The sequence below is a fragment of the Pseudomonas violetae genome (assembly GCF_023072615.1).
GTDB lineage: Bacteria > Pseudomonadota > Gammaproteobacteria > Pseudomonadales > Pseudomonadaceae > Aquipseudomonas > Aquipseudomonas violetae.
In genome coordinates, this window is record NZ_JAKNRW010000008.1 from 1 (window position 1) to 57,671 (window position 57,671).

General features: G+C 60.7%; 47 protein-coding genes and 4 pseudogenes (1 of these 51 running past the window's edge). 19 read left to right on the forward strand and 32 right to left on the reverse strand.

The window, feature by feature from the left end; genetic code table 11:
* On the forward strand, positions 1-587 hold a 587-nt coding region (locus L9059_RS12355; protein ID WP_247291217.1), incomplete at its 5' end, for an aldehyde dehydrogenase family protein.
* Positions 588-688: 101 nt separating this feature from the next.
* Here L9059_RS12355 and L9059_RS12360 read toward each other — a convergent pair.
* Positions 689-931, reverse strand: coding sequence for a hypothetical protein (locus tag L9059_RS12360; RefSeq protein WP_247291218.1), 243 nt, complete (start codon positions 929-931; stop codon positions 689-691).
* Between the two features lie 182 nt (positions 932-1,113).
* Here L9059_RS12360 and L9059_RS12365 point away from each other — a divergent pair, with 182 nt between their 5' ends.
* The 6 genes from L9059_RS12365 to L9059_RS12390 all read left to right on the forward strand — a co-directional run bounded on the left by L9059_RS12365 (position 1,114) and on the right by L9059_RS12390 (position 9,566).
* Positions 1,114-2,877 carry an L-lactate permease gene (locus L9059_RS12365; RefSeq protein WP_247291219.1) on the forward strand — a complete coding sequence of 588 codons (1,764 nt, stop codon included), beginning with the start codon at positions 1,114-1,116 and terminating at the stop codon, positions 2,875-2,877.
* A gap of 85 nt (positions 2,878-2,962) precedes the next feature.
* A complete protein-coding gene (glcD, locus tag L9059_RS12370) occupies positions 2,963-4,462 on the forward strand; it encodes a glycolate oxidase subunit GlcD (RefSeq protein WP_247291220.1) in 1,500 nt (499 codons plus the stop codon).
* Positions 4,462-5,526 carry a glycolate oxidase subunit GlcE gene (gene glcE / locus L9059_RS12375; RefSeq protein ID WP_247291222.1) on the forward strand — a complete coding sequence of 355 codons (1,065 nt, stop codon included), beginning with the start codon at positions 4,462-4,464 and terminating at the stop codon, positions 5,524-5,526. The genes glcD and glcE overlap by 1 nt, the downstream gene beginning before the upstream one ends.
* Positions 5,527-5,529: 3 nt before the next feature.
* Complete coding sequence (gene glcF, locus L9059_RS12380; protein WP_247291223.1) at positions 5,530-6,771, forward strand: glycolate oxidase subunit GlcF; 1,242 nt, start codon at positions 5,530-5,532, stop codon at positions 6,769-6,771.
* Positions 6,768-7,181, forward strand: a complete 414-nt coding sequence (locus L9059_RS12385) for a heme-binding protein (RefSeq protein ID WP_247291225.1) — start codon at positions 6,768-6,770, stop codon at positions 7,179-7,181. Before glcF ends, L9059_RS12385 begins: the two co-directional genes overlap by 4 nt.
* 216 nt (positions 7,182-7,397) lie before the next feature.
* A complete protein-coding gene (locus tag L9059_RS12390) occupies positions 7,398-9,566 on the forward strand; it encodes a TonB-dependent siderophore receptor (RefSeq protein WP_247291227.1) in 2,169 nt (722 codons plus the stop codon).
* Between the two features lie 24 nt (positions 9,567-9,590).
* Here the strand turns inward: L9059_RS12390 and L9059_RS12395 are convergent, their stop codons facing one another.
* From L9059_RS12395 to L9059_RS12405, 3 genes are all read right to left on the reverse strand, one after another.
* Positions 9,591-10,454, reverse strand: a complete 864-nt coding sequence (locus L9059_RS12395; RefSeq protein ID WP_247291485.1) for an aldo/keto reductase — start codon at positions 10,452-10,454, stop codon at positions 9,591-9,593.
* 61 nt (positions 10,455-10,515) lie between these two features.
* On the reverse strand, positions 10,516-10,755 hold the full coding sequence (locus L9059_RS12400; RefSeq protein WP_247291229.1) for a hypothetical protein: 240 nt from the start codon (positions 10,753-10,755) through the stop codon (positions 10,516-10,518).
* A 23-nt stretch (positions 10,756-10,778) separates the two neighbouring features.
* Entirely contained in the window at positions 10,779-11,081 is a 303-nt protein-coding gene (locus L9059_RS12405; protein WP_247291231.1) for a hypothetical protein, read from the reverse strand.
* 91 nt (positions 11,082-11,172) lie between these two features.
* Between L9059_RS12405 and L9059_RS12410 the strand changes: the two genes are divergently transcribed.
* On the forward strand, positions 11,173-11,952 hold the full coding sequence (locus L9059_RS12410) for an alpha/beta hydrolase (protein ID WP_247291233.1): 780 nt from the start codon (positions 11,173-11,175) through the stop codon (positions 11,950-11,952).
* A 157-nt stretch (positions 11,953-12,109) separates the two neighbouring features.
* Here the strand turns inward: L9059_RS12410 and L9059_RS12415 are convergent, their stop codons facing one another.
* Both L9059_RS12415 and L9059_RS12420 read right to left on the reverse strand, forming a co-directional pair.
* Positions 12,110-13,138, reverse strand: a complete 1,029-nt coding sequence (locus L9059_RS12415; RefSeq protein WP_247291235.1) for an AbrB family transcriptional regulator — start codon at positions 13,136-13,138, stop codon at positions 12,110-12,112.
* Between the two features lie 155 nt (positions 13,139-13,293).
* The gene (locus L9059_RS12420; protein ID WP_247291237.1) at positions 13,294-14,310 is read right to left on the reverse strand and encodes a M14 family zinc carboxypeptidase; all 1,017 of its coding nucleotides are present in this window, start codon (positions 14,308-14,310) and stop codon (positions 13,294-13,296) included.
* A 163-nt stretch (positions 14,311-14,473) separates the two neighbouring features.
* Here L9059_RS12420 and L9059_RS12425 point away from each other — a divergent pair.
* Positions 14,474-14,959, forward strand: a pseudogene (locus L9059_RS12425) (TetR/AcrR family transcriptional regulator); the annotation flags it as partial.
* On the opposite strand, the gene L9059_RS12430 reads toward L9059_RS12425, so the two are convergent.
* The 5 genes from L9059_RS12430 to L9059_RS30640 form a co-directional block, all read right to left on the reverse strand.
* Positions 14,915-15,922 carry a DMT family transporter gene (locus L9059_RS12430; protein ID WP_247291240.1) on the reverse strand — a complete coding sequence of 336 codons (1,008 nt, stop codon included), beginning with the start codon at positions 15,920-15,922 and terminating at the stop codon, positions 14,915-14,917. The pseudogene L9059_RS12425 and the gene L9059_RS12430 sit on opposite strands and share 45 nt — an antisense overlap.
* Positions 15,922-16,620, reverse strand: a complete 699-nt coding sequence (locus L9059_RS12435; RefSeq protein WP_247291486.1) for an ABC transporter permease — start codon at positions 16,618-16,620, stop codon at positions 15,922-15,924. Before L9059_RS12435 ends, L9059_RS12430 begins: the two co-directional genes overlap by 1 nt.
* 5 nt (positions 16,621-16,625) lie before the next feature.
* On the reverse strand, positions 16,626-17,339 hold the full coding sequence (locus L9059_RS12440; protein WP_247291242.1) for an ABC transporter permease: 714 nt from the start codon (positions 17,337-17,339) through the stop codon (positions 16,626-16,628).
* Positions 17,340-17,422: 83 nt separating this feature from the next.
* The gene (locus L9059_RS12445; protein ID WP_247291244.1) at positions 17,423-18,205 is read right to left on the reverse strand and encodes a transporter substrate-binding domain-containing protein; all 783 of its coding nucleotides are present in this window, start codon (positions 18,203-18,205) and stop codon (positions 17,423-17,425) included.
* Between the two features lie 24 nt (positions 18,206-18,229).
* The gene (locus L9059_RS30640) at positions 18,230-20,233 is read right to left on the reverse strand and encodes an aminotransferase class I/II-fold pyridoxal phosphate-dependent enzyme (protein ID WP_282615446.1); all 2,004 of its coding nucleotides are present in this window, start codon (positions 20,231-20,233) and stop codon (positions 18,230-18,232) included.
* Positions 20,234-20,779: 546 nt separating this feature from the next.
* Here L9059_RS30640 and L9059_RS12460 point away from each other — a divergent pair.
* The 4 genes from L9059_RS12460 to L9059_RS12475 all read left to right on the forward strand — a co-directional run bounded on the left by L9059_RS12460 (position 20,780) and on the right by L9059_RS12475 (position 27,070).
* Positions 20,780-22,069: a sialidase family protein gene (locus tag L9059_RS12460; RefSeq protein WP_247291488.1), complete on the forward strand. Its 1,290-nt coding sequence runs from the start codon at positions 20,780-20,782 to the stop codon at positions 22,067-22,069.
* Positions 22,066-22,677, forward strand: a complete 612-nt coding sequence (locus tag L9059_RS12465) for a hypothetical protein (protein WP_247291246.1) — start codon at positions 22,066-22,068, stop codon at positions 22,675-22,677. Before L9059_RS12460 ends, L9059_RS12465 begins: the two co-directional genes overlap by 4 nt.
* 31 nt (positions 22,678-22,708) lie before the next feature.
* Complete coding sequence (locus tag L9059_RS12470; protein WP_247291248.1) at positions 22,709-24,745, forward strand: LTA synthase family protein; 2,037 nt, start codon at positions 22,709-22,711, stop codon at positions 24,743-24,745.
* 105 nt (positions 24,746-24,850) lie between these two features.
* Positions 24,851-27,070, forward strand: a complete 2,220-nt coding sequence (locus L9059_RS12475; protein WP_247291250.1) for an LTA synthase family protein — start codon at positions 24,851-24,853, stop codon at positions 27,068-27,070.
* A gap of 16 nt (positions 27,071-27,086) precedes the next feature.
* On the opposite strand, the gene L9059_RS12480 is transcribed toward L9059_RS12475, so the two are convergent.
* From L9059_RS12480 to L9059_RS12495, 4 genes and pseudogenes are all read right to left on the reverse strand, one after another.
* Entirely contained in the window at positions 27,087-28,214 is a 1,128-nt protein-coding gene (locus tag L9059_RS12480) for a GGDEF domain-containing protein (RefSeq protein WP_247291252.1), read from the reverse strand.
* A gap of 174 nt (positions 28,215-28,388) precedes the next feature.
* A pseudogene (locus tag L9059_RS12485) lies at positions 28,389-29,137 on the reverse strand (DegT/DnrJ/EryC1/StrS family aminotransferase).
* Positions 29,121-29,975: an MFS transporter gene (locus tag L9059_RS12490; protein WP_345894338.1), complete on the reverse strand. Its 855-nt coding sequence runs from the start codon at positions 29,973-29,975 to the stop codon at positions 29,121-29,123. Before L9059_RS12490 ends, L9059_RS12485 begins: the two are co-directional and overlap by 17 nt.
* Positions 29,909-30,403 carry a hypothetical protein gene (locus tag L9059_RS12495; protein ID WP_247291258.1) on the reverse strand — a complete coding sequence of 165 codons (495 nt, stop codon included), beginning with the start codon at positions 30,401-30,403 and terminating at the stop codon, positions 29,909-29,911. Before L9059_RS12495 ends, L9059_RS12490 begins: the two co-directional genes overlap by 67 nt.
* A 195-nt stretch (positions 30,404-30,598) precedes the next feature.
* Between L9059_RS12495 and katG the strand changes: the two genes are divergently transcribed.
* The gene (gene katG, locus L9059_RS12500) at positions 30,599-32,854 is read left to right on the forward strand and encodes a catalase/peroxidase HPI (RefSeq protein WP_247291260.1); all 2,256 of its coding nucleotides are present in this window, start codon (positions 30,599-30,601) and stop codon (positions 32,852-32,854) included.
* Between the two features lie 388 nt (positions 32,855-33,242).
* On the opposite strand, the gene yecR is transcribed toward katG, so the two are convergent.
* The 3 genes from yecR to mqo form a co-directional block, all read right to left on the reverse strand.
* Positions 33,243-33,713 carry a YecR family lipoprotein gene (yecR, locus tag L9059_RS12505; RefSeq protein ID WP_247291262.1) on the reverse strand — a complete coding sequence of 157 codons (471 nt, stop codon included), beginning with the start codon at positions 33,711-33,713 and terminating at the stop codon, positions 33,243-33,245.
* Positions 33,714-34,175: 462 nt separating this feature from the next.
* Entirely contained in the window at positions 34,176-34,487 is a 312-nt protein-coding gene (locus L9059_RS12510; RefSeq protein WP_247291264.1) for a DUF6124 family protein, read from the reverse strand.
* A 356-nt stretch (positions 34,488-34,843) separates the two neighbouring features.
* Positions 34,844-36,493, reverse strand: a complete 1,650-nt coding sequence (mqo, locus tag L9059_RS12515; RefSeq protein ID WP_247291266.1) for a malate dehydrogenase (quinone) — start codon at positions 36,491-36,493, stop codon at positions 34,844-34,846.
* A gap of 384 nt (positions 36,494-36,877) precedes the next feature.
* On the opposite strand from mqo, the gene ilvD reads away from it, so the two are divergent.
* Positions 36,878-38,560 (forward strand): dihydroxy-acid dehydratase, encoded by a 1,683-nt coding sequence (gene ilvD / locus L9059_RS12520; RefSeq protein WP_247291268.1) that lies wholly within the window; start codon positions 36,878-36,880, stop codon positions 38,558-38,560.
* Between the two features lie 74 nt (positions 38,561-38,634).
* On the opposite strand, the gene L9059_RS12525 is transcribed toward ilvD, so the two are convergent.
* The 3 genes from L9059_RS12525 to L9059_RS12535 are packed head-to-tail and all read right to left on the reverse strand — an operon-like array spanning position 38,635 to position 42,908.
* The gene (locus L9059_RS12525) at positions 38,635-40,062 is read right to left on the reverse strand and encodes an aldehyde dehydrogenase family protein (protein ID WP_247291270.1); all 1,428 of its coding nucleotides are present in this window, start codon (positions 40,060-40,062) and stop codon (positions 38,635-38,637) included.
* 9 nt (positions 40,063-40,071) lie between these two features.
* Positions 40,072-41,379, reverse strand: coding sequence for an omega-aminotransferase AptA (aptA, locus tag L9059_RS12530; protein WP_247291272.1), 1,308 nt, complete (start codon positions 41,377-41,379; stop codon positions 40,072-40,074).
* Positions 41,380-41,408: 29 nt separating this feature from the next.
* Positions 41,409-42,908 (reverse strand): serine hydrolase domain-containing protein, encoded by a 1,500-nt coding sequence (locus L9059_RS12535; RefSeq protein ID WP_247291273.1) that lies wholly within the window; start codon positions 42,906-42,908, stop codon positions 41,409-41,411.
* A gap of 189 nt (positions 42,909-43,097) precedes the next feature.
* Between L9059_RS12535 and L9059_RS12540 the strand changes: the two genes are divergently transcribed.
* Positions 43,098-43,976 carry an FCD domain-containing protein gene (locus L9059_RS12540; RefSeq protein ID WP_247291275.1) on the forward strand — a complete coding sequence of 293 codons (879 nt, stop codon included), beginning with the start codon at positions 43,098-43,100 and terminating at the stop codon, positions 43,974-43,976.
* Between the two features lie 71 nt (positions 43,977-44,047).
* Here the strand turns inward: L9059_RS12540 and L9059_RS12545 are convergent, their stop codons facing one another.
* The 11 genes and pseudogenes from L9059_RS12545 to L9059_RS12590 all read right to left on the reverse strand — a co-directional run bounded on the left by L9059_RS12545 (position 44,048) and on the right by L9059_RS12590 (position 56,119).
* Positions 44,048-45,331, reverse strand: coding sequence for an OprD family porin (locus L9059_RS12545; RefSeq protein WP_428480262.1), 1,284 nt, complete (start codon positions 45,329-45,331; stop codon positions 44,048-44,050).
* Positions 45,332-45,447: 116 nt separating this feature from the next.
* Positions 45,448-47,076 carry an ABC transporter ATP-binding protein gene (locus L9059_RS12550; protein WP_247291277.1) on the reverse strand — a complete coding sequence of 543 codons (1,629 nt, stop codon included), beginning with the start codon at positions 47,074-47,076 and terminating at the stop codon, positions 45,448-45,450.
* Between the two features lie 2 nt (positions 47,077-47,078).
* Positions 47,079-47,954: an ABC transporter permease gene (locus L9059_RS12555; RefSeq protein ID WP_247291279.1), complete on the reverse strand. Its 876-nt coding sequence runs from the start codon at positions 47,952-47,954 to the stop codon at positions 47,079-47,081.
* Positions 47,951-48,892 carry an ABC transporter permease gene (locus tag L9059_RS12560; protein ID WP_247291281.1) on the reverse strand — a complete coding sequence of 314 codons (942 nt, stop codon included), beginning with the start codon at positions 48,890-48,892 and terminating at the stop codon, positions 47,951-47,953. The genes L9059_RS12555 and L9059_RS12560 overlap by 4 nt, the downstream gene beginning before the upstream one ends.
* A gap of 15 nt (positions 48,893-48,907) precedes the next feature.
* Positions 48,908-50,476 carry an ABC transporter substrate-binding protein gene (locus tag L9059_RS12565; protein ID WP_282615451.1) on the reverse strand — a complete coding sequence of 523 codons (1,569 nt, stop codon included), beginning with the start codon at positions 50,474-50,476 and terminating at the stop codon, positions 48,908-48,910.
* A 238-nt stretch (positions 50,477-50,714) separates the two neighbouring features.
* Positions 50,715-51,578 carry a methyl-accepting chemotaxis protein gene (locus L9059_RS30915; protein ID WP_428480267.1) on the reverse strand — a complete coding sequence of 288 codons (864 nt, stop codon included), beginning with the start codon at positions 51,576-51,578 and terminating at the stop codon, positions 50,715-50,717.
* A pseudogene (locus tag L9059_RS30920) lies at positions 51,573-52,328 on the reverse strand (MCP four helix bundle domain-containing protein); the annotation flags it as partial. The gene L9059_RS30915 and the pseudogene L9059_RS30920, both read right to left, overlap by 6 nt.
* Positions 52,329-52,480: 152 nt before the next feature.
* On the reverse strand, positions 52,481-53,047 hold the full coding sequence (locus tag L9059_RS12575) for a nucleotidyltransferase family protein (RefSeq protein WP_247291285.1): 567 nt from the start codon (positions 53,045-53,047) through the stop codon (positions 52,481-52,483).
* A gap of 152 nt (positions 53,048-53,199) precedes the next feature.
* The gene (locus L9059_RS12580; RefSeq protein WP_247291286.1) at positions 53,200-54,219 is read right to left on the reverse strand and encodes a sensor histidine kinase; all 1,020 of its coding nucleotides are present in this window, start codon (positions 54,217-54,219) and stop codon (positions 53,200-53,202) included.
* Between the two features lie 8 nt (positions 54,220-54,227).
* Positions 54,228-55,688 carry an ATPase domain-containing protein gene (locus L9059_RS12585; RefSeq protein ID WP_247291287.1) on the reverse strand — a complete coding sequence of 487 codons (1,461 nt, stop codon included), beginning with the start codon at positions 55,686-55,688 and terminating at the stop codon, positions 54,228-54,230.
* Complete coding sequence (locus L9059_RS12590) at positions 55,685-56,119, reverse strand: hypothetical protein (protein ID WP_247291288.1); 435 nt, start codon at positions 56,117-56,119, stop codon at positions 55,685-55,687. Before L9059_RS12590 ends, L9059_RS12585 begins: the two co-directional genes overlap by 4 nt.
* A gap of 197 nt (positions 56,120-56,316) precedes the next feature.
* Between L9059_RS12590 and L9059_RS12595 the strand changes: the two genes are divergently transcribed.
* The 3 genes and pseudogenes from L9059_RS12595 to L9059_RS12605 all read left to right on the forward strand — a co-directional run.
* A complete protein-coding gene (locus L9059_RS12595; RefSeq protein WP_247291289.1) occupies positions 56,317-56,721 on the forward strand; it encodes a hypothetical protein in 405 nt (134 codons plus the stop codon).
* Positions 56,715-57,407, forward strand: coding sequence for an RES family NAD+ phosphorylase (locus L9059_RS12600; protein ID WP_247291290.1), 693 nt, complete (start codon positions 56,715-56,717; stop codon positions 57,405-57,407). The genes L9059_RS12595 and L9059_RS12600 overlap by 7 nt, the downstream gene beginning before the upstream one ends.
* A 4-nt stretch (positions 57,408-57,411) precedes the next feature.
* Positions 57,412-57,671 (forward strand): annotated as a pseudogene (locus tag L9059_RS12605) (amidohydrolase); its annotated part runs 798 nt beyond the window's last position; the annotation flags it as partial.

Below are 57,671 nucleotides of genomic sequence, written 5' to 3' on the forward strand. Positions count from 1 at the left end.
GCACCGCAGCCTGCCGCATCTATGCCCAGGCCGGGATCTACGAGAAGTTCGTCGAGAAGCTCGGTGCCGCGGTCAGCAGCATCAAGTACGGTCTGCAGGACGATCCGGCGACCGAGCTCGGCCCGTTAATCACTGCGCAGCACCGTGACCGCGTGGCCGGCTTCGTCGAGCGCGCCGTAGCACAATCGCACATCCGCCTGATCACCGGTGGCAAGGCGGTGGACGGCAACGGTTTTTTCTTCGAACCGACGGTGCTGGCGGACGCTCAACAGGATGACGAGATCGTCCGCCGCGAAGTGTTCGGGCCGGTGGTCTCGGTAACCAAGTTCAGTGACGAAGCCCAGGTGCTGGGCTGGGCCAACGACTCGGACTACGGCCTGGCGTCATCGGTGTGGACCGCCGACGTCGGCCGTGCGCATCGCCTGTCGGCGCGTCTGCAATATGGCTGCACCTGGGTCAATACGCACTTCATGCTGGTCAGCGAAATGCCCCATGGCGGTCAGAAATTGTCCGGGTACGGCAAGGACATGTCGATGTATGGGCTGGAGGACTACACCGTGGTGCGGCATGTGATGTTCAAGCACTAAAAAGCATCGCTGACAAGCCAGCTCCCACAAGGGTTGGGGCGTACCCAACTCTGTGGTCAACCACAAATCCTGTGGGAGCTGGCTTGCCAGCGATGGCGTCCTCAAGGCCCCAACGTCCTCTGCCCATTGCCGATCCCCTTCGCGATATCCACACCCCAATCCAGCGCCGCTTCCATGTCCAACAAGTGCGGTCGTGGATCATGGTCCTCGGAAACTGGCACTCCGTCCGGACGGTAGACTCCGATAAACATCTTCAACGAACCGTCGCGCAAAATTTCCGCCCTGACCACAATCGAACATCCATTCGACAGCGTCTCCTTATGTTCCAAATGGCGCTCTGTCATGACGGCTATCCTCCGGTCGATGAGTTTCAAGTCAGTACTGATCTTAGCTCACGCCAGCGCACCAAAATGATTCGTCAAAATGCCTGAAAAGCACGGCCTGACAGCGACGCAATGCCACCTATACTGGAAGCCACCGCCCCTTCGGGGTCTGCACATCCAACAATAAAAAGCAGAGGTGGAACATGGTCTGGCAGCAAGTCTACGATCCGTTCAACAACCCGGTCATTTCCACCCTCATGGCCGCCGTGCCGGTGGTGGTGATGCTCGCGGCCCTGGCGTTCTTCCATATCAAGGCGCACCTGGCGGCCCTGCTCGCTCTTGGTTCAGCCTTGGTCATCGCGATCTTCGCCTTTGGGATGCCGGCCAACATGGCGGGCTCTGCGGCACTTTATGGTGCCGCCAACGGTTTGTTGCCGATTGGCTGGATCGTACTCAACATCATTTTCCTGCACCGGCTGACCACCGAAAATGGCTCGTTCAAAGTTCTGCAAGACTCCCTGGCGCGGATTACCGACGATCGTCGCCTGCAACTGCTGCTGATCGCCTTCTGTTTTGGAGCCTTTTTTGAAGGCGCGGCAGGTTTCGGTACGCCGGTGGCAGTGACCGGGGCGATTCTGATAGGCCTGGGTTTCTCGCCACTGGCGGCGTCCGGCCTGGCGCTGATCGCCAACACCGCCCCGGTCGCCTTCGGCGCCCTGGGCACGCCAATCATCACGCTCGCCAAGGTCACCGGCCTGGATGAAATGGAGTTGTCGATGATGGTCGGTCGGCAACTGCCGTTTTTCTCGGTGATCGTACCGTTCTGGTTGATCTGGGCGTTTGCCGGGTGGCGCAAGATGCTGGAGATCTGGCCGGCGATCCTGGTCGCCGGGGTCAGCTTCGCTGTGCCGCAGTTCCTGGTGTCCAACTACCATGGCCCGATGTTGGTGGACGTGATCGCCGCCCTGATTTCCATGGCCTGCCTGACCGGCTTTCTCAGGGTGTGGAAACCGGCCAGCGTGCACACCTCCGCAGCCCTGTCCGGTCGTGTCGACAATTCGAAGATTGACGTCGAGCACGACGAAAAACCCGTTGCCAGCGCCGCATTTGGTAAGGATGCCAAATCCGCCGTGATGCGTGCATGGATGCCGTGGATCATCCTCACCGTGTTTGTATTTGCTTGGGGCACCCAGGGTTTCAAGAACCTGTTCGATACCCGTCCGGCCATTGATCCTGTCACCCAATCGGCAAAGCTCGATCCGCAAGGCAAACCGCTACGCGAGGCCAACCCGATCTTCGCCCCGGTGATTACCTTCGGCACCCTCCACCAGCAAATCGAGAAAGTCCCGCCAGTGGTGCCTGCGCCGAAAGCCGAAGACGCCCTCTACAAGTTCACTTGGCTGACCAGCACTGGCAGCGGCATCCTGCTGGCAGCGATCCTGGGTGGGCTGCTGATGGGCTATTCGATTCCGCAATTGGTCAAGCAGTACCTGCGCACCATCTGGGTGGTGCGCTATTCGCTGATCACCATAGTCGCGATGCTCGCCCTGGGCTTTCTCACCCGCTATTCCGGCCTGGATGCAACGATGGGCCTGGCGTTTGCCGCCACGGGGATTTTCTACCCCATGTTCGGCACCCTGCTCGGCTGGCTCGGCGTGGCGCTGACGGGTTCCGACACGGCGTCGAACGTGCTGTTTGGCGGTCTGCAGCGGGTCACTGCCGAACAACTGGGACTCAGTCCGGTACTGATGGCGGCCGCCAACAGTTCCGGTGGGGTCATGGGCAAGATGGTCGACGCGCAGTCGATCGTGGTGGCCTCTACCGCGACTCGCTGGTATGGCCATGAAGGGGAAATCCTGCGGTACGTATTCTTCCACTCCATCATCCTGGCGATTCTGGTCGGAGGACTGGTGACGTTGCAGGCGTACGTGGCGCCATTCAGTCACATGGTCGTGGGTGGACATTAAGCAGGATCGGCCGGTTGTCCCGCTTCTGGTCTATCTGCCCGGGCCGCCGCCCGGGCGTTCATGAACGGAGTATCGTAAAGCGACTATGAACATTCTCTACGATGAACGCGTCGATGGCGTGCTGCCGCAGGTCGACCGATCGGCACTGCTGCAGGCGCTGAATGCGCGCCTGCCGGAACTGGAAGTACTGCATCAGAAGGAAGAGCTCAAGCCGTATGAATGCGATGGTCTCTCGGCGTATCGCACCACGCCGCTGCTGGTAGTGCTGCCGAGTCACCTTGACGAAGTCCAAGGGGTGCTCAAGCTGTGCCATGAGATGCAAGTTCCGGTGGTTGCCCGGGGGGCAGGCACCGGGTTATCCGGCGGTGCATTGCCCCTGGAAAAAGGCGTGCTGCTGGTGATGGCGCGCTTCAACAATATCCTGCACATCGACCCTGCAGCCCGCACCGCGCGAGTCCAGCCGGGTGTGCGCAACCTGGCGATTTCCCAGGCTGCGGCGCCGTTTGGCCTGTACTACGCCCCAGATCCTTCGTCGCAGATCGCCTGCTCCATCGGCGGCAATGTCGCCGAAAACGCCGGAGGCGTGCATTGCCTGAAGTACGGCTTGACCGTGCACAATCTGATCAAGGTCGACATCCTCACGGTCGAGGGCGAACACCTGAGCCTGGGATCCGATGCCCTGGACTCACCGGGCTTCGATCTGCTTGCGCTGTTCACCGGGTCCGAAGGCATGCTCGGCGTCATCACCGAAGTGACGGTCAAGCTGCTACCCAAACCACAAACCGCCAAAGTGCTGTTGGCAGCTTTTGACTCGGTCGAGAAAGCCGGCCGCGCGGTGGGCGACATCATTGGTGCCGGCATCATTCCCGGGGGCCTGGAAATGATGGACAACCTGGCCATCCGCGCCGCTGAAGACTTCATCCATGCCGGCTACCCGGTGGATGCCGAAGCCATCCTGCTGTGCGAGCTCGATGGCGTCGAAGCCGATGTCCACGACGACTGCGACCGGGTCCGTCAGGTGCTGGAAAAGGCCGGAGCTACCGAAGTGCGCCAGGCCAGGGACGAAGCCGAACGCGTGCGTTTCTGGGCCGGGCGCAAGAACGCCTTCCCGGCGGTCGGGCGACTGTCGCCGGACTACTACTGCATGGACGGAACCATACCGCGTCGGGAGTTGCCCGGCGTGCTGCAGGCGATCGCCGGCTTGTCTGCCGAATACGGCCTGCGCGTGGCCAATGTGTTCCATGCCGGCGACGGCAACATGCACCCCTTGATCCTGTTCGATGCCAATCAACCGGGGGAGCTCGATCGGGCCGAGGCACTGGGGGGCAAGATTCTCGAGCTGTGCGTGAAAGTCGGCGGCAGCATCACCGGTGAACATGGCGTCGGCCGCGAAAAGATCAATCAGATGTGCGCCCAGTTCAACAGTGACGAACTGACGCTGTTCCATGCGGTCAAGGCGGCGTTCGATCCCGGCGGCCTGCTCAACCCCGGCAAGAACATCCCTACCTTGCACCGCTGTGCCGAGTTCGGCGCGCTGCACGTGCACATGGGGCAACTGCCCTTCCCCGAGCTGGAGCGTTTCTGATGCGCCACGAAGATGACGTCGATGACAGCGCCGCACTGCTTGAGCAAGTCAACCAGGCGCTGCAGGGCGCGACCCCACTGCGAATCCAGGGCTCTAACAGCAAGGCGTTCCTGGGGTGCATCACGGCCGGTGAAGTACTCGACACACGCGCCCACCGGGGCATCGTCAGCTACGATCCGACCGAGCTGGTCATCACCGCGCGCTGCGGCACGCCTTTGGCTGAACTGGTTGAAGTGCTGGCCGCCGCGCAGCAGATGCTGCCCTGTGAACCGCCGTCTTTCGGTGAGGGCGCAACCGTCGGCGGCATGATTGCCTGTGGGTTGTCGGGTCCGCGACGCCCCTGGTCAGGCTCGGTGCGTGACTTTGTCCTCGGCACCCGGGTGATCACCGGTCACGGCAAGCATCTGCGCTTCGGTGGCGAAGTGATGAAGAACGTCGCCGGCTATGACCTGTCGCGCCTGATGACCGGCAGCTACGGATCCCTTGGGGTAGTGACCGAGGTGTCGCTCAAGGTCCTGCCCAAGCCCCGGCAATGCCTGAGCATCAGCCTGGAGCTGGACGCCGAACGCGCCCTCAACCGCCTCAGCGAATGGGGCCAGCAGCCATTGCCGATCAGCGCCGCCTGCCACGATGGCACACGTCTGCACCTGCGTCTGGAGGGCGGTGAAGGCTCGGTGGCCGCAGCCCACGACCGTATGGGCGGAGAGTTGTTGAGCGCCGAATACTGGGCCGATCTCAACGAACACCGGTTGAGTTTTTTTGATGAGGATCAACCGCTGTGGCGCCTGTCCGTACCGCACAACACCCCGCGCCTGTCCCTGCCGGGGCTGCAATTAATCGACTGGGGCGGCGCCCAGCGCTGGCTCAAATCTGACGCTGAGGCCGCGTTCATTCGCCAGGTGGCCAGCGAGGTCGGCGGGCACGTGACCTGCTACAGCCATGGTTTGATCGATAGCCCGTTCCAGCCACTGCCGGCGGCCCTTATGCGCTACCACCGCAACCTCAAGCAGCAACTCGACCCCCAGGGTATTTTCAACCCCGGTCGCCTGTACGCGGAGCTCTGAGCCATGCAAACCACGTTGAGCGAACAGGCCCGCCAGTTGCCCCGCGCCGAAGAAGCCGAAAGCATTCTGCGCACTTGCGTGCACTGCGGTTTCTGCAATGCCACCTGCCCGACCTACCAACTGCTCGGCGACGAGCTGGATGGGCCGCGCGGACGAATCTACCTGATCAAGCAAGTACTGGAAGGCCACGAAGTCACACGCAAGACCCAGCTGCACCTGGACCGCTGCCTGTCCTGCCGCAACTGCGAAACCACCTGCCCCTCCGGCGTGGATTACCACAATTTGCTGGACATTGGCCGCGCGGTGGTCGATGCAGCGGTACCGCGCTCCCTCGGACAGCGCCTGTTGCGCGAGGGCCTGCGCAACGTCGTGCCCAATACGGGGCTGTTCAAGAGCCTGGTCAGCAGCGGCCAGGTGTTCCGGGCACTGCTGCCGGACACGCTACGCGCCAAGTTGCCACGCAGTGCCTGGCCGGCAAAAGCCCGACCGACTTCGCGCCATGCCCGACAGGTGCTGATGCTCGAAGGCTGCGTGCAGCCGGGGTTGTCGCCCAATACCAATGCAGCGGCAGCACGGGTGCTGGACCGCCTGGGCATCAGCATCACCCCAAGCAGCGAGGCCGGGTGCTGCGGCGCGGTGGATTATCACCTCGACGCCCAGGCCGCAGGACTTGATCGCGCCCGTCGAAACATCGATGCGTGGTGGCCGAGCATCGAGAATGGCGCCGAGGCGATTGTGCAGACTGCCAGCGGCTGCGGCGCGTTCATCAAGGACTACGGGCACCTGCTATGCACTGATCCGGCCTATGCTGCCAAGGCACAGAAAGTCAGTGCGATGGCCAGGGACCTGGTTGAAGTGTTGCGCGACGAACCGTTGGAAACCCTTGGGGTCCAGGCCGAGCAACGCCTGGCGTTCCACTGCCCTTGCACCTTGCAACACGCGCAGAAACTCGGGGGCGCGGTCGAGGCGGTGCTGATGCGCCTGGGTTTCAACCTGACCGCCGTGCCGGACAGCCATCTGTGCTGCGGCTCGGCAGGCACCTATTCGGTGACCCAGCCAGTACTGGCCCGACAACTGCGTGACAACAAACTCAATGCCCTGGAAAGTGGGCACCCCGAGGTGATTGCCACCGCCAATATCGGCTGCCAGACGCACCTGGACGGCGCCGGCCGCACCCCGGTCAGGCACTGGATCGAACTGGTCGAAGCGGCACTGCCCGCGACCCGTACTGGAGTATCACCATGAACAGCAAATTCGTTTTGAGCCAGGTCGAGGTCAGCCAGATCCTCGCCGCCGCACGCACTGAAGCCTTGAACCATCAATGGGCAGTGACCATTGCCGTGGTTGATGACGGCGGCCATCCGCTGGCCCTGGAGCGCCTCGACGGCGCCGCCGCGATCAGCGCCTACATCGCCACGGAAAAGGCCCGCACTGCAGCGCTGGGTCGGCGGGAGTCAAAAGGCTATGAGGACATGGTCAATGGCGGGCGGCATGCGTTTCTCTCGGCGCCCTTGCTGACGTCTCTGGAGGGTGGCGTACCGATTTTCGTCGATGGCCAGGTAATTGGCGCGGTCGGGGTGTCTGGCGTCAAGGCCGAGCAGGATGCGCAGATTGCCAAGGCCGGCGCGCAGTGCCTGGGCAACCCTAACGCCTGATCAAGCCAAAGCCCCCTATGTTGAATTTATCGACCCGGAGGAAACCTGCCGATGCCCCGCCTGACCGCCAGGGACGTCACCCTGGAACCGCTCGGACTCTACGACTATGACGCCCACGACAAGATCAACCGGTGCCGACATTAACAATCACCGACCAGGATACGTCCTCTGTATGATGGCGCGCTTTGAGCGCGGGTCAGACGTCGAGGAGTATGCATGGACAGGCTTTACCGGACAGGGCACCAGGGCTTGTCCGCCCTCAATTTACTAACCTTGGGCCTGCTATCGGCCAGTACCGCGCTGGCGGCCGACACCGAGTTGCCGGCGCTCACCGTCACCGGCGAAGACACCTCCGGCTATCAGGCCGACAGTGCATCGGTCAGCGGTTTCGACTCGACGGCGCTACTCGACACCCCGGCGTCAGTGACGGTAATCAACGATGCCCTGATCAAGGATCAACAGGCACGCCTACTCAGCGAAGTGCTGAGCAATGACGCCTCCGTGGGTCAAGCCTATGCGCCGGTCGGCTATTACGAGAACTTCTCGGTTCGCGGCTTCTCGCTGAATTCCGCCAGCAGCTACAGGATCAACGGCCGCACCATCACAGGCGAGCAAAACGTCGGGCTGGAAAACAAGCAGCAGGTGGAGTTGCTCAAGGGCCTGTCAGGCCTGGAGAGCGGAGTCTCCGAGCCCGGTGGACTGGTCAACTACGTGACCAAGCGGCCGACCGAAGTGCGCCAGGTAACGGTTTCCACCGATGACCGCGGCAGCGGCTACCTGGCAACCGATGTCGGCGGGTTCTTCGGCAGCGAGCAGCAGTTCGGCCTGCGTGCCAACCTGGCCCATGAAGATATCCATTCCTATGTGGAACATGCCAACGGCCAGCGGGATTTCGCCTCTCTGGCCTTTGACTGGTACATCAGCCCCGATGCGCTATTGCAGCTGGACGCCGAATACCAGACCCGGGAGCAGCGCTCAGCGCCGGGTTACCAGCTGCTGGGGGGTACACAATTGCCGCACCATGCTTCGCCGAAAAAACTGCTGGCCCACCAGAGCGGTGCCAATCCCGTCAGCACCGATGCGCTGAATCTCAATGGCAAGTTCGAATACCGTTTCAGTGATGTCTGGAAAACCGACATCAGTGCTTCGCGCAGCCGGGTAGTGATCGACGACTACAGCTCGTTCGCCTGGGGTTGCTACGGTGCAGCCAGCTGTTCCGACGCCACAGTGCCGAATTACTTCAGCCCGGAGGGTGACTACGATATTTACGATTTTCGCAGCCCCGACGATACCCGCCGCAACGACGAGCTGCAGGCGATCCTCAGCGGGCACTTCGACATTGCAGGCCTGGGCCATGAACTGACCGTGGGCACCAGCGCATTCCGCCGGGTCGTGGACAAGCGCGACCCAATCAACGTGATGATCGGCAGCGCCAATATTGACCGCGAGCCTGCGGACTTCGCGCGTTATGAAGGCCCGATCAATGACTCCCGGCGACGCCTGGACAGCCGGCAGTATGGGTTGTTTTTCAATGACCGGATCAGCTTCAACCAGCAATGGCAAACCGTACTGGGCGGGCGCGCGGTGCGCCTGGACGAGGAAACCTTCGACAGCCAGGGCGAAACCACTCGCCATACCCGCCGCTACGAGTTCCTGCCTCAGGCTGCGCTGATCTACAAGCCGGTGCAGAATTTGTCGCTCTACACCCGCTACAGCAAAGGCCTGTCCCTGGGCGGCGAGGCGGCGTGGTTTACCACCAACGCCTTTGAAATTCTCGCGCCGACGGTGTCACGGCAGATCGAGGCCGGGGTCAAGTATGATGGGCACCGCATCAACCTGGGCGCGGCGCTGTTTCAGACTCGTCAGGCCTATCAGTATTCCCGCCCCAATGAAGACGGCACTTTCACCTTCGCTCAACAGGGCGAACAGAAGAACACTGGCCTGGAGCTGTCCGCCAATGGCTGGGCGACACAACGCCTGCAGATCAGTGCCAGTGTCGCGGCGATTCGTTCGCGGGTCAGCGGCACGGGAACGGCGGCTTATGAAGGTCACCAGACGATCAATGTGCCAACCTTGCGCGCCAGTCTGTCCGGCGACTATGCGTTGCCCTGGATGGAGGGCCTGGCTTTGCTCGGTGGCGTGCAGTACAGCGCCAGCAAATACGCGAGCCAGGTCGGCGAGGTGGAAACCGGAGCCTATGCGATCTTCAATGTTGGCAGCCGCTTCAGCACGCGTATCGATGGCTACGAGACGGTGTTTCGCCTGACCGTGGACAACCTGTTCGACAAGCATTACTGGCGGGATGCCGGGGAATACATGGGCGATGACTACGTATTCCAGGGCGCGCCACTGACGGCGCGCTTGAGTGCTTCAGTCAATTTCTGAAAAGGGTGGGGGCTATTTTTGCCCTCAACCCACCAGATCAATCAACTGCTCACGCTGTGCCCCGGTCAGCATCGGGCCGAATCCGGCCGCGGCATTATCCGCCATGTAACGCGGGTTCCCGGTCCCTGGAATCACGCAGGTGACCACCGAATGCGACAGCAGAAACTTCAGCGCCAGCTGCGGCCAGCTATTGACCTGCACCTGCGAAGCCCAGCCAGGAAGGGGTTTACCCTTCAGGCGCGCAATCAAGCCACCACCGCCAAACGGCCTGTTGCAGATCACCGCCACGCCACGTTCGCGGCACAGCGGCAGAATGCGCTTTTCAACTGCGCGGTCGTCCAGGGCGTAATTGATCTGCAGGAAGTCGAGCTTTTCAGCCCTGAGCACCGCCTCCACTTCGTCATAGGCCGACGCGGTGTAATGGGTGATCCCGATGTAACGAATGCGCCCTTGCTCTTTCCATTCGCGCAAAGTTGGCAGATGGGTTTTCCAATCCAGCAGGTTGTGGATCTGCATCAGGTCGATCCGGTCGGTTTGCAGCAGCTTGAATGATTGTTCCATCTGCGCGATGCCTTCTTCGCGGCCACGGGTCCATACCTTGGTCGCCAGGAAAGCCGGCGAGCGCGGTTGGTGGATCGACAGCAACTCACCGGTGGTCTGCTCGGCCCGACCGTACATCGGCGAGCTGTCGATCAGCGTCCCGCCCTTCACGAACAGTGCGTCGAGTACGGCGGGCAGTTGCTTGTACGCTGGGGCCGCAGGGGCGACATCGAAGCCGCGATAAGTGCCCAACCCGACGATGGGCAGCAGCTCGGCGCTGGAAGGAATGCCTCGGGTCTGCATGTTCTTGCCTCCTGTGGCGATCGGCGGCGCTTGCGCCAGGGCCATCGCCGAGAACGCTAAGACGGTCGCCACATCAGCGTAGCTGCCCACGACGATCCGGCCCTGTTCAAAGTACAAAAAGGTCGGCGCTGGTGTGCAGCAACATGAACACCACCAGTCCCAACAGGTAGCGCGAACGCAGGATAAGGGTGATGCCAGCCAACATGCTGGCGCCCAATCTTTTATCGTCCGGTGATCGGCTACCGGTACGCGACACCGTGCGCCTGAGCAGCGCCCGGTAGCAACGCACAGCAACCTCCAGCAGCAAAGCCGCCGCCAGCGCCATCGGGCCCATGCGCACAGCCATGTTCGCGGCCAGCAGCGGCCCGATCAAGCTGCCCAGGGTGCCACCGGCAGCAATGAAACCGCAATCAGCCGGTAGATCAAGGGGACGAAACGCGTGGCCGGCAATCGGGATACCAGCGCACCGTAGAACGGCACCAGCAGCATCACCACGAAGGTCACGCTGAACAGCCACTGCAACTGGTCTGCCCCGCCCACCAGGCCCAGGGCATCACGCAGAGGCCGGACCAGGTAATAACTGGCGAGCACACAAAAATGGAAGGTAAAACCCAGCACCAATGCAGCTCGTTCCTCGGGCCGAACACTCAGCGATTTCAGCGCAATGGGCATCGCTTCCCTCCAGGACCAGCGCGCCACGTGGCCAATCGACTACACTGCGACAGCGATAAAAGGATCGCCATTTTCCACCCTTGAGTCGTCAATGCCGCTCACTAACCTTAGCCGAATGTCGCGCATCCTGATGATCACCGCAGGCATCATCGCCCTGTACCTGGCGCTCTGTGTGGCGCTGTGGGTCTTGCAGCGCGCCCTCATCTACTACCCGCAACCCCGGGCGGTGGAGAGTTCGCTGTTGACGCTGTCGCGTCCCGACGCGCAGGTACTGGTCTCGGTGCGTGAGCACGAGGGACCCAAGGCGTTGATCTATTTCGGTGGTAACGCCGAGGATGTGTCGCGCAACCTGCCGTCGTTTTCACCCGCATTTGCCGACCATGCCTTGTATTTTATGCATTACCGCGGATATGGCGGCAGCTCGGGCGCGCCGTCCGAAGACGTAATTGCGCAAGATGCCCTGGCGTTGTTCGACGAGGTTTACGCCAGGCACCCGCAGGTGACGCTGGTCGGCCGAAGCCTGGGTTCCGGTGTCGCGGTGCGCCTGGCCAGCCAGCGCCCGGCCTCGCGCCTGGTATTGATCACGCCCTATAACAGTCTTGAGGAGCTCGCGGCACGGCAGTTTCCGATCTTTCCGGTGCGGTGGCTGTTGCAGGATCGCTTTGAATCCTGGCGATATGCCCGGGGGATCCGTGTGCCGACTTTGTTGATGGCGGCCGAGAATGACGAGGTCATTGCGCGATCGGGTACCCTGCGGCTGTTCGAGCATTTCGCTCCGGGGGTAGCGGTGCTCAAGGTGATACCGGGGGTGGGGCATAATTCGATTTCCGACAGTGCCGATTACCTCAGGCTGCTAGGGGATGCTTTGTGAACTTGAGTACCTCAACCCTGACGCGTGCATGCTGGATAAACCCAACATGCACTGGCTCCTTCATCGCATAACCTAGGTCAGCAACGATCTTCACCAACGAAGGGTCCTTCTTGATAATGTAGGTCGCCTGATATGTAGAGATGCAAGCCTAGTCTCATCAACCTCGATCAGCACTCTCGCGCCAACGTCGCGCCTGGATCAGCAATGCAGGGGCAAAATGCAGCACAACCATCCGCACCAGATGATGGGACAGAATGAACACGACATTCAGCCCGCCGCTGAACGCAACGATAGAAATGGTTTCGATCGCGCCCGGCATGTACGCCAGCCATAACGTCAACGTGTCACTGCCCAGGATCTGCCACGCCACTGCGGCAAAGCCAGCCGCCACCAGCAACATCAGCCCCACCGACATCACTCCGGACCGGCCGTGGCTTAACAGTTCCTTGAGGCTGATGTCGCTGAATTTCGCGCCGATCAACACCCCAAGCAGCACCGAGGCAACGTCGATGCTCCATTGCGGCATGTGGAAACCCGGGAGATAACCCGACCGGACGTAGACGCCGGTCAGTACGATGGCCGTAAGCATGAACGGCGCCGGTACTCCAAAGCGCAGAAGCAAGCGACCGAGCGCCAGGCACAGGGCGATCAGCGAGAGCAGGATCAACAGCGTGCTCACCAGCCAGGGACTGCTGTCGCCAGCGCTTATCGCGGTTTTCCCGGTCACACAAAGACTCACCAGTACGGTGATGAACAGCAAGCGCACCAGGTGCACCACGATCACCTTGCTCGATGCCCGCTCGGATTCCAGCAAATCGAACACCGCCGCGAGCGCACCCGGGTAGACCGCCAGCAGCGAATCCTTGAGGTTCCAACCGGAGACTTTGCATAACCAGAACCCGGCCACGACGATCTGCGCCGTCAGGCATAACAGCAATAGACCGAGGCTGGGTAACAGGGCGACGGCCGTGTTGCTGTCCCAGGCCTGGAACATCAGCCCAGTGGCGATTCCCAAGGCGACTTGTACATAACCCAGGCCAAAGCGCAGGGTGGGCGCAAAGCCCGACTTTGCAACAATGATCGCGGTCGCCAGGATCGAGCCAAGCAACAAACCCTGGGGTACGCCGACCCACTCAAGCACGGCGCCGACAGTGGCGGCAACCAGCAAGCACAAAAGCGTTTTCATGAATCGCCCTTAATTCCAGACCTGCTATTTTGGATCCAATCTTGCCGTGTTTGCGCTTTTTCCCACTGATCCTTGTGCAGCGTCAAGTAAAAAACGCCGTATGCAAAAACGCCGCTCGCTGCCGAGCGGCGTTTTTACCCCGTGTAAACAGGCGATCAGTTGGGGTCCAGCAAACCGCCGCGCCAATGACGGGAAATACGCGTGCCAGTGAATTTCGCCACCACCATACCTTGGCCAATCAGTCGATCGCGATAGCAGGTGACCATGCGCCCCGCCTGCTCGGCGAACAACACCACTTCGGTTGACGGATCACCGGGCCGAGGCAGGATCCTGGCAAAGCGCTGGCCTTCCTCGACGAAATCCCCCAGCTGTTTTTCCAGGATCAATACCCCGGGCGTCGGTGCGAGGATGGTTTCCATCTGTCCCATTTCCAGGGTTTGTACCGGCCAGTCAGCTGGAGTCAGCGCCTCATCAATGGCCCCGTAGCTGCACAGCCAGGCGTAAAGCCCCTGGGCATCCTGTTCGGCGAGGCGGTCACTGACATCGCCCTGCCCGCGCAACTCCAGGGTTGCCGCCATATTGCGGCTGTTGAGGCCATCGCGCAGCCAGGGCGCAATAATGGTTTCCTCGAAAGAACCATCGCCGCCATCATCCCAGATGATCGCTACGTCCATCTTCATCGCTGCCGCCAGTTTACGGCCCTGTGGTGCGAAGCTGCGGTGCACGTAGAGGTACGGCAGTGCCTCGTCATCGGTGTGCAGGTCGAGCATCACATCGGCATTAGCGGCCAGTTGCACCATGGCTTTCTGCCACTCCTGCACATTGGTCGAGGGCTGTTGCAGGGCAGCCGACTGGTCAAAACCACGATTGAAGTTATGCCCTGTGGCGTCGTGAAAACGACCCAGCAGGCGCCCCTGACGAAACTGGCCTATGCCCAGGGGATTGGCCTGGGGCACCACCGTCACCTGGCTCCTGAGCAGACCTTGAGCTTCGGCAACCTGCAGGCGCTGCATCAACAGGTGCAGCACCAGCATGCCGGCAATTTCATCGGCATGCACCCCGGCTTGCAGGTGCACCTTGGGGCCGCTGCCATCCCCCTGGTAACGCCAGGCCCCCACCCGCAACGGGTCACCGTTGTTGTTGCGAACATTGAACGAAATATCCTGCGCCATCCGCTTGTCCTCCCGTCACGACCGCTAGAAAACCAATACATCGCCACTGGTGATTGAACAGACGTTCAACTAAGCTCGGCAACGTATAACTGACTCCAAGGACTTACCTGTGACCCGTGCCCCTGCGAAAAACCGCCGCACCGAACCCGACGAGCGCCGTGAAATGCTCGTGGCTGCCGCGCTGCGTTGCCTGGTGCGCGATGGCCACGCCGGCATCTCGGTGCGCCGCATCGCCACCGAGGCTGGGGTGTCGGTGGGCCTGCTCAACCATCACTTCGGCAGCATCGATGCGCTGATCGCCGACACTTATCAGAAACTCGCCAGCGAACTGACCAGTGCCCTGATGCAGGAAATAGAGCAGGCTGACACCCCGGCCGCGAAGATGGACGCCTTCCTCACCGGCTCGTTTGCCCCCCGGGTCATGGATCCGCAATTGCTCGGCGCCTGGGTGGTGTTCTGGAGCCTGATCCGCCACTCCGTTCACGTCAGCCAGGCTCACGAAAAGAGCTACCGTGCCTATCTCGACTTGCTCCGCCAATTGCTCGATGACCTCGCGGCCAGCGAAGGGTTTGTGATTCACGACACTCACCTGGCCGCTATCGGCCTATCCGCGACGCTCGACGGACTCTGGATCGAGTGGTGCCTCAACCCCGAAACCTTCAGCCCCGCTAACGGCCTGCATATCTGTCGTTGCTGGGTAAAGGGGTTGCGAAACGGAGCATTCGGCGCCGACGACGTCCTGTGAGGCGTGACGCCCGAAAATCATCGCCAGGGTGCCGCTGATCGCAATCAACCCGGCGCCAATCATCAGTGACACGTCCATCAAGGTGCCCCAGATCAGGCTCGACAGCAGGAACGCCCAAATCAAACCGGTGTACTCGAATGGCGCCAGCAAAGTCGCCGTGGCGCGACGGAAACTGGCAAACAGCAGGAACTGCCCGATACCGCCCACCAGGCCCGCCGCGAGCATGCCGAGCCAGGCCGGCATCGGCGCCGGCGTGTGGGTCCAAGGCAAGGCCAGGGTCATGCAGATGACGAACACCACGTTGGTGATCAACATTTGCTCCAGCACTGATGTCTGGTCATCTACCTGCCGCAACTGGATATAGGTAAACGCCCAGCAAATGGCGGCCAGCAGGGTTAGCACTACCGGCACCGGGTCGGCCATCCGGGTAGGTCGGCAGGCAATGATCACACCGATGAACCCAACGACCAGGGTGAACCATTGCCAGCCGTTGGCGCGCTCCTTGAGGATCACCGCCGCCAGCACCGTGACCATGATCGGCGCGGAAAAATACAGCGTGGTCATCTCCGCCAGCGACAGGTCGCGGGCGGCGGTGTAATACAACACCCAGGCGATGATCGACAGCAAGCCGCGCACCACCAGCAAGCGCCGGCTCGGTGAACGCCAAGCTTTTTGCACCAGGCGCAAGCGCCCCGCCGCGACGCAGACAACCACCACCAGCAGGCTGCGCCAGAACAGGATGGTGACCACTGAATAATCGGCCACCAGCGCCTTGATCACTGCGTCCTGCAAGGCCAGGAACGCGTATCCCAAGGTGCATAGGCCGATGCCCTGCAACGAACGATCAACCCTGCGCGGTGCACTCATTACGCAGATCTGCGCACGGGTGTACCGCGCCGCTCGAAGAACGCGAATAGGGCCTCGATCAGGAACGTCAGGCACACATACACCCCGGCCACCAGCAGCAGCGGTTCATACACCTGCAGGGTTTGTGCGCGCACTACGTTGGCCGCGCCCAGCAGGTCAATGATCGCAATGGTTGAGGCCAACGCCGTGGACTTGAGCAGCATCACGGTCTCACCGGCCAGGGTCGGCAACAGCAAGCGCATGGCCCGAGGCAGGCGCACCCGCAACAATGACTGGCGCGGGGTCATGCCGAAGGCCGAAGCGGCTTCCATTTCACCCTTAGGCACCGCCAGCAGCCCACCACGAATCACCTCGCCAACGTAGGCGCCTACCGACAGCACCAGGGCAAACACGATGTACCAATAGCCGTCGCGCAGGTAAGGCCAGAAAAAACTGCCACGGATCAGCGGGAATTGTGCAAACAGGCTGCCGAGTCCGTAGTAGAAAATGTAAATCTGGATCAGCAGCGGCGTGCCCCGCAGCACGCTGGTGTAAAACAGGCTGGCCTTGGCAATGAATTTGTTTTTCGAAATACGTGCCAGTGCCACCAGTACCGCCAGGGCGAAACCGAACACCATCGAGATCAACAAAATAGTGATGGTCGTTTGCAGTCCACGGCCCAGGAGTGCCGCATATTCAACTATCCACGCTGGAATCATTTCATTCACTCAGCCAAAGGCATCCAGCGACGAATACGTCGCTCCAGCCGTCCCGACAGGTAGTTGGACACCAACGTCACGGCGTAATACATCGCCGCGGCCGTGAGGTAGAACAACAGATAGTGACGCGTCGATCCCGCCCCTTGCCTGGCGGTGTACAACAGCTCATTGGTGCCGACCACGCTGATCAAGGCGCTGTCCTTGATCAGGTTGATCCACAGGTTGGCCATCCCCGCCATGGCGTAGGGTGCCATGATCGGCAGCGTGACCCGCCGGAACAGGCCGAACCCGCTGAGGCCGAACGCCCTGGCTGCTTCGATCTGGCCGTAGGGAATCGCCTGGATCGCCGCGCGGAAAATCTCCGAGGCGTAGGCGCCCTGCACCAATCCCAGTACCAGGATTGCCGCCAGCGGGCCGCTGACGTTGACCGCGTCGTAACCCATTCGGGCCATCAGCGAATTGAGCAGCATGGAGCCGACGTAGTACAGCAGCAGAATCAGCAACAACTCTGGAATGGCACGAAACAGCGTGGTGTAGCCGCGCATCAGTACAGCGATGGGTTTTGGCGCACCCAACTTCAGACAGGCCACCACCAGGCCGATAAACAAACCAACCACGAACGCCCCTGCAGATATCTGCAGGGTCATCAACAGGCCCTTGAGCAACGCGCTGCCCCAGCCTGTTTCGCTGAAATTAATCAAATCGAACATTGCTGGCATCTCAGTCTCCAGTCAGCGGTCTAGAAATCACCACTTCCCCCTGTGATCGCGAGCAGGCTCGCCCCACAGGGTTTGTGTTCAATTTAAAATGCAGGTTTGACGCTGGTGCCGAAGTAGTTCTGAGACAGCTCGTCGTAGTCTTTGCTTGCCAACAGGCTGGTGATTGCCTTATCCAGTTTGGCCTTGAGCTCGGTGTCGTCCTTGCGCAGGCCGGCGCCGACGCCTTTACCGAAAATCGGGTCGTAGGGCACCGTGGCGAGGTACGCCAGGTTGCCGGCATCCGCCGTCTTGACGAAAGCGGCCATGGCCGTGCCGTCGGCCATCATCAGGTCGATACGCCCGGAAATCAGGTCGGCGTTGGCCGAGTCCTGGGTGTCGTAGTACTTCACCTCGGCGATTTTTTCGTATTTGGCCTTCAGGTAGCTGGCACTGACTGTCGAGTTCTGCACGCCGATGATCTTGCCCTTGAGGTCATCCGGGAACTTGCTGATAGTGGTGTTTTTGGGGCCGACCACCGCGATCGCCGAATCGTAGTAAGCCTTGCTGAAGGCGATCTGTTTTTCGCGCTCTGCGGTCACCGACATCGAAGAAAAGATCACGTCGATCTTCTTCGCCAACAAGGATGGAATGATGCCGTCCCACGCCACCTCCTTGATCTCGCACTCGGCCTTCATTTCGTTGCATAGCTTGCGGATCAGGTCGACCTCGAAACCTTTCCACTCACCGTTGGCCTGCTTCTCGGTGTACGGCGGATAAGGTTCTGCCGCCACCGCGAACCTAATCGGTGCAGCCTGGGCTGCGCTCATTCCGGCCAGCAGCACGCATGCCACGCCCGTCATCCAGTTTGCCAAACGTCGATTTCCCATGATTGTTCCCCGTCTTTTTATTGATTAGCGAGTCTGATGAGCGTTGACGAATTGTCGGCAACGCTCGCTGCGTGGGTTTACGAACACATCGTCCGGCGAACCGGTTTCCTCGATCAGCCCCTGGTGCAGGAAGGCGACCTTGGAGGAGACATCGCGTGCAAAGGCCATTTCATGGGTCACCAGGATCATGGTCCGTCCTTCCTCGGCGAGAGAGCGGATCACCCGTAACACTTCACCGACCAGTTCCGGGTCGAGCGCTGATGTGGGTTCATCGAACAGCATGACCTTGGGCCGCATGGCCAGGGCGCGTGCGATGGCCACCCGTTGCTGCTGCCCACCGGAGAGAAACGCCGGGTACTCGTTGCGCTTGGCCGCCAATCCCACTCGTTCGAGCAAGGCTTCGGCCCGCTCGGTCGCCTCCGCGCGACTTTCTCGCAGCACCTGGGTCGGAGCTTCGATTAGGTTTTCCAGCACGGTGCGATGGGGCCAGAGGTTGAAGTTCTGGAACACCATGCCCAGGCTCGAACGGATGCGCACCAGCTGTTTGGCATCGGACACCAATGGCGCACCCGGCCGATCCTGGTTCATATGGATGCTTTCGCCATCCACGAGGATGCGGCCGTGGTCGGGTATTTCGAGCATGTTGATGCAGCGCAGCAAGGTACTTTTACCCGAGCCGCTTGCGCCAATCAGGGAGATCACCTCACCTTCACACGCGGTCAGCGAAACGCCCTTGAGCACCTCGATATTGCCGAAGCGTTTGTGCAGGCGATCGACCTCGATCATGGTCTTGCGGGGCGCAGCCTCAATGCTCGCCTCGATGCTCACGCGGGTGATCAACGGGCGCGGTGCTTCACCGTTCAACACCAGGACAAATTTGCGAATACGCTGACAGGCCTGGGCCAGTCGCTCTTCACCCAGGGTGAACGAGAGCCGCACAAAACCCTGGGCCGGCTCACCGAATGCAGCCGCATCCAGTACCGAGACATGCGCCTCGCGCAGCAGCCGCCAGGCAAATTCCAGCGACGTCAGGCCAGTACTGCGCACGTCCAGCAGCACAAACATCCCTGCGTCTGGATTGAGGACCGATATCCCCGGACAATCCGCCAGGCTGTTCACCACCAAGTCACGACGACGGCGATAGATGTCACGCATGCCGTGGCTAACGTCTGCATGGGACTGCACGGCCTTCAGCGCCGCCTCCATGACAAAACCCGGCAAGCCATAGAGCATGCTCAGCACCAGGTTTTCGACGTGGCCCACCAGGCTTTTATTAGCGACGATCCAGCCAATGCGCCAGCCGGTCATGGCGTGGGATTTCGACAGGCTGCCGATCACCACGCAACGCTCGGCCATGCCCGGCATCGCCGCAAGGCTCAAGTGCTCGCGCTCGAAGGTCAGGCTTTCATAGACCTCATCAACGACCACCCACAAGTCATGGACAACCGCCAACTCGGCGATGGCCTGTAATTCTTCGCGATTGAGCACGACGCCGGTAGGGTTATTCGGGTTGGACAGGAATATGGCTCTGGTGCGCGAGGTGATGGCCTTGGCCAGCACGGCGGCGTCCAGCCTGAAACCACCATCGGCAGCGCACGGAACGCGCACCAGAGTCGCGCCGGACGCGTTGAGGGTGGCCTCGTAGGTGACATACATCGGGTCCAGGGCAATCACTTCATCGCCAGCTGTCAGCAGGCACAGCGAGGCGGCGAACAGCGCGTTCTGCGCCCCCGCCGTGAGGATCACGTTGGACGCTTGCACCTCACGGTGGATCTGGTGGCTGTAGCGGGCGGCAATCGCTTCGCGCAATTTCAGGCGACCGGCGATTTCGGTGTAGTGGGTGTCGCCCTCGCGCAGGGCATCAATCGCGGCATCCGTGATGAAATCAGGGGTGGGGAAGTCCGGATCGCCGACGCTGAGGATAATCACATCCTCGCCCCGGCGTTGGGCTTCATACGCTGCGTAGTGAATATCCCAAGCGGCAACGCCGTCGCCAGTTATCCGCTGAACAAAGGGTGAAAACCGCATGCAAGTGCCTCGTTCGATAGGTAGAAACGCAGGCCCGCGCTACCAGCCGGGGAAGTGGGTCTAAACATAATCGAAGCTGAACAGTCGTTCAACAGATAATTCCTGCAGATTCGTGTTCAGTGTAAAGAGGTCGTTTTTGCGACAGTGGTGGCGTTTGAAGATACGTCTGAAGCAGGAATTTGCTGTGACGGTGATGGCCTTATCCTAATGGCCCGGCAAAGGCCCCGGGAGTAACAAGGGGGTCGCGAAACCCGGGTTATAACGCCTCGGCCTCATCAAGCTGGCCGATCGACAGTCAACGGCGGGGCTGCAGACACCGCGTATGGGCCAGGACTTCTTTCGGCGCAAACGCCCGAGCAGCCCGTGGCACAAGCTCCCGGCCTCTCACCAGGTCGCCCAACTGCGCCATGTGCATATCCCTTCGCCGACATTCCCACAAGATACAAATACCTCCTTACAAATCCCCTCCTGGCGAAACGCCGTATATGCAACTACTGGTGATAGTTTACGGCGCTCGATCAGGCCCCTGAGATGCCGAGCCGTATGATGCGCATCAATCTTCCCCGTCTTGCCGTTTACTGTTTGTTGGTGTGCCTGTTTGCGGGCGCATGGTTTACCCACCCCGCCGCTGTCCACTCCTCCTTTGCGCTGATGAGCCCTGTGATGGCCGTGGCCGACAAAGTGGCCAAACCGGTCTACACCAGTCGCTTCGCCTCTTCAGGCTTGGTGGACTTTGTGCACTCCTCGGCGGTCACCGCACTGCCAGACGGCAGCCTGATGTCGGTGTGGTTCGCCGGCACCCGCGAAGGTGCTGCCGATGTGCAGGTGCGTTCGGCCCGGTTCAATGCACAAACCGGCGAATGGGGTGCCGAGCAGATCCTGGCCACCCGCGACTCGACACAGCAAGGCACTCGAAAATACATTCGCAAGCTGGGCAACCCGGTCGTCGCACTGGCGCCGGACAATCGCATGTGGCTGTTCTACGTCTCGGTGTCGATGGGCGGCTGGGCCGGCAGTGCGGTCAACGTGATGGTCTCCGACGACTTCGGCGAGAACTGGTCCGCGCCGCGGCAGCTGATTACCTCGCCCTTCCTGAACATCAGCACCCTGGTGCGCTCAGCGCCGGTCTTTCATGCCGACGGGTCCATCGGACTGCCGGTGTATCACGAGTTTCTCGGCAAGTTTGCCGAGTACCTGTACCTGAGCCCGGATGGCAACGTCATCGATAAATTCCGCATCAGCCGCGGCACCAATTCATTGCAGCCAACGGTGGTGCCGCTGGATGGCCAGCGTGGGGTTGCCCTGCTGCGGTATGCCGGCGAGACCCACCATCGTGTGCTGGCGACTCGTACCGAGGACGCAGGGCAAACCTGGAGCGAACCCTATCCGCTAGCCCCCTTCAATCCAAACTCTTCGCTGGCGGCAGTGGCCACGCCGGAACACGGCTTGCTGGTGGCACTCAATGACCTGCGTGAAGGGCGGTTCAAGCTGAGCCTGTACGGCACTGATGCGGAAATGGACCACTGGCGCTCCCTGCGCGACCTGGATAAATCACCTGACCCTGAAGGCATGCCGTTTTCCCCGCAAGCCTACAAGGAAATCATCGGCAACAAATTTCGCGACTCCAGCGGCGCCCTGCGCCAGCCCCTGGAAGCGCAGTTCCTGAGCAACCTGGACACCCGGGTCTGCACCAGCCGCGGCTGTGAGTTCGAGTACGAGTACCCCTACTTCATCCGCAGTCCCGACGGCATGTATCACCTGGTTTATTCCTGGAACAACACCTTCATCAAGCACGTTACCTTCAACGATGCCTGGCTGTCCGAGCGCCTGAAATGATCAACCTGTGGCAAGCCCATCTCAGTTTCGCAATGATCATCTTCCTGCTGCTGCCCGGTTTCGGCCTGGCCCGGCTCTGGCGTGGGGCGCTGCTGCTGGCCTTGCTCGCCGCGAGTTTTATCCCGCTGGACGGTTTGACCCTGGCAGCTTATTTGCGTAGCCACATCGATGACCTGGCGATAACCACGATGATTTTCATGGCGTGGGGCTGCCTGCGCCGCCTGGACATCCTGGCGCCTGCGCCACGCGGGTATGCCGGTGTACTGATCATCTTCGCCGCCATGGCCGTAGTGTTGTATCCGGCAACCCTGGGCTGGAGCTACGTTGACCCTTACCGACTGGGCTTCAGCCCGCGCGTGCTGCTGACCCTGATTGCCTTGCTGACGCTCGGCCTGTTCTACCTGCGCAACGGCCTGGCAGTCGCCATGCTGGCCGGCGCGACCCTGGCCTTCATGGTGGGGCTGAAACCTTCGCACAACTATTGGGATTACCTTGTGGATCCGCTGCTGGGCCTGTTTTGCTGTGGCGCACTGCTGGTGCTCGCCACTCGCCAGGCCTATCGCTGGCTGACCGGCAGGCGAGGATCTGCGGGCCACAGATCCACTTGAGATTTAACGACTTTTAAACAGGGGAACCGGGATGGGTTGGTTGCAATCGAGACGCTTGCACTACTGGTTGGGAGCGACCGCGATCATGTTTGCGCTGTTCGCCGTATTGCGGGTGGTGTTCTTCTTCGGCTTTTCCGGATTTGGCTCAAGTGACCTCAGTGGCCAACCCGCCATTGTGGAAACCCTGGGCATCGGCTTTCGTTTCGACTTGCGCCTGGCCATCCTCACCGTGCTGCCCCTGGCGCTTCTGGCCTGGATTCCGCGCTGGAACCTGACCACCAGCCGCGTGCTGCGTTATGTCGCCAGGGTCTATCTGGTCGCGGCCCTGAGCATCCTGCTGCTGATCTACATCATCGATTTTGGTCACTACGCCTACCTCGGCGTGCGGATCAATGCCACCGTGCTGCGCTTCATCGAGGACGCGCAGATTTCCCGTGACATGGTCTGGCAGACGTACCCGGTGATCTGGATCAGCCTCGGCTGGCTGGCGACCGTCTTGCTGGTGACCCTGGCCCTGGTACGCCTGGAACGGATCACGCTGGACCGCCCGCGCAAGGTCATTCACCCGCTCTCCGTCAGCTGGGGCAGCGCGTTGATGGTGGTCCTGGTGCTGCTGGGCATCCTCGGCCGGGTGGAAAACATGAACCTGGAGAACCCGGTCCCGCTGCGTTGGAGCGACGCGTTTTTCTCGAGCAATAACCAGATCGCCGCCTTGGGCCTGAACCCGGTGATTTTCCTCTACGACACGGTCAAGGTTGGCCAGTCCCGCTACGACGAACAGCAAGTGCGCGAGCACTACGCCGTCATGTCCCGCTACCTGGGCGTCGACCAGCCGGACCCGCAAACCCTCAATTTTGTCCGGCACCAGGCGCCACAACCCTACAAGATTCCCGGTTCGCGCCCACCCAATGTGATGTTCGTGATGCTCGAATCCCTGGGCACCAGCGCCGTCGGGGCCTACGGCAACCCGATCGATCCGACGCCCAACATTGACCGCCTCGCCAAGCAGAGCTGGTTCTTCGAACATTTCTACGTGCCAGTGACCGGTACCGCAAAAACCGTGTGGGCGAGCATCTCCGGGGTGCCCGACGTCACCCGTCAGGAAACCGCGACGCGCAACCCGCTGATCACCCAGCAGAACACCCTGATCAACGCCTTCACCGGCTACGAGAAGATCTACACCATTGGCGGCAACTCCGGATGGGCCAATATGAACGCGCTGATTCACCAGAGCATCGATGGTGTGCGGCTGTACGAGGAGCGCGACTGGAAGGCGCCGGTGGTGGATGTCTGGGGCATTTCCGACCTGGATCTGTTCAAGGAGACCGACAAGATCCTGCAGGCGTTGCCCAAGGACAAGCCGTTCTTTGCCTATGTGCAAACCGCCGGCAATCATCGCCCTTTCACCATTCCCAAGCTCAATGACGGGTTCGAGGTCAAGCATCCGACCCTGGCCGAAGTACGGGCTGCCGGCTCGCGCAGCGTCGAGCAGTACAACGCCGTTCGCCTGCTGGACTTTAACATCGGGCGCCTTATGGAAATCGCCAAGGCGGGCGGCTATTACGAAAACACCATTTTCGTTCTGTTTGGCGATCACAACACCCGCATCGCGCAGATCCCATTCCTTGCCCCGGCCTACGAACAGCTGGGCCTGGAAAGCAACGCCGTGCCGATGATCATCCATGCACCTGCACTGCTGGGCTCGCGCACCGTCGGGGAAGCCGTGGGCCTGGTGGATTTGCTGCCCACCGTGGCCGGTATGGCCGGCCTGGAATTTCGCAACAGCGGCATGGGCCGGGATATCCAGCAGCCCGCCCCTGAAGGTGAGCGCGTGGTGCCGCTGGTCCTGCGTGAAGGCACCTTCCCGTTGATTGCCGGCGTCACCCAGCACTACATGGTGCAGATGGAACACGACGGCAGCTCACCGACCTTGCACGACCTGGCTTCGATGACTCCACTGGACGACGTGGCCAAGCAGAACCCCGAGGAGTTCAAGCGCCTGGTGCAATTGACCCGGGGCATGCATGAAACCTCGAGGCTGATGCTTTACCAGAACGTGCGCAAGTAACTGCCTGACAAGTGCCGGCGAGCAAATGTGACCTCATATATCCGGGCCAGTTTTGCCGGCACTTGATACCATCCAGCACACTTGTGTGACGATTTAGTGGCTGGAATGCATTTTGTGAACAAAATCCGTCTCGGGTTACAGAAACCCTACGCGCGTCTTATCGCTCTCACCGGCCTGGTGCTGGTCGTACCGCTATGCCTGCGAGCGGCATTGGGCTGGTCAAATCCCCACGGCTACCTGTCGGACGTCGCCATCGGCAGCTTGCTGGTGGTGCTGTTGCATCGTCGCCCCTGGTGGCTGGCGCTGCCGGTGTTGCTGGCATGGGGCTTCCTGACGGTGGCGAGCGCTGAGCTGGTCAGTGCCGTCGGGCGGCTGCCCAATATGTCAGACGTGCATTACCTGATCGACCCGCAGTTCCTGGAAAACTCCACGGGCGGCGGGTTCGCCCAGCCCTGGCTGGCAGCCATAATGCTGCTTGCGCTGGGTGCATGGTTGCTCAGCCACTGGCTGGCGCCTCCGGCCCCCGCGCCGTCCTTGCCTCGCCTTGCCTGGAGCGCTCCGGTGCTACTGCTGATCGCCCACTGGGGCGCGCAGCACTTGCAGCCTACCGATGCCGATCAGTGGCGCGTCTACAACCTGCCCCATCAATTGATGGCCGCAGGCACGGGCAACGTGCAGATGGCTTTGGAAGAATGGCTCGAGGGCGACATCGTCGACGTACCACCGCAGATGGCCGGCCTGGTTCAACTCGACCTGGACGGCCAGCGGCTGCTGGACGGCCGCGGGCAGGCGCGCAACGTGCTGGTGATCGCGCTGGAAGGCATTCCCGGCGCCTACATCGCGGCCAACCGCGAAGCGCTGCACAGCAGTTATCAGGCGAACCTGATGCCGCGCCTCAGTCGCTGGGCGGAACGCGGCATGAACACCCCTGACTACGTGCTGCACAGCCACCAGACCATTCGCGGCCTGTACGCCATGCTCTGCGGTGACTACGACAAGCTCGACAACGGCACCCCCAAGGGTGTCGAGATGCTCACCCAAAGCGCACGCAACCAGGACTGCCTGCCCGCGCAGCTGCGCAAGAATGGCTTTGCCACGCACTACCTCCAGGGCGCCGGCCTGCGCTTCATGGCCAAAGACAAGATCATGCCGCACATCGGTTTCGACACGACCTTGGGCCTTGAGTGGTTCACCAACGCGTCGTATCTGGACTTCCCTTGGGGCAAGGACGACAAGGCGTTCTTCGAAGGTGCGCTGGACTATGTCGGCCAGCTCAAAAAACAAAAACAACCGTGGATGCTGACCCTGCTGACCGTCGGCACCCATCAGCCCTATTCCGCCCCAGAGGACTACCTGCAACGCTACGACACCCCCAAGCAGGCGGCGGTCGGTTATCTGGATGATGCCCTCGACCAGTTCCTTCTCGGTCTGGAGCGCCAGGGCGTGCTGAAAGACACCCTGGTGGTGATCACTTCCGATGAGTCCCATGGCATCGATGGCCTGCGCCTCGCTTCATCCTGGGGTTTCAACCTGACCCTCGCGCCCGATCAGAAGCAGTTACCCCACATCAAGCCCGGGGTGTACGGACATGTGGACTTGAGTACTTCGATCCTCGACTACTTCGCCCTGCCCGTGCCTGCCACCTTGAGCGGCCGCTCACTGTTTCGCGACTATGCGACCGGGCGCGAGATCATGTCCTACACCAACGGCAACCTGCGCTACCACGATGGCCAGGGCACCTTTACCGAGTGTGATTTCCAGCAACGCTGCCGGTACTACGCCAGTGAAGGCTTCATCGCCGATCGGGCGAAGCTGCTCGGCCAATACGGTGGTCAGCGTGCCCGGCAGATTGCCGCACGCGCCACCGCCCTGGATCGGACCTTGATGCAGACCCCCCTGAACCAGCGTTATCAGTTTGGCAGCCCGGCAAGCATTCCGCTGCAGGCGCAGATCAAGGACGACTGGGCCGACAACCTGATAGGCGCCCAATACCTGGAAATGCCCAAGGGCTCGCACACCCGGGTGCGCCTGACCGTGCGCTCGGTCGACAGCCAGGAGGATGCCTACATCCTGCTCAAGACTAAGGAATTTGAACAGGACGTGCAGGTAGGGCTGCCGGCAGAAATGCTGGTCACCGCCGACCAGCCGCTGGAGATGGACTTCAGCTTCGATAATCCGGAGTCACGCAAGGCCTTTTCTTTTCACTTGCTGGGCTACGGCACAGGCGCCGTCGAGGTCAGTGACTTCAGCGTGATTACTGAACTGCCCGGACAGGAAGAACCGGTTGGCGAAACCCTGGAGGATGATACGGCGGAGTCGAGCTGAGTAACGCGGCGAGGCGTTACTCCGACACCGCCACCTGGTTGCGCCCGCGCGCCTTGGCCCGGTACAACGCCTTGTCCGCGTTGTTCATCAGGCTGTGCAGGTCATGATCTTCGCTAGCCATTGACGCGACCCCGAGACTGGCCGTGATGCAATGCACCGGCCCGGTCATCGACCCCGCGATGGAGCGCGTGACCTGCTCGGCGATGTCCAGCGCAACCTCGATCGAAGTGTCTGGCAACAGCACCGCGAACTCCTCGCCGCCCAGTCGCCCGTACACATCCGTAGGCCGAAACGACTTGCTGATCACCACCCCCATCTGCCGCAACACCTGGTCCCCGACCTGATGCCCGTAGGTGTCGTTGATGTGCTTGAAGTGATCCATATCCAGCATCACCACGCACAGCGGTAACCGATGGTTCTTGCAGTGACTGTACAACTGCTGGGCATGCTCGAAGAATGCACGACGATTGTTCAGCCCGGTCAGCTCGTCGGTCTGCGCAGCCCGAGTGGAAATGCTATGGGCCCGTTCCATTTCCCGGGTCAGGCGAAAGGCGGTTTCCAGCGCCTGCGACAACTTGCGGGTCGCGCTGGCTACAAAAGAGGCAAATACCAACACCGCCAGGGCCATGCCCACCTGAATCGTTGACGACTGGAACAACAGCCAGACAGTACTGGGCAGCAATACCAGTGCAATCGACGCCAGGGTCATCTGGCTATACGACGAGTAACAGGACACCGCACTGACTGACATCCCCACCGCGAACAACATCACCAGCGCTTGGGACAACAGGTCGTCCACGGGCATAACCGCCAGCGCCCCGGCGCCCCAGATACCAGCCGACAGCACCAGCGTCAGCCAGTACATTTGCTCCCAGCGTTGCGGGGTACGCTCCCGCTCGGGGCTACGAAAATAGGCAATGAACATTCCCAGGCGCAACAACGAAGACACCGACAACAATGCGATCCAGCACAAAACCACGTTGTGATCCAGACTGCCCCAACAAAGCCAGCACAGCATGAGAGCGGCCAGGTAACTGCCGAATACCGCCGACACCGATTGGTGAAACAGTTGGTGCAAGCGGTCTGCGCGCACTTGCTCGGCGATCTGCGCTTGCTGGTCGTACCGAAGCCCCATTCGATCCATGTGATCCGCCTGATCATGCTGCCGCGAAAAAAGATTGTGGCACCCCGCCACTAACGCCCGCTATTGAATAACACTCATTGGCGAAGAAATCTCACTGTAGGAGCGAGCTTACTCGCGAAAAACCTGAGCGCCGCGGGGTGTCAGAAACGCCTGCAGCCCATCACGGTTAGCGGACTACACGACATAGTGATAGTAGGAGTTTCCCGGCTTGCTGCCACCAAGGTCTGTGCCCGTGCGGGCTGCGGACAGGACGTCATCATAGAACGCGGCGATTTCCACGCGCCTCTTTAGCCACTGATCCAGATACTGCGCTTTGACATTGAGCGCTGCTGCCTGCAACGAGTCGAGTCGAGTCGAGTCGAGTCGAGAGTTAATGCCGAACCGGACCGATTCGTTACGTGTTTCCAAGCCATGATTGCGCGCGATACGCGCGTATTCGGCAATCTTCGGATCGCGGGTGGCCAGCATCCCGCCATCCCGCGGGAGCGGCACAAGTCGATGATTGCATCGATATCCAGCGGACGTCCGCGCAGGTAAACAGGAATGACGGCTTTGGTCCGGTCACTCCGGTGTGGCGCGATCGTGTCGACGTCCATCAGTTCATCGTCTCCCACATCCGCCAGCACCGGCCGGGTACCGGCAGAAACAATTGCCCCGACGGTGGCCACAAAGGTATCGGCGCAAGTGATCACCTTGTCACCGGGTCCGATCTTGAGCGCGCGCAACGCCAGAAACAACGCATCCGTGCCTGAATTGAGGGCAACGGCGTGCGCCCCGCCGCACCGATCCGACATCCATGATTCGAACATCAGAACCTCGTCGCCCAGAATAAAGTCGCCCGACTGCAGTAGCGCCTGCCAGCGTTCAAAGATCTGGCCAGAGCGATCCTGAGCCTGTTCCTGTACGTTATTGCACTTGATCATTACGCGCACTCCTTGGCATGAACATGATGGCAGTCAGGACAATCAGCAGTATTCCGACCGCACTGACAACGGCGGTGAGCGTCAGGGTCTGGGAGTAGCCGATAATCCCGCCGACCACACCGCTGCCCAGATAAATAAAGGGGTGCACGCCGCTGGTGACGAAGGTATCAACCGCAACGACTTTGCCCAGATCCTTCTCCGGCGAAAGTGTCTGTATGGCGGTTGCCCAGCCCGTGAGCCAGGATGCTTCGACGATACCGACGAATGTCGCCCTCATAATAGCCATCCACGCCGACGTACCCAGCCCGAGCAACGCCATGGCCCCCGCCAGAAACAGCCCGCAAATGACCGCAAGCCCCACCAGTCGCTCATGCCCCGAAGCCAGCACGGTGATGACTGAGCCGACACAAGCGCCGAACCCCGATGCTGCCAGGCAATAACCCCACATTTCTTCGCTGAAGCGATGACTGATCGCGTAAGGTGCAATCACCAGAAAAATCGGAAAACACAGAACGTTCAGCACCAGCGTCGCGGCAAACCCCAGCAACAGCGTCGCGTTATTGATAACCACAGTGATGCCATTGAGCGCTTCACGCAGCGAGAACTCTTCTTCCGATTCATGGTGGCCGACATTCGGCAACTGAGCGGTGTAAATCGCCGCGCAGAAGAAGGTCAATCCATCGATCAGTATCCCCCAGACCGGGTCCCACAGAATGATGAACACGCCCAGCGTCGCCGGGAACAGAATGGCGACCAGATTATCAATGAAGTTCATCGCTCCGTTGCCCGCCACCAGTGCTTTTTGGGCAGCAGATTGACCAGCAGAACCTGAGCACATGGCCGTGAAACACCGATGCCGATATCAAGTCCCGACAGCCCTTCCACCAATCCCTGCCAGGCTCCGGCATAGGCAGAAAGATGCAGCCCATTGCTGTACTCGTCGACCGGAGTGAAATCCAAGTTGTAACGGCTGGCACGGGCAATGAAATCGGCACTGATTTGCGTCTTGCCCAGATGCGCGGCAACGACAGCGTGCGGGCCGTAACTCAACGACGACTCATGCACCGTACGCGGTTCATAATAATCAAACGCTGCACGCTTCACGACCTCTAAAAAATCGTCGGGAAACATCGACATCAACAATATGATGTCGGCCTGCTTGATCAGCTGCGAATCAAAGTCCTGCAGTTTCTCCGCACTTTCCCGCTCGGTCTCGTCGGCGAACTGCAGCCTGCGCTTCTTGTCGGTACGCAGCCGGGTGTCCATCCGACTGTGCCGCAGTCGCAAAAACCCAGGCCCTAATCAATCCAGCTAAGAGACTTTCCCTATCATCCCCCAACACTCCAGCTATTAGCTGAGTGCCCAACTCGGGTCTACCCTTAGTGCTGCTCTGGCGCCACAAGCTCGCCGCCCCAAGAGGCGCGGATAGCCCGGATGATCACGACCAAAGGTAGCTCACACATGGCAAATGAATCGAAATGCCCGTTCAATCACGCCGCTGGCGGTGGTACGACGAACCGCGACTGGTGGCCGAACCAACTGAACCTGAAGATCCTGCACCAGCATTCGTCCCTGTCCGATCCCCTGGACGGCTTCGACTATTCCCAGGCGTTCAAGAGCCTGGACTTCCAGGCACTCAAGCAAGACCTGCGCGCGCTGATGACCGATTCGCAGGATTGGTGGCCGGCTGACTTTGGTCACTACGGGCCGCTGTTTATCCGCATGGCCTGGCACAGCGCGGGCACCTATCGCACTGCTGATGGTCGTGGCGGAGCGGGCTCTGGGCAACAACGTTTCGCCCCGCTCAACAGCTGGCCAGACAACGTCAGCCTAGACAAGGCGCGCCGGCTGCTGTGGCCGATCAAGCAAAAGTACGGACGCAACATTTCCTGGGCCGACCTGATCGTCCTCACCGGCAACGTTGCACTGGAATCCATGGGCTTCAAGACCTTCGGTTTCTCCGGCGGCCGTCCGGACGTCTGGGAACCGGACGAAGACGTCTACTGGGGCTCGGAGAACAAGTGGCTGGCTGGAGACAATCGCTACGATCAAGGTCATAAGGAACCCATGCAGGCGCCCGGCGATGGCCCACTGGTAGCCGAGCCTGGAGAGAACGAAGACAGCCGGGTCGAACCCGGCCGCCATCTGGAAAAACCCCTGGCCGCCGTACAAATGGGCCTGATCTACGTTAACCCCGAAGGCCCGGAAGGCGAGCCTGATCCGGTCAAGTCGGCCCTGGACATCCGTGAAACCTTTGGCCGCATGGCCATGAACGACGAAGAAACCGTAGCGCTGATCGCCGGCGGCCACGCCTTCGGCAAAACCCACGGCGCCGGGCCTGCGGACAATGTTGGCGCGGAACCGGAAGCAGCGGGCCTTGAAGAACAGGGTTTTGGCTGGAAAAACCGCTTTGGTACCGGCAAAGGCCCGGACACCATCACCAGCGGCCTGGAAGTGACCTGGACCACCACGCCCACCCAGTGGAGCAACAATTACCTGGAAAACCTCTTCGGCTTTGACTGGGAACTGACCAAGAGCCCGGCCGGTGCGCATCAATGGACGCCCAAAAACGGCGCCGGCGCCGGCATCATTCCCGATGCCCACGACCCGAACAAACGCCGTAACCCAACCATGCTTACCTCGGACCTGGCGCTGCGTTTCGACCCGATCTACGAACCCATCTCCCGGCGGTTCCTGGAGAACCCCGACCAACTCGCCGATGCCTTCGCTCGCGCCTGGTTCAAGCTGATCCATCGCGACATGGGCCCACTCTCGCGCTATCTCGGCCCGGAGATGCCCAGCGAAGAACTGCTGTGGCAGGACCCGATCCCCGAAGTCGACCACGAGTTGATCAATGACAGCGACGTCACCGCACTCAAGGCCAAGCTCCTGGCCAGCGGCCTGTCCGTCTCGCAACTGGTTTCAACCGCGTGGGCGGCGGCTTCGACATTCCGCGGCTCCGACAAACGCGGCGGTGCCAACGGCGCACGCCTGCGCCTGGAACCGCAGAAATCCTGGCAGGCCAACCAGCCGGAGCAACTGGGCAGCGTGCTGACCAAACTTGAAAGCATCCAGAACGAGTTCAACAACGGGGGCAAGAAAGTCTCGCTGGCGGACCTGATCGTCTTGGCGGGCAACGCCGGCGTCGAACAGGCGGCCAAAAATGCCGGGGTCACCCTCACCGTGCCCTTCACTCCTGGCAGGACCGATGCCACCCAGGAACAGACAGACGTTGAGTCCTTCGCCTTCCTCGAACCTGTGGCCGATGGGTTTCGCAACTTCCTCAAGACCCGTTACACCGTACCGGCCGAGGCCTTGCTGATCGACAAGGCCCAACTGCTGACCCTCACTGCCCCGGAAATGACCGCGCTGATTGGCGGCCTGCGGGTGCTGAACTCCAACGCCGGGCAGACCCGGCACGGCGTGTTCACCCAACGGCCGGAAGCCTTGACCAACGACTTCTTCACCAACCTGCTGGACATGGGCGTGGAATGGAAACCCACCTCGGACGACGCACAGGAGTTTGAGGGACGTGACCGCAAGACCGGCCAGGTGAAATGGACCGGGACGCGTGTGGACTTGGTGTTTGGATCGAATGCGCAGTTGCGGGCGATTGCCGAAGTCTATGCGAGCAGCGACAGCCAGGAAAAATTCGTCAAGGACTTCGTTGCGGCGTGGACCAAGGTGATGAATCTGGATCGGTTTGATGTGAAATAAGCCTGAGCCCTGAAACGCAAACGCCTCCCGCTGGAGGCGTTTTGCTTTAAAGCACGAAGGCTACACCGGCGAGATTGTGGCCAGAGCGCCGATCAGCACCGTCAGTACGAGAAAACCACCGAGGAAAATCGCCATCTTGCCCATGAGGGTGCTCCTGCCTGTTCAATATGCAGTTATTGTGAGCCGCAGACTGTTTGCATTACAGATGCAGATGGCGATGAAAAATACGGATCAGATGCCGACCGCGTCGCATCATAGTTGAATCGTCCCTCGTCCCCTACGACCTTCTGCCGCTCCTGCAGGTAGTCGCTGTCTGCCTTCGGCAGCTGCACTAAAGACTCCCAGTCGGGGCGCGGAGGCAGATTATCCGCTGCTAGATCCACAAAAACTACTCCGCCATGATCGCGTGATACTGCTTCTGGTACTCGCTATAAGGCAGGTTCTTTTCCATCAATGCCTTCAACCTAGTTTCCTTGTACTGGGCAGCCGACATGATTCCTGCCGGAACGGGTGTGACTGCGGGCGCTGCTGCCTGAGTTGACGGCGTGATGTTGCCGATGCACTGATATTTGACGACTATCTGGCCAGCGGTGCAATTTCCCCCTCCATCACGAGTCTGGCAAATCTGGGTTTTCCCTCCAAATGGCTCCGCCCGCTGATAACCCCAGACAGCGCATTTGTTGGTCGCGATCGATTCAGCCTGGTTGATGTCGACAATAGGCGTTTCAAAGGGTTTGAAATCGTAAGCCATATCAATCGAGCCATCTGCCCGACTGCCTCCTGTGGCGTAAAAATCCTTGCGGGTGGAGCAGCCAGTGATTGTTACGGCCAGCATGACCAGCAAAATCAGCTTATACATCGAGAAAATCCTTTTCAGTCGGCGACTGCATCAAATAGTGGCAATACGCCTTACTGTAGCAGCTTGCGAAGTCATTGAGCTGTATTCGTGCACGTCCGCCTGATAGCCCATATTGTGAGTTGTCCGGTCTTCGATTTCGAACCACGAGGGCACGATGTTCCATAACGCCATTGTGGGTCTTCCTGACCAGGGAAAACAGTACTCAAGAAGTTCATCGCGACTTCTAATAGCTCACCCTAAATCAGGCAGATTTATTCAACCAACTTGATGCCAGACAACTCCCGGCCCCGCTCATCAATCAATGAAGTTTCATATCCCAACTTCCGACTACCCGTCAGAACCTTCCTACTTCCTATAATAAACACCCGCAAAAAAGCCCGCTGACCGTCACCAGTTCAGCGGGTTCTTCAACAGTGCTTCTACTGGCAGGCTTATTTTCGCTAGGCCTTCCAAGACCTTCGGCTATTTCTCAAGTTCAAGTTCATCCAACAACCGATCCACCGACAATTCTGCCAACGAAATCATCTGTAGAATACCCAATGCCAAATTGCATTTCGGACCGCTGAGGAGAAAAGCCAACTCACTGGCCATGACGCCGGCCGAGGCAAGGGTTTCGCAAGCGTGGGTTAGTAACGTTTCAGCGTTTACATCAGGGGCGATGATAAACATTGGAGGAGCACAGCGTTTTGCCATGGCTGGTTTACGGGATTCAAACGCTGAATCGATTTCTGTGTGACCATCCGTTTTCGGAGGATTCGGGGTTTCTTTGATCATGTGGAACTCCTATGACATGAGTTCCTCTTCACCCGCTACCACGCAAAGTGAGGAGGCGACTGTACACAGGGTGGTAGACCGGTCATAGGAACCCGGCAGGCCGAAGCCTCCCATGCACAGCCGCCACAAAGCAGCCAGCAAAAAAAACGCCCTGAGGCGTTCTGGGTCTATGAAATAACCGGGCTACCACACCCGTCCGCTGAATTTGCAGCGGCAAGGCAAGGTTAGCGATGAGGCTTGCGAAGTGCAAGCGCCGTGGTTGGAACCCTCCATGCTGGCGATCCTCCCATAACAACACCCACAAAAAAGCCCGCTGACCGTTACCGGTTTAGCGGGCTCTTCAACAGCGCTTCTACTTACAAAGCCATGTCACTTGCAGCGTTAGCCTTCGGAGCAGCCTTCTCGGCATCAGCCGGAGTAGCCACCGGAGCCACTACCTGACCCATCGCCGGCGGCGGAGTGAGTTGCAGTACCTTGGCGGTATAGGCCCACTCTTCGGCCACTTTTTCAGGGTTGCCGTTCAACTGAGTGCCGTAGCTCGGCACGATCTGGTGCAGCTTTTCCTGCCAGGCCGGGGAAGCGACCTTGTCCTTGAACACTTTCTGCAGCACGGTCAGCATGATCGGCGCGGCAGTCGATGCACCTGGGGAGGCGCCCAGCAGGCCGGCGATGGAGCCGTCTTGCGAAGCCACGATCTCGGTGCCCAGCTTCAGTACGCCACCGGCGGCTTCGTCACGCTTGATGATTTGCACGCGCTGGCCGGCCTGCCACAGGCGCCAGTCTTCAGACTTGGCGTTCGGGAAGTATTCCTTCAGCGCGTTGAGGCGGTCTTCGTCCGACAGCATCAACTGGCCGGCAAGGTACTCGACCAGCGGGTATTCCTTGATACCGACCTTGGTCATTGGCCACACGTTATGCGTGGTCGTGGTGGTCAGCAGGTCCAGGTACGAACCTTCTTTCAGGAACTTGGTGCTGAAGGTTGCGAATGGGCCAAACAGGATCACTCGCTTGCCGTCCAGGACACGGGTGTCCAGGTGCGGAACCGACATGGGCGGTGCGCCAACGGAAGCCTTACCGTAGGCCTTGGCCAGGTGCTGCTGGGCGATGGTAGGGTTTTCGGTCACGAGGAACGAGCCACCAACCGGGAAGCCTGCGTACTCCTTGGCTTCAGGAATACCGGACTTCTGTAGCAGGTGCAGGGCACCGCCGCCAGCGCCGATGAAGACGAACTTGGCGTCGGTCTCGAACTTGCTGCCGTCTTTCAGGTTTTTGGAGCTGACGCGCCAGGTGCCGTCTTCGTTGCGGGTGATGTCCTGCACTTCGCTGGACAGCTTCAGGTCGAACTTGGGAGTGGTCTGCAGGTGCGCGACGAACTGGCGGGTGATTTCGCCGAAGTTGACGTCGGTGCCGAGCGGCGACCAGGTGGCGGCGACTTTCTGTTTCGGGTCACGCCCTTCCATCATCAGCGGCACCCACTTGCTGATCACAGCCGGGTCTTCAGAATACTGCATGCCGGCGAACAGCGGGCTCGCCTGCAGGGCTTCGTAGCGCTTTTTGAGGAAGCTGATGTTGTCGTCACCCCACACAAAGCTCATGTGCGGAGTGGAGTTGATGAACGAACGCGGGTTCTTCAGCACGCCTTGCTGAACCTGCCAGGCCCAGAACTGACGGGATATCTGGAACGCTTCGTTGATGTCAACGGCTTTAGGGATCTGTACGTTACCCTTTTCGTCTTCCGGGGTGTAGTTCAGCTCGGCCAGGGCTGAGTGACCGGTACCGGCGTTGTTCCAGCCGTTGGAGCTTTCCAGGGCCACGCCGTCCAGGCGCTCGATCATTTCCATCGAGGTGCCAGGTTCCAGCTCGTTGAGCCAGACACCCAGTGTTGCGCTCATGATGCCGCCACCGATCAGCAGCACATCGACTTTCTTTGCCTCTTCCGCCTGAACGGACGTGATCCCCATCGACAAAGCCAGCCCCAGCAGGGCTGTGTTCATTTTCTTAAACATCTGTAGCACCTTTGATAAAACGCCATCCGCCCTGCCATCCGCAGTCTCGAGCCCCTTATTGCACGACATTCATGCAAGATGTCGTGAGTGCTCGCGCCGCTGGATTGGAGGGTGGGCACACAAAGCCGATTGACTGCATCGACCTCAGTTTATATGTCCCTACTGAACTGACTTTTTATCTTTATTGGCTTCAGCTGCTTGAGCGACAGTGATTCCGTTGGCGCGTCTCAAGGACACGCAAACTGAATAGATCGATCCAAGTAATCCCCAAGAATATCACGTCAGGGCAAACCCGCGCGTCTGTTCCCGACCTGTTAGTCCGGCTGCAGGCGCCCGGGCCACTATACTCAAGGTGTTTTTCCCAACGATTCGGCGAGGCACGCGATGAGCGACAAACCCGATTTGCGCAAATATTCCTCCCAGGTGGTCGACGGCGTCGAGCGCTCCCCCGGGCGAGCCATGCTGCGCGCGGTGGGCTTTAGCGACGAAGATTTCGCCAAGCCGCAGATCGGCATTGCCTCGACCTGGGCGATGGTCACGCCATGCAACATGCACATCGACAAGCTGGCGCTTGAAGCCGAACGCGGAGCCAATGCGGCCGGCGCTAAAGGGGTTATCTTCAATACCATCACCATCTCCGACGGCATAGCCAATGGCACCGAGGGCATGAAGTACTCGCTGGTGTCGCGGGAGGTCATCGCCGACTCGATCGAAACGGTGGCCGGTTGCGAAGGCTTCGACGGGCTGGTCACCGTGGGTGGCTGTGACAAAAACATGCCGGGCTGCCTGATCGGTATGGCACGGCTGAACCGCCCCTCGATCTTTGTGTATGGCGGCACCATTCGCCCGGGCGCCGGCCACACCGACATCATTTCCGTGTTCGAAGCCGTGGGCCAGCATGCGCGCGGCGATATCAACGAGATCCAGGTCAAGCAGATCGAGGAAGTGGCCATTCCCGGCCCGGGCTCCTGCGGCGGTATGTACACGGCCAACACCATGGCTTCGGCCATCGAGGCGCTGGGCATGAGTCTTCCAGGTTCCAGTTCCCAGGATGCGGTGGGCACCGACAAGACTTCAGACAGCTTCCGCGCCGGGAAACAGGTCATGGAGCTGCTCAAGCTGGACCTCAAGCCGCGGGACATCATGACCCGCAAGGCCTTTGAAAACGCGATTCGCGTGGTGATCGCCCTCGCCGGCTCGACCAACGCGGTCTTGCACCTGCTGGCCATGGCCCACGCCGTGGATGTCGAGCTGACGCTGGATGATTTCGTCGAACTGGGCAAAGTCTCCCCGGTGGTGGCCGACCTGCGGCCCAGCGGCCAGTACATGATGAGCGAGCTGGTGGCCATCGGCGGCATCCAGCCGCTGATGAAACGGATGCTCGACGCCGGCATGCTGCATGGCGATGTCATGACCGTGACCGGCAAGACCCTGGCCGAGAACCTGCGCGACGTCGTCGATTACGTGGCCGGCCAGGACGTGATCCTGCCCTTCGACCAGCCGATCAAGAAGGACTCCCACTTGGTGATTCTGCGCGGCAACCTGGCCCCCGATGGCGCGGTGGCCAAAATCACCGGCAAGGAGGGTCTGCGCTTTGAGGGCACAGCCCGGGTCTATCACGGCGAAGAAGGCGCGCTGGCGGGCATTCTCAATGGCGAAGTGCTGGCGGGCGATGTGATCGTGATTCGCTACGAAGGCCCCAAGGGCGGACCGGGCATGCGCGAAATGCTCTCGCCGACTTCGGCAGTGATGGGCAAGGGGCTGGGCAAGGAAGTGGCGCTGATCACCGACGGCCGCTTCTCCGGCGGCTCCCACGGTTTTGTGGTCGGGCATATCACCCCGGAGGCATTTGAGGGCGGGCCGATCGCACTGATCGAGGATGGCGACCGGATCGTCATCGATGCCGAGACGCGGCAGATCACGGTGGATGTTGCATCGCCTGAACTGGCCAGGCGCAAAACCGCCTGGGTGCGCCCGGAGGCCAAGTACAAGCGTGGGGTGTTGGCCAAATATGCGAAGACTGTGTCCAGCGCCTCGGAAGGCGCCGTGACGGATAAATATCTCTGAACGGATTTACCCGCGGGTTGAACCATCGCCATCGCGAGCCTGCTCGCGATGAGGCCCTTGAAACAAAAAAATCTCTAAGCGCCAGGCTGATAACCAAACATCGACTTCAACTCCAGGTATTCCTCAAATCCATGGACGCCCCACTCGCGGCCGTTGCCCGACTGTTTGTAACCACCAAAGGGCGCGCCGTTGTCGGCCTTGCTGCCATTGAGGTGAACCATGCCGGTGCGCAGCTTTCGAGCAACCGAACGAGCACGCTCCAGAGTGCCAGCGGTCACATACCCTGACAGTCCGTAAGGGCTGTCATTGGCGATCGCCACGGCTTCGTCCTCGCTGTCGTACGGCATGATCACCAGCACTGGACCGAACACTTCATCGCGAGCAATCGGCATGTCGGTCGTGACGTCGGCAAATACCGTGGGCCTCACGTAATACCCTTGCGCCACGCCAACCGGACGACCCACGCCACCGCACACCAGGCGCGCACCTTGATCCATCGCCCCGGCGATCATGGCCTGGACGCACTCGAACTGCGCCAGGTTGGCCAGCGGCCCCATGGCGGTGGAGGGATTACTGTCGTCGAAACAGACCTGGGCGGCGACAGCCCGGGCGATTTCAACGGCGCGTTCCTGCAAGGCGCGCGCGATCAGCAATCGCGTGGGTGCGTTGCAGGACTGGCCGCTGTTACGAAAACAACTGCTGACACCGTGGCGCACAGCCTCCTCGATATCCGCATCAGCGATTACCAGATTGGCCGACTTGCCGCCCAGCTCCTGGGACACGCGCTTGACCGAGTCTGCCGCGGCCTTGGCCACTGCAACCCCGGCACTTGTGGAACCGGTGAACGACACCATGTCGATATGCGGATGGCGGGCAATGCCGTCGCCGATGGTCGGGCCGTCGCCGTTGACCAGGTTGAACACCCCCTTCGGCACCCCGGCACAGTGAAGAATCTCGGCCAGCAGCATTGCCGACAGCGGCGCCCTTTCGCTGGGTTTGAGCACCAGGGTGCAGCCGGTTGCCAGTGCCGGGGCAATTTTGCAGGTCAGTTGGTTCAGCGGCCAGTTCCATGGGGTGATCAGGCCGCAGACGCCGATAGGCTCGCGACTGATCAGGGTGCTGCCATGGGGACGGTCGAAATCATAAGTGCGCAGCACCTCAAACGCTTGTTGCAGATGCCCGAGGCCGGCTGGAACGTGGGCGCTGCGGGCCAGTGACAGCGGCGCGCCCATTTCCTTGTGCACCCGTTCAGCCAAGGCTTCGCTCTGTGATTCATAACCTTGAATGATCGCCGCGAGCAGTTCCAGGCGCTGTTCCCGCGACCACTGCGAGTAAGCTGGAAATGCCTGTCTTGCCGCTGCCACCGCGTCATCCAGATCGGCCCGGGTACCCAGGCTGATCACGCCGACCGAGCGCTCGGTGGACGGGTCAATCACCTCCAGGGTAGAGCCACCCCGCGGCTTGACCCACTGGCCATTGATGTAGAAATCCAGGTCATTCATTTCGGTTCCTCAAGCGACCTTGTCGAGGGCGCGGCGCAAGGTGTCGAAGATCAGCGCGATCTGTTCTTCAGTGATAATCAGCGGCGGCGACAGCAAGATGTTTTCCCCTGACGCGCGTACCAGCACTCCGGCGTCGAAACACCGCTGGGCAACCTCGGCCGCGCGGGTACCCGGCGCGCTTTCACGGGGCTTGAGTTCAACCGCGCACAGTAGGCCAATGGCGCGAACGTCAAGCACCAGGCCCTGCTCGCGCAATGCCAGTGCAGCGTTCTGCCAGACTGGCGCGACCTGCTGCACATGGGCATTGATGCGCAACTCATCGTGCACCGCCAAGGTCGCAAGCCCGGCGGCGCACGCCAGTGGGTGCGCCGAATAGGTGTAGCCGTGCATCAATTCAATGGCCTGGTCAGGGCCCTGCATGAACGCGTCATACACCGCACCACTGACCAGCACGCCGCCCATGGGGACGGCGCCATTGGTCAAGCCCTTGGCCAGGGCCATCAGGTCCGGCGTCACGCCGAACACCTGCGCACCGAAAGACTCGCCCAGGCGCCCGAAACCGCTGATCACCTCATCAAAAATCAGCAGTACGCCATGGCGATCACAGATCTCCCGCAGTTTCTGCAGGTAACCCAGTGGCGGTGCATACACCCCACCCGACCCGGTGACCGGCTCGACGATGACCGCCGCCACGGTCGCCGGGTCGTGAATCTCCAGCAATTGCAGCAACGCATCGGCGTAATGTGCGCCCTGCCCCGGCTGACCGGGACTGAAACGCAAGCTGGTGTCGTACGGTAGCGGCAGGTGCGCAACGTCGCCGAGCAACGGGCCGAAGTCACGTTTTTGCCGGCCAATCCCGGAGACCGACAGCCCACCGAAGCCCATGCCGTGATAGCCCTTGGCGCGGCCGATCATTTTGGTCCGGCGACAATCGCCACGAGCCTGATGGTAGGCCCGGGCGATCTTCAACGCAGTGTCGACGGCCTCGGAGCCGGAGTTGGTGAAGAACACCTTGTCCAGGCCCGCAGGCGCCTTCGCCACCAACTTGTCAGCGAAGTCGAGTGCCGCCGGGTGACTCATCTTGAACGAGGACACAAAGTCCAGACGCCCCGCCGCTTCGCGAATCGCTTCAACGATTGGCCCCTGGCCGTGCCCGGCGTTGACACACCAGAGCCCGGCCATGGCGTCGAGCACCTGGCGGCCATCGGTGGTGGTGTAGTGCATGCCCTCGGCGCTGTTGATCAGCAGCCGCTGGCGATCGAACTGGCGCATCGGGGTAAAGGGCGCCCACAGGGCCGAAGTCGAGGTCTGGTTCATCTACAGTGCTCCGTAAAGTGTCAAAAGATTCAGATGCGCTTGCCGGTCAGCGTCGGCCGCTGCATGGATCCGGCGTTGGTATTGACGCCGCGATCAAACAGCAGGCGACCGCCTTCCAGGCGGCAACGGACATGGTCGCCAAAAGCGGTTTCGACGAAGCGCCAGTTCATTCGCAACTCGCCTTCGGGGGTCCAGCACCCATGGGCGATCACCGGGGTCTGCTGTGGTTGGTATTGGTGATGAAGATAGTTACCGGTAAGGCTGGTGATCGATTCCAACGGCTGCTGCAAACCCACTCGCAGGCGATGGGTTCCGCGATGATCGACCAGGCCGAACGCGCATTCGCCAGGGCTGAAATCAAAGCTGATCTCGCACACACCGTCCTCGTTCGGTTCGATGGCGAAACGTCCCTGCAGCGCTTCAGCCTCGGGGGACTCGCTCAAGCCCTGCAGCATAGGCAGGCGTAGGCCATCGATCACTGCATCGAGTTGCAACCGGGAAGCTTGCGGATCCGCCGCTGATCGCCCCAGGGCCGGGAACAAATGTTCCCAGATGGCCGCCTGCAAACGGCGCTCGCCGAGCTGCAGGCCGCAGGTGAAGGCAAGCACCGTTTCCTGTTCGGGCAATACCATGCAGTACTGGCCGAAGACGCCAGAGGCGTAGTAACCGCCGTGACGGGTCATCCACCATTGGTAGCCATACCCTTCACGTTGCACATCGCCGGCACCATCCTTGTTGCGCGGCAGGTATTGCTTGCCGTCGAATTCGCCCATCCACACGTCTTCGACCTGGTTGCGAGTGGCTGCGGCGATCCACTGCGGCGACAGTAACTGCCGGCCCTGCCACTGTCCCTTGTTCAAATGCAGCACGCCGAACTTCAGCGAGTCTTCCGTGGTGCAGCTCAAGCCATTGCCGCCGGAATTGAAGCCATCTGGCGCCAGATCCCACTCCAGTTTGTCCATCCCGAGAAAACCCAGGACCCGCTCCTGCAACAGGGCATGCATGGTCTGCCCGCTGACACGGGTGACAATGGCCGAGAGCATGAAGCTTGAGGCGCTGCTGTAGATGAATGACTGGCCCGGAAGTTCGTCCACAGGCTCGTTCAGGAAGGCCTCGACCCAGCTGCTTTGCAGATTGCGCCAGGCGCCACCGGAAATGCCGCGCTGATGGCCGGTGCGCATGGTTAGCAGGTCTTCGACGGTCATGGCGGCGAGGTTCGCGCTGATCTGTGGCGGACACAGTTCAGGGAAGAAGCTCACGACTTTGGCGTCGAGCTGCAGACGCCCATCGTCGACCAGCAGGCCGACGGCGGTGGCCGTCCAGCTCTTGGTCGCAGAGTGCTGCACGTGCATGCGGCGCGCCGAATATGGCTGCCAGAACGCCTCTGCCACCACCGCCCCCTGGCGATAGAGCATGAAACTGTGCAGCTCGATCCCGGCGTCACTGACCGCCGAGAGGAATTCGACGATCCCGCGAGGGTCGACGCCACGTTCTTGAGGCAGGGCTCTGGGCAGAGGTACATAGGTCATCACGAAGCTTCCTGGTAATTGCCATTAACGCGCAGCAATGTTTTTAAATTGAAAGTAATACAGTTGAAATACTGTCTTTTGCTGAGTAAATGTATTTGCGCGGCCTGTAATTCATTTTCGGGCGAATCAAAGCTGCCCGGGCTTTTCGGGTATCCTTGCCTTCCCCTGCCACAGGAACGACCACGCGCCATGTCTCAACTCACCTCGCTGCAGACCAAAGTCGCCGGCCAGATTCTTTCCGCCATCCAGTCGGGCGACCTGCAACCCGGTACTCATCTGAAGGAAGTCGAACTGACCCAGCGCCTGGGCGTGTCCCGCTCGCCCATCCGCAGCGCGCTGTCGTACCTGGCCGAGCAGCAATTGATCGAGCCTTTGCCGCAGCAGGGTTTTCGCGTACCGCTGCAGACGGCCAGCGGACTGGCACAGCAGGTCAGTGAGTTGCACAATGAGGAGGACGACCTTTACACGCGCCTGATCGATGACCGGCTGAACCAGGTGCTGCCCGACCAGATCTCCGAGAGCGACCTGCTGCGCCGTTATGGCGCCGGTAAAAGCGTGCTGCGCCGTTGCCTGTTGCGCCTGTCCGATGAAGGCGTAATGCAGCGCAGGCACGGCCACGGCTGGTTGTTCCTGCCGACCTTGAGCAGCGCGCAAACACGCTTCGAGAGTTATCGCTTTCGCATGCTGCTCGAGCCCGCCGGGCTGTTGGAGCCGACCTTCAAGGTCAACCCCGAGCAATTCCGTCGGTGCCGGGAGCGGCAGCTGGAGCTGCTTGAAGGCCAGGTGGACGGGCAGCGCTTTTTTGAATGCAATGCCGAGTTTCACGAGCTGTTGGCAGCGGCCTCCGGCAACAGCTACATCCTGCAGGCGATCCAGCAACAGAACCGCCTGCGCCGCCTCACCGAGTTCCATTCGGCGAGCAACGTCGAGCGGGTCAAGGTCTCCTGCCGCGAGCACCTGGCGATTCTCGATGCGCTGGAACAGGGCGACAACGAATGGGCATCGACCCTGTTGCATCGGCACCTGGAAGTCGCCAGCAAGATGGGCGTCGCGCGCAACAAGGCCTGACTCGCACCGTAGGCATCCCCCCGTAGGAGCTGCCGAAGGCTGCGATCTTTTGATCTTGTCCAGCAGGCTCATTACCAAAGCGCCACGGTGTAACCGACGATCAGGCGGTTTTCGTTCATGTCGCGCAGATAGTTGGCCTTGCTCATCCCGTTACGCCAGCGCAGCGAAACGCCCTTGAGCGCCCCGGACTGGAACACATAGCCAAGGTCGATATCCCGCTCCCACTCACGCCCCTCCCCGGCAAAACCCAACACCTGCGCCTGATCGCCCTTGGCCCAGCGAGTCGAAAACGTCAGCCCGGGCACACCCAGCGCAGCGAAATCAAAGTCATAACGCGCGTGCCACACCCGCTCGTTGGTCTGGGAAAAGTTGCTCAACTGGTACTCGGAAAACAGATAGGTATTGGTGCCATCGACATAAGTGAACGGCGTATCACCAAACTGCTCCTGATACCCGCCGCCCAGACTGTGCCCCTTGAAGCTGTAGGCGACCCGCGTACTCAGCGCGCGGTTATCCACCTTCCCCGCCAGCCCGGCGCCCGCCTTGTCCGCGTCGAAATAACGAATGTCGCTCTTGAGCACGCCACCGCCCAGGGCAAAACTGTTCTTCAGGCCCATGTAGTGCTGCTGGTAAATGTCCTCCAGCTGGGCAAAGTGATAGGTCAACGTGAGGTTCGGATTGACCTTGTAATCGCCGCCCATGAAACGAAACTGATCGCTCTTGGCCGAGCTTTTGTAGGCGCCGCTTTGCCCCGTCAACCCCATGTCCTCATAGTCGGTCGACTCACGTTGTTTGGTCCGGTCGATCTGGCCACCGGTGAGGTTCAGGCCGGTGACATCCGCCGACGTGACCTGAGTTCCGCGAAACGTCTGCGGAAACAGCCGGCTGGTGTTGGGCTGCAAGGTCGGCAAGTCCGGTACCAGGTATCCGCTGCGCAATTCGCTCTTGGCAAAGCGCACCTTGCCGGTCACACCCAGCTTGGAATATTCATCGTGGGCGCGCTTGACGTAGCTCGGTTGCCCGGGCTCAGGCTCGTTGTCCCGCGACAGCAGGCCGGACCCTGAGCGGTCAGGACTGGAGTCCAGTTTCAGGCCGAGCATGCCGACCGCGTCGACGCCAAACCCGACCGTGCCTTCGGTGAAACCGGACTTGAGGTTGAGAATGAAGCCCTGGGCCCACTCCTCGCGTTTGGATTGTCCGGCGTCTTCGCGGTAGTCACGGTTGAAGTAGTAGTTTTTCAGCTCCAGGTCAGCCTTGCTGTCCTTGATGAAATCGGCGTAGGCCGGGGCGCATAGCAAGCCGCCGCTCATCAGGCTTACGCCCTTGAAGATCAGGTGCAGGTTGTTCTTATGCATTGTCATTGGCTCCTGGCAGTCGTGATGGATGAGTAGGTCTTATTGTTTTTCGGGCATGACTTCCCCCTTCGCGCCAGTTTTGAAGCTGGCGCGCCGGGGGTAATCAGGGTGCTAGATCAAAAGCTCGCGGGTCGTATTCGGTAGCCGCCGTCGCTCAGCTTTTCCAGCGGACTCGCCGCCGCCAGCAGCTGGCGGGTATAGGGGTGTTGCGGGTGGTCGAAGATCTGTTCGCGGCTGCCCACTTCCACCACTTGCCCCTGGTGCATCACGGCGACCCGGTGAGCAATACGCTCCACCGCCGCCAGGTCATGGGAGATGAACAGGCAGGCGAAACCGTATTGCGCCTGCAGACGCTCGAACAGTTCGAGGATCTGCTTCTGGATCGTCATGTCGAGGGCTGAAATGGGCTCGTCGGCGATCACCAGTTGCGGATGCCGCACCAGTGCCCGGCCGATGGCGACGCGCTGGCGCTGACCACCCGACAGTTGATGGGGAAAGCGCTCGATGAACTGTTCGGCCAGTCCCACATCGCACAGTGTCTGTGCCACTCGCTCCCGGCGCTGCTGGGCATTGAGCGCCGGTTCGTGGCGCAACGGCTCGGCCAGGATCTCGCCGATCTTCATCCGCGGGTTCAGCGACGAGTAAGGGTCCTGAAAGATCATCTGGCATTGCAGGCGATGAGTACGGTTGGCCGCCTTGAGGATGTCCACGCCCTTGAAGCGAATCGCCCCGGCGCAGGGTTTGATCAGTCCCACCAGCGAGCGCCCGAGGGTGGTCTTGCCCGAGCCGCTGCCGCCGACCAGCGCCAGGGTCTCCCCCGGCGCAATCGCCAGGCTGGCCGAATGCACCACGCGCTTGTAGTGGCGTTTGCCCCAGAACGAAGTGGGCCCGGGATGCTCGATGCACACCTGATCGACCTCTACCAGCGGGCCGTCGCTGGCCGGCAATTGCGCCAGTACGCCGCGCCGTGGCAAGGCTTCGAGCAACTGGCGGGTGTATTCGGCCTTCGGTGCCAGGAGGATGTCCTGGATACTGCCCTGCTCCACCGATTTGCCGTGGCGCATTACCACCACCTTGTGGGCGTAGCGTGCGACCAGCGACAGGTCATGGCTGATGAACAGGATCGCCGTGCCCTGCTCCCGGGTCAGTTCCAGCATGAGCTCGATTACGTCCAGCTGCGCCAGGCAATCGAGCGCAGTAGTCGGTTCGTCGGCAATCAGCAACGCCGGGCGCAACAGCATCACCGAGGCCAGCATGATCCGTTGGCGCATGCCGCCAGAAAACTGGTGCGGGTACGATTCCAGGCAGCGTTCGGCGTCCTTGATACCAATGCGCTGGAGCATCGTGATGCAACGCTCGCGGATCTGCGCGGCATTGAGGTCGGTGTGCAGTTGCAGCGCTTCGCTCATCTGCTGGCCGATTTTCAACGCCGGGTTGAGCGACACCATTGGCTCCTGAAACACCATGCCGATGCTGGCGCCGCGAATGGCGCGCAGCTGTGCGGTGTCGAGCTTCACCAAATCACGCCCCTGGAACTCCAGGCGACCTGCGCAGACCTGCATCGGCAACGGCAGCAGTCCGATCGCCGCACGGGCTGCCATGGTCTTGCCACTGCCCGACTCGCCAACCAGGGCCACGATCTCGCCTGGGGCAACGCTGAAGCTCAGGTCGTCGACCGCCAGTACGCCGTGCTCACCCACGCGAATCTTCAGGTTTTCCACGCTCAGCAACGTATCAGTCGCCATGCTTATTTCCTCATCCGGGGGTCGAGACGATCACGCAGCGCGTCGCCGAACAGATTGATAGCCAACAGTGCCAGGCAGATGAACAGCCCCGGGAAGATTCCCAGCCAGCTCGCCGAAGCAATATAGGGCCGGCTGCTGGCGAGCATGTTGCCCCAGGTCGCCGCAGGTGGCGGAACGCCCAGGCCGAGAAAGCTCAAGGCGCTTTCCGACAGCAGTGCCCAGCCGAACATGCTGGTGGCCAGTACGCACAGTGGCGCCAGGCAGTTGGGTGCGATGTGCCGCAGCATGGTGTACAGCTCCGAATTGCCGATCACCCGCGACGCTTCGATGTACTCCAGCTCCCGCAGGGACAACACGGTGCCGCGCACCACGCGCACCACCGACGGGGTGTAGGCAATGCCCAGTGCCAGGACGATCCCGTACTTGCTCGCGCCGATGATCGCCATGATGCCCAGCGCCATGAGGATGCCGGGGAAGGCCAGCAGCGCATCGTTGAACATCATCAGAACACGGTCAGTCCAGCCGCGCAGGTAGCCGGCGAGCATGCCGATCAAGGTCCCCGCAATCACCGCGACACTGACCGTCAGCAGGCTGATCCACAGGCTGGTACGGGCGCCGATCAACAGCCGGCTGAACACGTCTCGCCCGAATTCGTCGGTGCCCAGCCAGTGGTTGGCAGACGGTGCCTGCAAACGCGACAGCAGGTCGATACGCAGCGGATCGAACGGTGTCCAGATCAGCCCCAGCAACGCCAGGACGATCAGGATCAGCAACAGGCTGCCACCGATCAGCGCATTGGCCGGTGGCCAGGCACGGGGCCGCTTGCCTGCGGGGGTGGCGGTACCGGCAAGCGGCGCCACAGGTAGATTCGAACTCATAACTTCACCCTTGGATCGAACAGCTGGTAGAGCAGATCCACACAAAGGTTGACCAGCACATAGATGAAGGTGATCAGCAGCAGGCAGCCCTGCAGCACCGGGTAATCGCGGGCGAAGATCGCGTCCACCATCAGCCGGCCAATGCCTGGCAAGGTAAACACGGTTTCGAGTACCGCAATGCCGCCCAGCAGGTTGCCAAGGATCAGCCCGACCAGGGTCCAGGTTGGCGCAAAAGCATTGGGCAAGGCGTGCCGCCACAGTACCGTGCGTTCCGACAGGCCCTTGGCGCGGGCATGGGCAATGTATTCCAGGCGCAGGACTTCAATGGTGCTGGCCCGGGCCATGCGAGTGATCGCGCCCAGCTCCACCAAGGTCAGGGTGACGATCGGCAGCACCAGGTAACTCATGGCCTGCCAGGGTGCCTGGGCAAAGCTGACGTACCCCACCACCGGCAGCCAGCCTAGCTTGATGCCGAAAGCGTGCAGCAACAGCAAGCCGAGCCAGAAGCTGGGAATCGACAGCAGCAGCGTCGCCGTGGTCACCAGCCCCAGGTCCAGCGCGCTGTTCTGTTTCCACGCAGCGATCAGGCCAACCGGTACCGCAATCAGCGTGGCCAGCAGCACCGAGACCAGAACGATGATCGCGCTGACGCTGAAACGCTCGATAATCAGTGGCAACACCGCCTGTTTGGTGCTGATGGAATACCCGAGGTCACCGCTGAGTACGGCCTTGATCCAGATAAAAAACTGGGTCGGCAGGGTGTGATCCAGCCCCAGGTTACGACGCATGTCGGCCAGGCTCTGCGGGTCGGCCATATCGCCGAGCATCAGCAGCGCCGGATCGCCGGGAATCAGGCGGATCAATGCGAACACCATCACTGAAATCAGCAACAGGGTCGGCACCGCCATCCCGAGTTTTTGCAGGATAAAACGCAACATGATCAGACTCCGCCTTTACTGGGCCGCGAGGCTCACGCCCCACAGTCGAGGCTTGGCCACCGGCCAGGAGTGATAGCCACTCACGCTGTCGCGCAACGCACCGATGATGGTGCCGTTGTAGATGATCACCATCGGCGTGTCCTCAATCATCATCTTGTGCAACTGATCGAACAAGGCCTGGCGCTTGCCCGTGTCACTCTCGCGCACAGCTTCACGCAGCAAAACCTGGGCTTGGGGGTTGTCCCAGACCTTGCGCGGCTCTTTGCCCTTGTCGCCCATCAGCGAATCGAAACCCAGGGCCGGGTCCAGTCGCGAGGAATAGGAGAACGACATCATCTGGTAGTTACCGCTCTGGTAACGCTCCAGTTGCGTGCCCCACTCGAGGGTCTCCATCTCGATGTTCAGGCCGCTGCCCTGGGCCATGGCCTGGCTGAGTACGCCCATGTCGAACATCTGCTGATAGCGCTTGTTGACGATCATCTTGATCGGCTGGCCTTTATAACCGGCCTCTTTCAACAGCCGCTGAGCCTGCTCGGGGTCATATTTGTAGCCCTGCCTGGCCGTGGCATCGTAAAAGGCGCTGGACTGCGGAATCGCCGAGTTGTTCGGCTCCGACAACCCGTTGGATAAGGCGGTGACCATTTGCCCGTAGTCCAGCGAATGGGCGATGGCCTGGCGAATGCGCACGTCCTTGAGCAGCGGATCGTTGGTCTGGAACAGCAAACCGCAGATCGCCATGATGGGGCTGACCGACACCTGTACCCCCGGCAGCGCCTTGAGTTCCTGTGCATCGCTTGCGGTCACGTCCGGCAGCAGGTCGATGTTGTTCGACAGCAGTGCGGCCTTGGCCGAAGACGCATCGGGAATGATCATGAAGCGCAGCATGTCGACCAACGCCTGTTTCTTGCCGGTGAAGCCATCCGGGCCGGCATCGTCGCGGGCGCTGTAATCCTTGAAGCGTGCCAACTCCACCGATTGGCCGGGTTTCCATTCGGCCAGGGTGAATGGCCCGGTACCGATCGGAGCTTTCCACTTGCCGTCGGCCGCCACCGAGTCCGGGTGCAGGATGCCGCCGCCACCGCAATCCGGGCGGGACATGGATGCCAGGAACAGCCCGCTAGGCTGGTCGAGGGTGAACACCACAGTCAGTGGATCGGGTGTGGCGATACCGGTGATTTTCGCCCCGCCGCGACCATCGAACTCCGCCAGGCAGCGCCACTGGGTTTGAGGATTCAGGTAGTGCTCCCACGTCCACTTGACGTCAGCCGCCGTCAGCGTCGCGCCATTATGAAAACGCACCCCATCGCGCAGCTTGAAGGTATAGGTCTGACCATCGTCGGAAACCTGGACTTCCCGGGCCAGCAACGGGCCGACAGATGCATCCTCACGATGGGCCACCAGCCCCTCGACGATGTGCAGCATCACCGTATCGGTATTTTCGTCACGGTTGACACCAGGCTCGGTGCTGCGGATATCGGCGTTGAGGCCAACTCGCAAGGTGCCGGCGGCCTGGGCCTGCGCAAAGGCTGCGCCGAGGGCAACCACACTGAGGGCTTGCAGGGTGACACAGAGGGATCTGTTCAATAAGCGATGCACGGGAGAGGCTCTCCTTCGCTGAAAAGTCCGGCCAGGGGCAGTGCCGGCTTCAAGCCTGTGTTTATGTCGTTTTTGTTATGGCCTGATTGTGATCAGCGCCGTATGCGATTTTGTTTTTTTAAATTCGCACGGACATATTCACAGCATGCAAGCTGCTTGTAAATGTTTTTTTATCCACATAAAAACATTAAATGTGTTTTCCGGTGCACCCGCTCCTACCAGACCATCAAAGCCGGAACCTGCCCACCGACTGCGCCAACTGCCCTGCCAGGCTCGCCAGTTCATCGGTGGTCGAGGCCGTCTGGCCGATCACCCGGCTGTTGCCCTCTGACATCCCGGCAATCATCTCCACCTGATGGGCGATTTCGTTGCTGGCCAGGCTTTGTTCGCCAATGGTGCGAGTGATGTCGTTGACCAGTTGCGTAGTGTTTAGCGTTGCGTCGAGAATTTCCCGGATCGCCCGCTCGACTTCCGCGGTCACCGCCATGCCCTTGTCAACTTGCGCCACCCCGGCCTCCATGCTGCTGACCGCGTCCCGGGTGCTTTGCTGGATGCGCGCCACCATGCCGGCGATTTCCTGGGTGGACGCGCTGGTACGTCCAGCCAGGCTGCGGACTTCGTCAGCCACCACGGCAAAACCACGGCCCTGCTCGCCGGCGCGGGCGGCTTCAATCGCGGCATTCAGTGCCAGCAGGTTGGTCTGGTCGGCAATGCCCTTGATGACCTGGATGATGCTGAAGATCCCTTCGGACTCTTTGTCCAGGGTACGGATGACCTGCGCCGACTGCTGCGCCGAGCGAGCGATGCCGTCCATGTCGCTGACCACTTGATGGATCACCCGGCCGCCTTCCTTGGCCAGGTTTTCCGCCTGGTTGGCCATATTCAGCGCACGCTCGGCATGCCGGGTGATTTCTTCGATGCTCGCCGTCATTTCGCTGGCGGCTGCGGCCATGGTGCTGGCGGCACTGCTTTGCTGCTGGCTGCTGTCGGCCACCTCGTGGCAGCCATTGCTCAACCGTTCGCTCATGCCGCTCACACCTTGGGCGTTGCTGCGCACGACTTCGATCATGCCGCGCAGGTCGCGCTGCATGGTTGCCAGGCTGCGAATCAGGGTGCTCGCTTCGTCCTTGCCGGCAGGTTCGGCAATCGGTTCGCTCAGGTGGCCGTGGGCGATGCTGTCGGCGATACGACTGGCGGTTTGCAGCGGGCCCATGATGCTGCCCAGCACCCAGCGCCCCTGCACCAGCAGCAACAACAGGCTGGCGATCAGCACCCCACCGACGGCGAAGTTGGCGTCGATGATGGCCTGTTGCGTACCGACGCTGGTCTGCTGGGTATCGGTTTCGATCAGTTCACTGAGCGCGGCCATCTGGTCTTCGAGCTGGCTGAACGCGGCATTAAACGTGCCGAGTTCCTGTTGCGCAGCCAAAGGATTTTCCAGCGCCAGCCCGACAATGCGCTCGGCTGCACTGATATAGGTATCGAGGCTCGGCTTGACCTGGTTGAGGCCTGCCATGATGGTGGGGTTGACCGGCAGCTTGAGGTTATTACCCAGCACTTCACGGAAATGGGCCGCGTGCTCATCAATGGAGCTGCGCACTTCGGCCTTGCTGCTGGTGCTTTTACCCAGCCCGACCAGCATCGCCGACAAGACGTCGGCGCGCAGGGCGTCATGCATCATGTCGGCTTCGAGGTGGTTGCGCAGCGCGGCCATGCTGACTTCGTTGTCGCTCACCGCCCCCGCCATCTGCGTATTTCCCACATAACTGACCAGGCTCATGATCAAGGCCGTCAACAAGCCGGTACCAATCAGCAGTATCAAACGTAATTTTATCGACACTCTGTGAATCCCCGATCAGTTGGGTGCAGCCATGCTGCAGATGGCTGTTCTGATCAGGTTATCGACTGCACAAAGCGCTAATTGAACGCTATTTGCAAACGAGCGTTTTGTTGCCCGCCGAGGGTGAGGAACGAGGCGAGTAGGTTCCTGCCTCAAACAGCCGGATAGATAATTTCCAGCCAGGGCCAGCGCGCTTGATAGCTCAGCGCTTTCCTTTCGAACAGATCAAATTGGTGGTTCATCGGATTGATCCGCAACAGCCCGTTTTCGACGTCACCCAGGCCATAAGGCGCATACAACTCGCCAGTCATTACATCCACACCAATGCAGGTACCCTCGATCAAGTAGCGATCAATGCCCTCCTTCGCTGAATTCAGCCGTGGGTATGCCCCGCCGAAGCGCTCGCCGTACCACAGGTGGACACGTGCCTGGTTCTTGATTTCAATGTTGAGGTCGAGATCGTGAAACAGTGCCTTGGTGGCGAGAATGACGTTGTTCTCGGCTTCCCAGGACAGATCCTCGTCAAAGTAGAAGACGTCATAATCCTTGATGCCCCACGCTGCGGGTTTTGCGTCGTGGTGGTTCCACACCGCCTGGAACAGGCAGCCTGCAGTGAGCATGCACTGGCTCAGGCCGAGGGCAGGTAACCGTTCGAGGATCCTAACGTTGGCCGGGTTGGCCCTGGCGATTTCCATCAGACGATCGTGGGTCAGTAGCATTTGCGAACTCCTTGTCAGCCATCAGTTCCCTGGAATCAGGACAATACAGCAAAACGAACGAGCTTTTTATCGCAAAAGGGCCGACTCACACTCACCAGGATACATACCACGATGGATCAATTGCAGCGTCCAAGGCCCCGTGGTGCCGGCCGTCAGACCAGGGGTAACGTCACCACGAACTCGCTACCCTGGCCATCGCCTTCGCTGCGGCCCGTCACGTACCCACCGTGCGCCTCGACCAACTCACGCACCACCGTCAGGCCGATGCCCAGTCCGGCGCCGTTGAAGCCCACGGCATGACTGTCTTGCACGAACGGCTCGAAGATAAACGGCAGCGCCTGTGCAGAAACACCGATGCCATTATCACGGATACACATGATCAGGCTGTGGCCCTGGACTGTGACCCTCAGCGTGACGATGCCGCCCGCCGGGGTGTATTTGGCGGCGTTGCCCAACAGGTTGCCGAGTATTTGCGTAAGGCGCACGGCATCGCCATTTACTGTCAGGGGCTGCTGCGGCACATCAGCCGTGAACTGCAGCCGGTGATCGCGCATCACCGGCCGGCACACTTCGACGGCGTCTTCGATGATCGGGACTATATCGACCAGACAGCAGTCCAGGCGCAGCTTGCCGGTGCTGGCGCGGGAGACATCGAGCAAGTCCTCCACCAGCCGTGACATGTGCTTGACCTGCCCCTCGATCAAATGCTGCATGCGCGGCAGCTCTGCGCTAGGCACCCGTACCAGGCGACCGGCGATCATGCTGATCGGCGTCAGCGGGTTGCGCAACTCGTGGGCCACCAAGGCCAGGGTGTTGCGTTGCTGCAACAGCGCCTGTTCGGCCGAGGCTTGCAGTTGTTGCGCGCTGAGGGCGGCAATCACCAGTTGCTCGTTGGCTTCGCGTATTTCAAGGAACAGCCGCTGCTCATGATCGGTACGCAGGGGGCTTTGGGCATCGGACTGCGCCGACAAAATCGCCAGCACCAGTTGTTGATTGGCCTCGATCAATTGCTCGACCTGCTGATTGTCCATCCGCTGGGTGTTGGCGTCGCTCAGTTCCTTTTGCAGTGCCCCCAGCACAGCTCGCGCTTCAACGATTTTCTGACCCAGGAGGAACAACTCCCGAGCGGCAGTGGTCAGCGCTTTTTCGTCCCGACCATCAACCCCGCTCATGATATCCCTCATCCATTGTCGAGGCCCGTATGCCGCCGGGTTGGGCGGCCACCGAGCAGACCCTCCTGATCCGGCAAGCGGTCGCCGATCTGCAACCCGTCATTGTCGATGCGGTACAGGCGCAACTCGTCCGAGTGCGCGCTGGACCGCACCTTCACCACCGCCATGATGCGCAGCAGGCGGCTTTGCACTTCGATGTAGCGCTGCACGATGATCGCGTCGGTGAGGAATGCCGTGCCATAAGGGCTGAATCGCAGGTCGGTATAGCGGTCTTCCAGTTCCGAAGTCATCAGCACGCTGACCCCGGCGCCGGTCAATGCAGTGACCATCCGCGACAGCGACTCGCGGAAGTCTTCGCGGAAGGTGGGCGCCAGCGCCAACTCGAAACCTGACAGCGAATCGATCACCACCCGGGTCGCCTTCAGCCGGCGAATTTCGCTGAGCAGCAAATGCACGATTTCATCGATGGACAGGTCCGGCGCGCGGCTATCCACAAGACCTACCTTGTCAGCTGCGATCAGGCCGGCCAGGGTGGCGTTCTGCGGATGGTTGGGGCGCTGTTCAAAGACTGCGATCACGCCGGTTTCGCCGCTGCGCGCACCTTCGGCCAGAAAGGTCGCGGCGAGGATGCTCTTGCCCGAACCCGACGGCCCGGCCACCAGCAGCGAATAGCCGCGAGGCAGACCGCCGCCAAGCATCTCATCGAGTTGCGGCACACCCATTTTCAGGCGCTCGCCGGCAGATGCCCGCGGCGCTTCGAAGTGTTCGGTTGCAACCGGTGCAAAAACCTTGATCCCCGATGTGGCGATGCGGAAGGTGTGCAAACCTGGCAGCGTCGGCTGGCCGCGCATCTTCATGATTTCCATCTTGCGCACCATGGAGTTGCGCTGCACGCTCTGACGCAGCCAGATCAGACCGTCGGCCACGGTGAAGATCGGATTGGTGTCGGTTTCGGTGAAATACTCGCCTATCAGGAAGGTCGTCGCCTGCCAGGTGGTCATCAACATGCCCAATTGCTGGACGAACTGCGGCAGGTTGTTATTCGGGTTGTCCTGGGTCTGGCTGGCCAATACCACCGAGCGGAACGAGTCGACAAATACCAGGGCCGGCGAGTGGGTTTGCACCTCGCTGACGATGCGCCGCAGCACTTCGTCCAGATCACCGGCCAGGGTGTCGTCAGCCAGGTTGATATAGCGCACGGAGTGGTTGATGGCTTCACTGTCGAAGAAGTCGAACTGCTGCTGATAGCGCAGCATCTTCAGCGGCGGTTCGCCAAGCACGGTAAAGAACAGCGCCGGGCGCTCAGGTGTCGCCAGGGCGAACATCATCTGATGGGCCAAGGTGGTCTTGCCGCAGCCCGGCGGGCCAGCGATCAGGTTGAACGAAAATTCCGGTAGTCCTCCGCCCAGCACCTCGTCCAGTCCTGGCACGCCCGTGGCCAGACGGTTGATAGTTACTTTGGTGCTCATTGCGAAATTTCCTGCGAAGGGGTGTCGCTCAGGGAAGGTTCCCACACGTCACGAAGCAAACGTGCGGTGAGCGAAGGCCCGATCAGCGTGGTCAACAGCTCGTAGAAGGTGGTCAGCATGACTTCGCTGAAGAGTAATGCATCGCCCGCACTCTGCTCGACGAGCACCGGCTTGAGGGCCAGCACATCCAGCAACGCCTGCGCACTGTCGCAGGTGCCGGCCAGTTGCGGGTGCTTGGCGAGGCAAAGGTGCAGGCTGCGGCGGTAAAGCGCGACAGCCCCCTGTTTGCCAATGATCGGCGTGAGGGCTGCGTCCATATCCTGCAAAGTGGTGACCAGCGCCTGGGCAATCCTTGCGGAGCCGGCGTCAGGGCCCACTCGGTGCGCCAGAGAAGCGACGATCTGGCGGCTCTCTTGGCTTTGCGTGGTCATGGCAAACTGATATCTGATGAACAGATATTGATGGTACACCCTATGGGCGCATAGGGACTCAATTAACCATAGGACTGGCGGATGACACCGCAGAAATCGGCGATAGCCACGCCTTTGAATCAACAATTGATCCACTTGATCTACAGACGCAAAAAGAATATAAATTACTCTACAGACTCTAGATCAAGGTAGATTCCATGGCCATCGTCCTTCCTTCACAGGCATTTTCCAAGGACCAATGCCTGGCCGGCCTGCGGGCGGCGGTAGGCATCATTGAAAAATGGGCAGCGTCAAGCGAGCAGGCCTGCCGGATCCTGCGTATCTCCCGCAGTACCCACACCCGCGCCAAACAGCGTGACCCGGACTGGTCGGTGTCGCTGGATGCCGATCAGATGCAACGAATCAGCTTTGTACTAAACATCCACGCGGCGCTGCGGCTGGTGTTTGATAATCCGGAAAACGTTTATGGCTTCCCCGCCATGGCCAATCACAACGAGTTTTTCAACGGCCGCTCGCCGCTGGAGATCATGTCCCAGGCAGACATGATCTCGCTGTATGAGACGTTTCGCCGGATTGACGTATTGCGGGGTGCGCAATGGTGACCCTGGGCCGCTTGCCGACCCTTGCCGGCGACCCGGTGCAGGCCTATCGCCTGGTCAATTCAAAGTTCCCCCCCATCAATTTGTTCGATGACGTGGCCGACGCCCAGGCGTTCGAGGCGCTCTACCAGATACAAGCACTGACCAACCCCAGGCTGAGGAACGAGGTTGGACAACTCGAGCTGATTCCGCGCAGCGAAATCCCCTTCGGCATTCCCGGCTGTTCCTACGCCACCGCACCCTTCACCCACGTCAACCCGGCCGGCTCGCGCTTCAGCGACGGCAGCTTTGGTGTGTTGTATTTGGCAGGCTCGATGGAAACCGCCCTGGCGGAAGTGCAGCATCACCAGAGGCTGTACTGGTCCAAGGTGCAGGGGCTGAACTATGAACGCTTTGTCTTTCGCGGCCTGGCCTGCTCCTTCATCGATGCAGCAATGAAAGATGCGACGGCTATCTCGATGAAAGATCCGATCTACGCGTCCGACGATTACGCTGCTTCCCATCGCCTCGGCAAAGCCGTCAAGGACACTGGAACCCCCGGCCTGCGCTACCAGTCCGTGCGTTTGCGAGGGAACCACTGCTGGGCGCTGATGACTCCCCGACCGGTCGCGTCGATCATCCAGGCCGCCCATTACGAGATGATCTGGAACGGGCAGATCACCGGGGTCAATCAGATCCGCGAGGCCTGACCAGTTGCCGGGGCCAGTGGTGGCCCTGCGTGCGGACATGGACGCGCTGCCGGTAGAGGAGATGACAGATCTGCCCTTCGCCAGCCAGGCAACCGGAATGCGACTGGGCAAGAGCGTGCCAGTGATGCACGCCTGTGGCCACGATACCCACACCGCCATGCTGCTGGGTGCGGCCAAGGTGTTGGCCGAGCATCGCGACCACCTGCGCGGCACCGTGGTTTTTCTGTTTCAACCCGCCGAAGAAGGCGCCGCCGATGTGGACGA

Coding starts and splice junctions, on each gene's coding strand:
- L9059_RS12545 (WP_428480262.1), bottom strand. CDS start 45,331: ATGCATAAGAACAACCTGCACCTGATCTTCAAGGGCGTAAGCCTGATG.
- L9059_RS12420 (WP_247291237.1), bottom strand. CDS start 14,310: ATGGCGCAGGATATTTCGTTCAATGTTCGCAACAACAACGGTGACCCG.
- L9059_RS12525 (WP_247291270.1), bottom strand. CDS start 40,062: ATGAATGACCTGGATTTCTACATCAATGGCCAGTGGGTCAAGCCGCGG.
- L9059_RS12595 (WP_247291289.1), top strand. CDS start 56,317: ATGGCCATCGTCCTTCCTTCACAGGCATTTTCCAAGGACCAATGCCTG.
- L9059_RS12580 (WP_247291286.1), bottom strand. CDS start 54,219: ATGAGCGGGGTTGATGGTCGGGACGAAAAAGCGCTGACCACTGCCGCT.
- L9059_RS12535 (WP_247291273.1), bottom strand. CDS start 42,908: ATGACCTATGTACCTCTGCCCAGAGCCCTGCCTCAAGAACGTGGCGTC.
- L9059_RS12445 (WP_247291244.1), bottom strand. CDS start 18,205: ATGGGAAATCGACGTTTGGCAAACTGGATGACGGGCGTGGCATGCGTG.
- L9059_RS12600 (WP_247291290.1), top strand. CDS start 56,715: ATGGTGACCCTGGGCCGCTTGCCGACCCTTGCCGGCGACCCGGTGCAG.
- L9059_RS12410 (WP_247291233.1), top strand. CDS start 11,173: ATGCCGCTCACTAACCTTAGCCGAATGTCGCGCATCCTGATGATCACC.
- L9059_RS12405 (WP_247291231.1), bottom strand. CDS start 11,081: ATGCCCATTGCGCTGAAATCGCTGAGTGTTCGGCCCGAGGAACGAGCT.
- L9059_RS12385 (WP_247291225.1), top strand. CDS start 6,768: ATGAACAGCAAATTCGTTTTGAGCCAGGTCGAGGTCAGCCAGATCCTC.
- L9059_RS12365 (WP_247291219.1), top strand. CDS start 1,114: ATGGTCTGGCAGCAAGTCTACGATCCGTTCAACAACCCGGTCATTTCC.
- L9059_RS12460 (WP_247291488.1), top strand. CDS start 20,780: ATGCGCATCAATCTTCCCCGTCTTGCCGTTTACTGTTTGTTGGTGTGC.
- L9059_RS30640 (WP_282615446.1), bottom strand. CDS start 20,233: ATGCGGTTTTCACCCTTTGTTCAGCGGATAACTGGCGACGGCGTTGCC.
- L9059_RS12555 (WP_247291279.1), bottom strand. CDS start 47,954: ATGAGTTCGAATCTACCTGTGGCGCCGCTTGCCGGTACCGCCACCCCC.
- L9059_RS12540 (WP_247291275.1), top strand. CDS start 43,098: ATGTCTCAACTCACCTCGCTGCAGACCAAAGTCGCCGGCCAGATTCTT.
- L9059_RS12590 (WP_247291288.1), bottom strand. CDS start 56,119: ATGACCACGCAAAGCCAAGAGAGCCGCCAGATCGTCGCTTCTCTGGCG.
- L9059_RS12465 (WP_247291246.1), top strand. CDS start 22,066: ATGATCAACCTGTGGCAAGCCCATCTCAGTTTCGCAATGATCATCTTC.
- L9059_RS12490 (WP_345894338.1), bottom strand. CDS start 29,975: ATGTGCTCAGGTTCTGCTGGTCAATCTGCTGCCCAAAAAGCACTGGTG.
- L9059_RS12395 (WP_247291485.1), bottom strand. CDS start 10,454: ATGGCCCTGGCGCAAGCGCCGCCGATCGCCACAGGAGGCAAGAACATG.
- yecR (WP_247291262.1), bottom strand. CDS start 33,713: ATGTATAAGCTGATTTTGCTGGTCATGCTGGCCGTAACAATCACTGGC.
- L9059_RS12390 (WP_247291227.1), top strand. CDS start 7,398: ATGGACAGGCTTTACCGGACAGGGCACCAGGGCTTGTCCGCCCTCAAT.
- L9059_RS12560 (WP_247291281.1), bottom strand. CDS start 48,892: ATGTTGCGTTTTATCCTGCAAAAACTCGGGATGGCGGTGCCGACCCTG.
- L9059_RS12440 (WP_247291242.1), bottom strand. CDS start 17,339: ATGCCAGCAATGTTCGATTTGATTAATTTCAGCGAAACAGGCTGGGGC.
- katG (WP_247291260.1), top strand. CDS start 30,599: ATGGCAAATGAATCGAAATGCCCGTTCAATCACGCCGCTGGCGGTGGT.
- L9059_RS12480 (WP_247291252.1), bottom strand. CDS start 28,214: ATGGATCGAATGGGGCTTCGGTACGACCAGCAAGCGCAGATCGCCGAG.
- L9059_RS30915 (WP_428480267.1), bottom strand. CDS start 51,578: ATGCAGCGCGACCTGCGCGGCATGATCGAAGTCGTGCGCAGCAACGCC.
- L9059_RS12575 (WP_247291285.1), bottom strand. CDS start 53,047: ATGCTACTGACCCACGATCGTCTGATGGAAATCGCCAGGGCCAACCCG.
- L9059_RS12360 (WP_247291218.1), bottom strand. CDS start 931: ATGACAGAGCGCCATTTGGAACATAAGGAGACGCTGTCGAATGGATGT.
- L9059_RS12510 (WP_247291264.1), bottom strand. CDS start 34,487: ATGATCAAAGAAACCCCGAATCCTCCGAAAACGGATGGTCACACAGAA.
- L9059_RS12585 (WP_247291287.1), bottom strand. CDS start 55,688: ATGAGCACCAAAGTAACTATCAACCGTCTGGCCACGGGCGTGCCAGGA.
- L9059_RS12415 (WP_247291235.1), bottom strand. CDS start 13,138: ATGAAAACGCTTTTGTGCTTGCTGGTTGCCGCCACTGTCGGCGCCGTG.
- L9059_RS12430 (WP_247291240.1), bottom strand. CDS start 15,922: ATGAGTGCACCGCGCAGGGTTGATCGTTCGTTGCAGGGCATCGGCCTA.
- glcE (WP_247291222.1), top strand. CDS start 4,462: ATGCGCCACGAAGATGACGTCGATGACAGCGCCGCACTGCTTGAGCAA.
- aptA (WP_247291272.1), bottom strand. CDS start 41,379: ATGAACCAGACCTCGACTTCGGCCCTGTGGGCGCCCTTTACCCCGATG.
- mqo (WP_247291266.1), bottom strand. CDS start 36,493: ATGTTTAAGAAAATGAACACAGCCCTGCTGGGGCTGGCTTTGTCGATG.
- L9059_RS12495 (WP_247291258.1), bottom strand. CDS start 30,403: ATGGACACCCGGCTGCGTACCGACAAGAAGCGCAGGCTGCAGTTCGCC.
- L9059_RS12470 (WP_247291248.1), top strand. CDS start 22,709: ATGGGTTGGTTGCAATCGAGACGCTTGCACTACTGGTTGGGAGCGACC.
- glcF (WP_247291223.1), top strand. CDS start 5,530: ATGCAAACCACGTTGAGCGAACAGGCCCGCCAGTTGCCCCGCGCCGAA.
- L9059_RS12550 (WP_247291277.1), bottom strand. CDS start 47,076: ATGGCGACTGATACGTTGCTGAGCGTGGAAAACCTGAAGATTCGCGTG.
- ilvD (WP_247291268.1), top strand. CDS start 36,878: ATGAGCGACAAACCCGATTTGCGCAAATATTCCTCCCAGGTGGTCGAC.
- glcD (WP_247291220.1), top strand. CDS start 2,963: ATGAACATTCTCTACGATGAACGCGTCGATGGCGTGCTGCCGCAGGTC.
- L9059_RS12400 (WP_247291229.1), bottom strand. CDS start 10,755: ATGGCTGTGCGCATGGGCCCGATGGCGCTGGCGGCGGCTTTGCTGCTG.
- L9059_RS12475 (WP_247291250.1), top strand. CDS start 24,851: ATGCATTTTGTGAACAAAATCCGTCTCGGGTTACAGAAACCCTACGCG.
- L9059_RS12435 (WP_247291486.1), bottom strand. CDS start 16,620: ATGATTCCAGCGTGGATAGTTGAATATGCGGCACTCCTGGGCCGTGGA.